At 60.6% G+C, this 55973-nt stretch carries 52 protein-coding genes and 8 pseudogenes (1 of these 60 running past the window's edge); 37 read left to right on the top strand and 23 right to left on the bottom strand.

Annotated features, from left to right (window positions below; genetic code table 11):
- The 6 genes from ACFQND_RS02150 to ACFQND_RS02125 form a co-directional block, all read left to right on the top strand.
- Nucleotides 1-916, top strand: the 3' portion of a protein-coding gene (locus ACFQND_RS02150) for an acyl-CoA dehydrogenase family protein (RefSeq protein ID WP_371438020.1). The gene continues 266 nt to the left of window position 1, outside the view; the window shows 916 of its 1182 coding nt (coding positions 267-1182); its start codon lies off the left edge, out of view; its stop codon occupies nucleotides 914-916.
- Nucleotides 913-1671, top strand: coding sequence for an SDR family NAD(P)-dependent oxidoreductase (locus ACFQND_RS02145; protein WP_371437998.1), 759 nt, complete (start codon nucleotides 913-915; stop codon nucleotides 1669-1671). The genes ACFQND_RS02150 and ACFQND_RS02145 overlap by 4 nt, the downstream gene beginning before the upstream one ends.
- Nucleotides 1672-1707: 36 nt before the next feature.
- A complete protein-coding gene (locus tag ACFQND_RS02140) occupies nucleotides 1708-2583 on the top strand; it encodes an enoyl-CoA hydratase-related protein (protein WP_377412153.1) in 876 nt (291 codons plus the stop codon).
- Between the two features lie 204 nt (nucleotides 2584-2787).
- Nucleotides 2788-4974 (top strand): fatty acid oxidation complex subunit alpha FadB, encoded by a 2187-nt coding sequence (gene fadB / locus ACFQND_RS02135; RefSeq protein ID WP_371437996.1) that lies wholly within the window; start codon nucleotides 2788-2790, stop codon nucleotides 4972-4974.
- A gap of 8 nt (nucleotides 4975-4982) precedes the next feature.
- Nucleotides 4983-5147, top strand: coding sequence for a hypothetical protein (locus tag ACFQND_RS02130; protein ID WP_371437995.1), 165 nt, complete (start codon nucleotides 4983-4985; stop codon nucleotides 5145-5147).
- Nucleotides 5148-5149: 2 nt separating this feature from the next.
- Nucleotides 5150-6331: an acetyl-CoA C-acetyltransferase gene (locus ACFQND_RS02125; RefSeq protein WP_371437994.1), complete on the top strand. Its 1182-nt coding sequence runs from the start codon at nucleotides 5150-5152 to the stop codon at nucleotides 6329-6331.
- Between the two features lie 103 nt (nucleotides 6332-6434).
- On the opposite strand, the gene ACFQND_RS02120 is transcribed toward ACFQND_RS02125, so the two are convergent.
- Nucleotides 6435-6731, bottom strand: coding sequence for a hypothetical protein (locus tag ACFQND_RS02120; RefSeq protein WP_371437993.1), 297 nt, complete (start codon nucleotides 6729-6731; stop codon nucleotides 6435-6437).
- A 70-nt stretch (nucleotides 6732-6801) separates the two neighbouring features.
- Here ACFQND_RS02120 and ACFQND_RS02115 point away from each other — a divergent pair, with 70 nt between their 5' ends.
- Nucleotides 6802-6948 carry a hypothetical protein gene (locus ACFQND_RS02115; protein WP_371437992.1) on the top strand — a complete coding sequence of 49 codons (147 nt, stop codon included), beginning with the start codon at nucleotides 6802-6804 and terminating at the stop codon, nucleotides 6946-6948.
- A gap of 112 nt (nucleotides 6949-7060) precedes the next feature.
- Here ACFQND_RS02115 and ACFQND_RS02110 read toward each other — a convergent pair whose 3' ends face one another.
- From ACFQND_RS02110 to ACFQND_RS02090, 5 genes and pseudogenes are all read right to left on the bottom strand, one after another.
- Nucleotides 7061-7987 carry a LysR family transcriptional regulator gene (locus ACFQND_RS02110; protein ID WP_371437991.1) on the bottom strand — a complete coding sequence of 309 codons (927 nt, stop codon included), beginning with the start codon at nucleotides 7985-7987 and terminating at the stop codon, nucleotides 7061-7063.
- 112 nt (nucleotides 7988-8099) lie between these two features.
- Nucleotides 8100-9077 carry a Bug family tripartite tricarboxylate transporter substrate binding protein gene (locus tag ACFQND_RS02105; RefSeq protein WP_371437990.1) on the bottom strand — a complete coding sequence of 326 codons (978 nt, stop codon included), beginning with the start codon at nucleotides 9075-9077 and terminating at the stop codon, nucleotides 8100-8102.
- Between the two features lie 69 nt (nucleotides 9078-9146).
- Complete coding sequence (locus ACFQND_RS02100) at nucleotides 9147-9818, bottom strand: isochorismatase family protein (RefSeq protein WP_371437989.1); 672 nt, start codon at nucleotides 9816-9818, stop codon at nucleotides 9147-9149.
- A 140-nt stretch (nucleotides 9819-9958) separates the two neighbouring features.
- Entirely contained in the window at nucleotides 9959-10069 is a 111-nt protein-coding gene (locus ACFQND_RS02095; protein WP_371437988.1) for a hypothetical protein, read from the bottom strand.
- A 29-nt stretch (nucleotides 10070-10098) separates the two neighbouring features.
- Nucleotides 10099-10392: pseudogene (locus ACFQND_RS02090) on the bottom strand (class I SAM-dependent methyltransferase); the annotation flags it as partial.
- On the opposite strand from ACFQND_RS02090, the pseudogene ACFQND_RS02085 reads away from it, so the two are divergent.
- Both ACFQND_RS02085 and ACFQND_RS02080 read left to right on the top strand, forming a co-directional pair.
- Nucleotides 10385-10600 (top strand): annotated as a pseudogene (locus ACFQND_RS02085) (hypothetical protein); the annotation flags it as partial. The pseudogenes ACFQND_RS02090 and ACFQND_RS02085 sit on opposite strands and share 8 nt — an antisense overlap.
- A 38-nt stretch (nucleotides 10601-10638) precedes the next feature.
- A pseudogene (locus ACFQND_RS02080) lies at nucleotides 10639-11283 on the top strand (transposase zinc-binding domain-containing protein); the annotation flags it as partial.
- Here ACFQND_RS02080 and ACFQND_RS02075 read toward each other — a convergent pair.
- Nucleotides 11264-14356 (bottom strand): Tn3 family transposase, encoded by a 3093-nt coding sequence (locus tag ACFQND_RS02075; RefSeq protein WP_371438019.1) that lies wholly within the window; start codon nucleotides 14354-14356, stop codon nucleotides 11264-11266. The pseudogene ACFQND_RS02080 and the gene ACFQND_RS02075 overlap by 20 nt on opposite strands.
- Nucleotides 14357-14607: 251 nt before the next feature.
- Between ACFQND_RS02075 and ACFQND_RS02070 the strand changes: the two genes are divergently transcribed.
- The 4 genes from ACFQND_RS02070 to ACFQND_RS02055 all read left to right on the top strand — a co-directional run bounded on the left by ACFQND_RS02070 (nucleotide 14608) and on the right by ACFQND_RS02055 (nucleotide 17795).
- Nucleotides 14608-14973 carry a type II toxin-antitoxin system RelE/ParE family toxin gene (locus ACFQND_RS02070; RefSeq protein ID WP_371437987.1) on the top strand — a complete coding sequence of 122 codons (366 nt, stop codon included), beginning with the start codon at nucleotides 14608-14610 and terminating at the stop codon, nucleotides 14971-14973.
- Nucleotides 14973-15308 (top strand): helix-turn-helix domain-containing protein, encoded by a 336-nt coding sequence (locus tag ACFQND_RS02065; protein ID WP_371438018.1) that lies wholly within the window; start codon nucleotides 14973-14975, stop codon nucleotides 15306-15308. The genes ACFQND_RS02070 and ACFQND_RS02065 overlap by 1 nt, the downstream gene beginning before the upstream one ends.
- A 230-nt stretch (nucleotides 15309-15538) precedes the next feature.
- On the top strand, nucleotides 15539-16909 hold the full coding sequence (locus tag ACFQND_RS02060) for an SEC-C metal-binding domain-containing protein (RefSeq protein ID WP_371437986.1): 1371 nt from the start codon (nucleotides 15539-15541) through the stop codon (nucleotides 16907-16909).
- Between the two features lie 13 nt (nucleotides 16910-16922).
- The gene (locus ACFQND_RS02055; RefSeq protein WP_371437985.1) at nucleotides 16923-17795 is read left to right on the top strand and encodes a hypothetical protein; all 873 of its coding nucleotides are present in this window, start codon (nucleotides 16923-16925) and stop codon (nucleotides 17793-17795) included.
- Nucleotides 17796-17815: 20 nt separating this feature from the next.
- On the opposite strand, the gene ACFQND_RS02050 is transcribed toward ACFQND_RS02055, so the two are convergent.
- The gene (locus ACFQND_RS02050) at nucleotides 17816-18151 is read right to left on the bottom strand and encodes a hypothetical protein (RefSeq protein ID WP_371437984.1); all 336 of its coding nucleotides are present in this window, start codon (nucleotides 18149-18151) and stop codon (nucleotides 17816-17818) included.
- 330 nt (nucleotides 18152-18481) lie between these two features.
- Between ACFQND_RS02050 and ACFQND_RS02045 the strand changes: the two genes are divergently transcribed.
- A complete protein-coding gene (locus ACFQND_RS02045) occupies nucleotides 18482-19456 on the top strand; it encodes a hypothetical protein (RefSeq protein WP_371437983.1) in 975 nt (324 codons plus the stop codon).
- An 11-nt stretch (nucleotides 19457-19467) separates the two neighbouring features.
- Here ACFQND_RS02045 and ACFQND_RS02040 read toward each other — a convergent pair whose 3' ends face one another.
- From ACFQND_RS02040 to ACFQND_RS02025, 4 genes and pseudogenes are all read right to left on the bottom strand, one after another.
- The gene (locus ACFQND_RS02040) at nucleotides 19468-20124 is read right to left on the bottom strand and encodes a site-specific integrase (RefSeq protein ID WP_377412144.1); all 657 of its coding nucleotides are present in this window, start codon (nucleotides 20122-20124) and stop codon (nucleotides 19468-19470) included.
- A gap of 499 nt (nucleotides 20125-20623) precedes the next feature.
- Nucleotides 20624-21826, bottom strand: coding sequence for an IS91 family transposase (locus tag ACFQND_RS02035; protein ID WP_377412141.1), 1203 nt, complete (start codon nucleotides 21824-21826; stop codon nucleotides 20624-20626).
- 132 nt (nucleotides 21827-21958) lie between these two features.
- Nucleotides 21959-22714 (bottom strand): tyrosine-type recombinase/integrase, encoded by a 756-nt coding sequence (locus tag ACFQND_RS02030; protein WP_377412139.1) that lies wholly within the window; start codon nucleotides 22712-22714, stop codon nucleotides 21959-21961.
- Nucleotides 22715-22881: 167 nt separating this feature from the next.
- Nucleotides 22882-23429 (bottom strand): annotated as a pseudogene (locus ACFQND_RS02025) (IS5 family transposase); the annotation flags it as partial.
- Nucleotides 23430-23509: 80 nt separating this feature from the next.
- Here ACFQND_RS02025 and tnpA point away from each other — a divergent pair.
- The 3 genes and pseudogenes from tnpA to tnpC all read left to right on the top strand — a co-directional run.
- Complete coding sequence (gene tnpA / locus ACFQND_RS02020; RefSeq protein WP_377412136.1) at nucleotides 23510-23875, top strand: IS66 family insertion sequence element accessory protein TnpA; 366 nt, start codon at nucleotides 23510-23512, stop codon at nucleotides 23873-23875.
- Nucleotides 23863-24216, top strand: coding sequence for an IS66 family insertion sequence element accessory protein TnpB (gene tnpB, locus ACFQND_RS02015; RefSeq protein ID WP_377412133.1), 354 nt, complete (start codon nucleotides 23863-23865; stop codon nucleotides 24214-24216). Before tnpA ends, tnpB begins: the two co-directional genes overlap by 13 nt.
- Nucleotides 24217-24253: 37 nt before the next feature.
- Nucleotides 24254-25246: pseudogene (gene tnpC, locus ACFQND_RS02010) on the top strand (IS66 family transposase); the annotation flags it as partial.
- A gap of 407 nt (nucleotides 25247-25653) precedes the next feature.
- Here tnpC and ACFQND_RS02005 read toward each other — a convergent pair.
- Entirely contained in the window at nucleotides 25654-26733 is a 1080-nt protein-coding gene (locus ACFQND_RS02005) for an IS110 family transposase (RefSeq protein ID WP_377412130.1), read from the bottom strand.
- A gap of 154 nt (nucleotides 26734-26887) precedes the next feature.
- On the opposite strand from ACFQND_RS02005, the pseudogene ACFQND_RS02000 reads away from it, so the two are divergent.
- The 15 genes and pseudogenes from ACFQND_RS02000 to ACFQND_RS01930 all read left to right on the top strand — a co-directional run.
- A pseudogene (locus tag ACFQND_RS02000) lies at nucleotides 26888-27025 on the top strand (carbonic anhydrase); the annotation flags it as partial.
- A gap of 378 nt (nucleotides 27026-27403) precedes the next feature.
- On the top strand, nucleotides 27404-27880 hold the full coding sequence (locus ACFQND_RS01995) for a bacteriohemerythrin (protein ID WP_377412127.1): 477 nt from the start codon (nucleotides 27404-27406) through the stop codon (nucleotides 27878-27880).
- Between the two features lie 8 nt (nucleotides 27881-27888).
- Complete coding sequence (locus ACFQND_RS01990; protein ID WP_377412124.1) at nucleotides 27889-29196, top strand: Rieske 2Fe-2S domain-containing protein; 1308 nt, start codon at nucleotides 27889-27891, stop codon at nucleotides 29194-29196.
- Between the two features lie 13 nt (nucleotides 29197-29209).
- Nucleotides 29210-30199: an ABC transporter substrate-binding protein gene (locus ACFQND_RS01985; protein ID WP_377412121.1), complete on the top strand. Its 990-nt coding sequence runs from the start codon at nucleotides 29210-29212 to the stop codon at nucleotides 30197-30199.
- Between the two features lie 11 nt (nucleotides 30200-30210).
- Nucleotides 30211-31188: a Bug family tripartite tricarboxylate transporter substrate binding protein gene (locus ACFQND_RS01980; protein WP_377412118.1), complete on the top strand. Its 978-nt coding sequence runs from the start codon at nucleotides 30211-30213 to the stop codon at nucleotides 31186-31188.
- On the top strand, nucleotides 31188-32048 hold the full coding sequence (gene nadC, locus ACFQND_RS01975) for a carboxylating nicotinate-nucleotide diphosphorylase (protein ID WP_377412115.1): 861 nt from the start codon (nucleotides 31188-31190) through the stop codon (nucleotides 32046-32048). The genes ACFQND_RS01980 and nadC overlap by 1 nt, the downstream gene beginning before the upstream one ends.
- Before the next feature lie 14 nt (nucleotides 32049-32062).
- Nucleotides 32063-33031 carry a PDR/VanB family oxidoreductase gene (locus ACFQND_RS01970; RefSeq protein ID WP_377412113.1) on the top strand — a complete coding sequence of 323 codons (969 nt, stop codon included), beginning with the start codon at nucleotides 32063-32065 and terminating at the stop codon, nucleotides 33029-33031.
- Nucleotides 33031-34227, top strand: a complete 1197-nt coding sequence (locus tag ACFQND_RS01965; RefSeq protein WP_377412110.1) for a Gfo/Idh/MocA family protein — start codon at nucleotides 33031-33033, stop codon at nucleotides 34225-34227. Before ACFQND_RS01970 ends, ACFQND_RS01965 begins: the two co-directional genes overlap by 1 nt.
- 29 nt (nucleotides 34228-34256) lie before the next feature.
- Nucleotides 34257-34823, top strand: a complete 567-nt coding sequence (locus ACFQND_RS01960; protein ID WP_377412108.1) for a MarR family winged helix-turn-helix transcriptional regulator — start codon at nucleotides 34257-34259, stop codon at nucleotides 34821-34823.
- 601 nt (nucleotides 34824-35424) lie between these two features.
- Complete coding sequence (locus ACFQND_RS01955; RefSeq protein ID WP_377412105.1) at nucleotides 35425-36642, top strand: ABC transporter substrate-binding protein; 1218 nt, start codon at nucleotides 35425-35427, stop codon at nucleotides 36640-36642.
- Nucleotides 36643-36725: 83 nt separating this feature from the next.
- Complete coding sequence (locus tag ACFQND_RS01950; protein WP_377412102.1) at nucleotides 36726-37589, top strand: branched-chain amino acid ABC transporter permease; 864 nt, start codon at nucleotides 36726-36728, stop codon at nucleotides 37587-37589.
- Between the two features lies 1 nt (nucleotide 37590).
- Nucleotides 37591-38532 carry a branched-chain amino acid ABC transporter permease gene (locus ACFQND_RS01945; RefSeq protein WP_377412099.1) on the top strand — a complete coding sequence of 314 codons (942 nt, stop codon included), beginning with the start codon at nucleotides 37591-37593 and terminating at the stop codon, nucleotides 38530-38532.
- Nucleotides 38529-39272: an ABC transporter ATP-binding protein gene (locus tag ACFQND_RS01940; protein WP_377412096.1), complete on the top strand. Its 744-nt coding sequence runs from the start codon at nucleotides 38529-38531 to the stop codon at nucleotides 39270-39272. The genes ACFQND_RS01945 and ACFQND_RS01940 overlap by 4 nt, the downstream gene beginning before the upstream one ends.
- A complete protein-coding gene (locus ACFQND_RS01935) occupies nucleotides 39272-39967 on the top strand; it encodes an ABC transporter ATP-binding protein (protein ID WP_377412092.1) in 696 nt (231 codons plus the stop codon). Before ACFQND_RS01940 ends, ACFQND_RS01935 begins: the two co-directional genes overlap by 1 nt.
- A 23-nt stretch (nucleotides 39968-39990) precedes the next feature.
- Nucleotides 39991-40740, top strand: coding sequence for an SDR family oxidoreductase (locus ACFQND_RS01930; protein WP_377412089.1), 750 nt, complete (start codon nucleotides 39991-39993; stop codon nucleotides 40738-40740).
- Between the two features lie 219 nt (nucleotides 40741-40959).
- Here ACFQND_RS01930 and gabD read toward each other — a convergent pair whose 3' ends face one another.
- From gabD to ACFQND_RS01890, 8 genes are all read right to left on the bottom strand, one after another.
- Entirely contained in the window at nucleotides 40960-42429 is a 1470-nt protein-coding gene (gene gabD / locus ACFQND_RS01925) for an NADP-dependent succinate-semialdehyde dehydrogenase (protein WP_377412086.1), read from the bottom strand.
- Nucleotides 42429-43328, bottom strand: coding sequence for a 4-hydroxy-tetrahydrodipicolinate synthase (gene dapA / locus ACFQND_RS01920; protein ID WP_377412083.1), 900 nt, complete (start codon nucleotides 43326-43328; stop codon nucleotides 42429-42431). The genes gabD and dapA overlap by 1 nt, the downstream gene beginning before the upstream one ends.
- A 45-nt stretch (nucleotides 43329-43373) precedes the next feature.
- On the bottom strand, nucleotides 43374-43919 hold the full coding sequence (locus tag ACFQND_RS01915) for a hypothetical protein (RefSeq protein WP_377412080.1): 546 nt from the start codon (nucleotides 43917-43919) through the stop codon (nucleotides 43374-43376).
- On the bottom strand, nucleotides 43916-45154 hold the full coding sequence (locus tag ACFQND_RS01910; protein ID WP_377412077.1) for an aromatic ring-hydroxylating dioxygenase subunit alpha: 1239 nt from the start codon (nucleotides 45152-45154) through the stop codon (nucleotides 43916-43918). The genes ACFQND_RS01915 and ACFQND_RS01910 overlap by 4 nt, the downstream gene beginning before the upstream one ends.
- A gap of 23 nt (nucleotides 45155-45177) precedes the next feature.
- Entirely contained in the window at nucleotides 45178-45699 is a 522-nt protein-coding gene (locus ACFQND_RS01905) for an aromatic-ring-hydroxylating dioxygenase subunit beta (RefSeq protein WP_377412073.1), read from the bottom strand.
- Nucleotides 45700-45703: 4 nt separating this feature from the next.
- Nucleotides 45704-46822: a cupin domain-containing protein gene (locus ACFQND_RS01900; protein ID WP_377412070.1), complete on the bottom strand. Its 1119-nt coding sequence runs from the start codon at nucleotides 46820-46822 to the stop codon at nucleotides 45704-45706.
- Between the two features lie 95 nt (nucleotides 46823-46917).
- Nucleotides 46918-47910 (bottom strand): ornithine cyclodeaminase family protein, encoded by a 993-nt coding sequence (locus ACFQND_RS01895; RefSeq protein WP_377412067.1) that lies wholly within the window; start codon nucleotides 47908-47910, stop codon nucleotides 46918-46920.
- Entirely contained in the window at nucleotides 47910-48785 is an 876-nt protein-coding gene (locus ACFQND_RS01890; RefSeq protein WP_377412064.1) for a fumarylacetoacetate hydrolase family protein, read from the bottom strand. Before ACFQND_RS01890 ends, ACFQND_RS01895 begins: the two co-directional genes overlap by 1 nt.
- 234 nt (nucleotides 48786-49019) lie before the next feature.
- On the opposite strand from ACFQND_RS01890, the gene ACFQND_RS01885 reads away from it, so the two are divergent.
- Both ACFQND_RS01885 and ACFQND_RS01880 read left to right on the top strand, forming a co-directional pair.
- Nucleotides 49020-50012 (top strand): NADPH:quinone reductase, encoded by a 993-nt coding sequence (locus tag ACFQND_RS01885; protein WP_377412061.1) that lies wholly within the window; start codon nucleotides 49020-49022, stop codon nucleotides 50010-50012.
- Nucleotides 50013-50056: 44 nt separating this feature from the next.
- The gene (locus ACFQND_RS01880; RefSeq protein WP_377412059.1) at nucleotides 50057-50995 is read left to right on the top strand and encodes a LysR family transcriptional regulator; all 939 of its coding nucleotides are present in this window, start codon (nucleotides 50057-50059) and stop codon (nucleotides 50993-50995) included.
- A gap of 37 nt (nucleotides 50996-51032) precedes the next feature.
- Here ACFQND_RS01880 and ACFQND_RS01875 read toward each other — a convergent pair whose 3' ends face one another.
- On the bottom strand, nucleotides 51033-52304 hold the full coding sequence (locus tag ACFQND_RS01875) for an NAD(P)/FAD-dependent oxidoreductase (RefSeq protein WP_377412056.1): 1272 nt from the start codon (nucleotides 52302-52304) through the stop codon (nucleotides 51033-51035).
- Nucleotides 52305-52506: 202 nt separating this feature from the next.
- On the opposite strand from ACFQND_RS01875, the gene ACFQND_RS01870 reads away from it, so the two are divergent.
- Nucleotides 52507-52821, top strand: a complete 315-nt coding sequence (locus tag ACFQND_RS01870) for a non-heme iron oxygenase ferredoxin subunit (protein WP_377412053.1) — start codon at nucleotides 52507-52509, stop codon at nucleotides 52819-52821.
- 912 nt (nucleotides 52822-53733) lie between these two features.
- On the opposite strand, the gene ACFQND_RS01865 is transcribed toward ACFQND_RS01870, so the two are convergent.
- Entirely contained in the window at nucleotides 53734-54084 is a 351-nt protein-coding gene (locus tag ACFQND_RS01865) for a DUF6788 family protein (RefSeq protein WP_377412050.1), read from the bottom strand.
- A gap of 136 nt (nucleotides 54085-54220) precedes the next feature.
- Between ACFQND_RS01865 and ACFQND_RS01860 the strand changes: the two are divergent.
- Together ACFQND_RS01860 and ACFQND_RS01855 are read left to right on the top strand one after the other, a co-directional pair.
- Nucleotides 54221-54400, top strand: a pseudogene (locus ACFQND_RS01860) (transposase); the annotation flags it as partial.
- A 200-nt stretch (nucleotides 54401-54600) separates the two neighbouring features.
- A pseudogene (locus tag ACFQND_RS01855) lies at nucleotides 54601-55973 on the top strand (DUF4158 domain-containing protein); the annotation flags it as partial.

The raw sequence follows: 55973 nt of genomic DNA, 5'->3' as shown, positions 1-55973 counted from the left end.
TGCACTACATTGTGCGGCGCCCGATGAAGGAAACATGCACCTTCTTGAAATTGTTGCGGACCAGCGACAAAAGGAAAGGTTTCTTCGTCCGTTGGCCCGAGCAGATATTCGATCCTGCTTTGCGATGACAGAGCCTCATCCCGGTGCGGGTTCAGATCCCAGCCAGTTGGCGACGCGCGCAGATCGTGACGGCGACCATTTCGTTATTAGTGGCAATAAGTGGTTGATTACCGGCGCCGACGGTGCCGGCTTCATGATCGTCATGGCCAGGGCATTTGACGACGCGGAGGAACTTGGCCCAACAATGTTTCTGGCATCGATGCCAAACGACGCAATCAAGATCAGCAGAATCATAGGATCCATGGACTCCAGCTTCACTGGCGCCCATGCGCAAGTCGAATTCGCCGGGCTGCGCGTCCATCGTGATGATGTGTTGGGCGAAATTGGGGAAGGCCTGCGTTATGCACAGGTAAGACTGGCCCCAGCCAGGCTCACACACTGCATGCGTTGGCTCGGTGCCGCGACGCGCGCGCACGACATTGCGACCGAATATGCCACCAAACGGCGGGCTTTCGGCTCGACGCTCATTCGCCACGAGGGTGTCGGTTTTATGCTGGCCGATAACGAAATCGAGCTGCATATGTGCCGTCTGGCGATTCTGGATGTTGCATGGCGGCTGGACAAAGGAGATCCTGGCCGCCATGAATCAAGCATGGCAAAGGTTTTTGTATCTGAAGCGCTGTTCCGTATTGCCGATCGTTGCATGCAGATACTGGGTGGACTAGGCGTCACACACGACACACAAGTGGAGCGAATTTTCCGGGAAGTTCGTACTTTCCGCATCTATGACGGCCCATCTGAAGTGCATCGGTGGGCGATTGCGAACAGATTGGCGCGTAAGCAGGAGGCATTGTGATTCCAGCTTATTTCGATCTGACAAACAAGGTTGCTGTGGTCACTGGCGGTGGTCGCGGCATCGGCCTTGCCATTGCGCAGGGACTTGCGGACTGCGGCGCGACATTGATCATTTGCGGCCGAAATGCCGAAGTGCTTGAACAGGCTCGTTCCGCTATTGGCGGTGATGCAGTTACAGCGATCGTCGATGTGGCTGATGAGTCTACAGTGGTATCTCTGCGAGACAATGTCCTGGAGCAGTTTGGCAGGCTGGATATCCTGGTGAACAACGCCGGCATCGACCCCCACTATGGGTCACTCGAACGAACCGAAACGGCGGAGTGGGAAAACATCCTGAAAACCAACCTGGACGGCGTGTTTTACTGTTGCAAGCATTTGGGTGAATTAATGATTCCTGCAAAGGGCGGCTCCATCATTAATATCAGTTCAGTTGCGGGGAAGGTTGGTTTGAAGCGTCAGGTTCCTTATTGCGCTAGCAAAGGCGGCGTCGAACAATTGACTCGTGCATTGGCGCTTGACTGGGCCGAACATGGCATTCGCGTGAATGCCATCGGATATGGATTCATTAAAACGGAGCTAACTTCTGCGATGACAGGGCATCCCCACATTGCCCCCAGACTGCTTGCGAGGACACCACTCGGCAGGTTTGGGGATATATCCGAAGTGGCGGGAGCAGCAGTATTCCTTGCTTCACCAAGCGCTTCCTATGTCACAGGGCATACGCTGATGGTCGATGGCGGATGGGCAGCAGCATGAAGCCAAAGCAATCAATTCTCTCGGCACCATGGTGGATTGACCGGCTCTGACGCATCCATCGTGTTGCCCCGAATGCTCGCGCAGGCTACCACTTACCAAGGAAGGAAGACTATGACGTTCGAATCAATCAAGCTGGAAGTATCGGAAGACCTGGCAATACTGACACTCAACCAGCCAAGCAGCCGCAATGGGTTGACCGTAGTGCTCCAAAAGGAGATGCTGGCGGCACTCGAACAGCTGGGCACGCAGGACGCTGTCCGAGCGCTGATACTGACCGGCGCAGGACGGTCATTTTGTTCAGGCGGCGATCTCGGCGAGCTCGACAACAGACGCGGCAGCGGGGTTTCGGTCGGGGAAAGCGTTGCGAAGATGATGGCGGAAATCTCCAACCCGCTGATTCTCGCGCTGCAGAATCTGCCTATGCCGATTGTTTCCGCGGTCAATGGAGCGGCTGCGGGCGCTGGCATCAGCCTTGCGTTGGCTGCAGACATCGTGGTGGCAGCACGTTCCGCCTTCTTTCTTACGCCGTTCCTGCCGCGCCTTGGCATCGTGCCGGACCTGGGGACGACCTGGTTCTTGCCGCAGCGTGTGGGCCGCGCGCGTGCCATGGGGCTGATGCTGCTTGGGGATCGCCTTCCCGCCGAGAAGGCGGCCGAATGGGGGTTGATCTGGTCTTGCGTTGACGATGGCGCGCTGATGGAGGAGGCAAGGAAGATTGCCGGCCAATTGGCAAAAGCGCCGGCGCACAGCGCTCTGGAAGCACGGCGCGCCCTTGATGCGGCCGGCAACCAGGGGCTGGCCGCGCAGCTTGACTATGAAAAGGAACGCCAGCGTTACCTGCTGGATTTGCCTTCTTTCAAGGAGGGGGCGCAGGCCTTCTTTGAAAAAAGAGAGCCGATTTTCAAGAAGTGAGGTTTTACTCAGGCTCGGGTACCGGACGGACCATCTCCTAGTGGATTACGCCGAGTCGGCGCGCGATAGCGACGGGTGCGTTTGCGTGCTGTGTAAAGAGGTCGCACACGAAGATGAAGCTGAAAGCAAGCGCCACGGCGTTGGCAAGGCCATGTCTTTACTCGCTCTTCGGCTTTCCATTTAATGCTTGAAGGAGAAAGAATCTTGTTTCAAGGTGAAACCATACAAATCTCGAAGCTCGACGAAGGGTTTGTTGAACTCTGCTTTGACCGGCGTGGCGCCACGGTAAACAAGCTTGACAAGCTGACTACCGTTGAGTGGCGCGAAGCGACCAAGATCATTGCAGGCACGCCAGGTGTGCGAGGCATATTGGTCACCAGCGCGAAGGACGCGTTCATTGCAGCCGCCGACATCAACGAGTTCGGCGCCACGATCAAGCTGCTCCCCGAGGAAATGATGGCCGCCAACCTCCGAACTAACGACGCGGTGAAGGCGTTTGAAGACTTGCCGATACCGACCGTGGCCGCCATTAATGGATTTGCCTTGGGCAACGGGCTGGAGGTTGCGTTATCGGCGGCCTTACGTGTGATGTCGACAGCCGCACAGGTTGGCCTGCCTGACGTGAGCCTGGGAGTGGTTCCCGGTGCCGGCGGCACGGTACGGCTGCCACGGGTCGCCGGAGCATTGGTGGCGATCGAATGGATCGCCTATGGAAAGCCAAGCGAAGCGGCGGCGGCGAAGGAGGCGGGGGTTGTTGACGAAGTGTGCGCGCCCGAAGCATTGCGCGAGACTGCGCTCGCTGTATTGCGAAAGGCGGCAGCCGGCGAGATCGACTGGCGTGCGCGCCAGGCGCAAAAGCGCCAGCCTCTGCCGCTTAGCGCCGATGAAGTGCGCGCCTTGTTCGAACCGGCCAAGGCCAAGGTGGCTGCAAGCAGTCCCAAGCATCAGCCGGCGGCCCTGGCCGCGGTGGAGTTGATGGAGCAAGCGGCCGGCAAGGATCGGGCGGGAGCGCAGCAGTTGGAGTGCAAGGCTTTTGTGCGTATGGCGAGGACGCAGGCAGCGGACTCGCTGGTGCAAGCTTTCCACAATGATGAACTGCTCAAGAAATTGTTCCGTCAGCACGCGCAAAGCGCGCGCCCGCTGAAGCAGGGGGCGGTGCTTGGCGCAGGCATCATGGGTGGCGGTATTGCCTACACCAGTGCATTGCGTGGGACGCCGGTGTTGATGAAAGATATCGCCGAGAAGCAATTGGAACTGGGCACATCTGAAGCAGCCAAGCAGCTTGCCAGGCAAGTCAAAGGCGGGCGTCTGACCCAGGAGAAGGCCGATCTGGTCTTGGCTTCCATCAAGCCCCAGCTCGACTACGAGAATTTCGACACGGCCGACGTCGTGATCGAAGCCGTGGTCGAGAACATGAAGGTAAAGCATGCCGTGCTGTCGGAGCTCGAAGGCGCCGTGCGGGAAGACACCATCATCGCGTCGAACACTTCCAGTCTGCGTATCGACGATATTGCGGTGCCGCTGAAGCGGCCGGAGAACTTCGTTGGCATGCACTTTTTCAACCCGGTGCCGGTGATGGCCCTGGTAGAAGTGATCAAAGGCGCCAAAACCAGCGACGTGGCGGTTTCCACGGCGGTCGGCTATGGGCTGGCAATGGGCAAAACCCCGATTGTGGTGAGAGACTGTCCTGGCTTTTTGGTGAACCGGATATTGACGCCTTACCTCCGATCCTTCCTGCAGCTGGTGGCAGATGGCGCCGACTTCGTGCAAGTTGACCGTGCCATGGAAGCATTCGGCTGGCCGATGGGTCCGGCGTATCTTGAAGATGTGGTCGGCATGGATACCGGCAGCCATGTCGTCGACGTCATCGCGGCAGGCTACGCAAACCGGATGCCGCCTCTGGCGCATGACGCGCTCAAACTGATGGTCGAGAATAAGCGCTATGGCCAGAAAAACGGGATTGGTTTTTACCGCTACGAAACCGATCCCGCCGGCAAGCCGAAAAAGTCATTGGCCTCCGATACGTACGACTTGCTGGCAACGCTACAACCTGGCGGACGCCGCGAGTTCAGCGACGAAGAAATCATTGAGCGCATGATGCTGCCGCTGCTCGTTGAATCTGCGCATGCATTGGAAGACGGCGTGGTATCGACGCCGGCCGAACTGGATATGGCGTTGCTATTGGGGATTGGTTTTCCGAAGTATCTTGGTGGCGCGCTCAAATATGCCGACTGGCTGGGTCTAGACCAGGTTGTCCGCCTGAGCGACAAGTATGCGCATCTGGGGGCGCAGTATTGCGCAACAGACACCATGCGTGAGATGGCGGCGAAAGGCAGCACCTACTACAGCGCTCAAGAACGGCCCAATCTTAACGGTCCAACCTATGTTTAGGAAATATCATGAAAATCGATAAATCGCTTTCAGCGATCATTGCCGGCGGGGCTTCCAGCCTTGGTGAAGCCACTGCGCGCCGCCTGGCCGTGCACGGCGTCAAGGTGGCGCGCTTCGTCAAGAATAGCGTGTCCAAGCTGGATTTGGCATCACTAACATTTGAGAAGGAATGAAAATGGCTGAGGCATATATTGTTGCTGCTGCAAGGACCGCCGGCGGACGCCGAGGCGGACGGTTGTCAGGCTGGCATCCGGCTGATCTTGCAGGAAAAATTCTTGACGCGCTGGTTGATCGCACCGGTATCGACCCCGCTCTTGTTGAGGACGTGATCATAGGGTGCGTCAGCCAGGCAGGTGAACAATCAACCAATATCGCCCGCAATGCGGTACTCGCGTCGAAGTTGCCGGAGTCGGTCCCGGGTACGTCGGTCGATCGACAGTGCGGATCGTCGCAGCAGGCGGTTCACTTTGCGGCCCAGGCAGTCATGTCTGGTGCGATGGATGTTGTGATTGCCGCCGGCGTAGAAAGCATGACGCGCGTACCGATGTTCATGCCAAGCACACTACCGCGGAAAAATGATCTCGGCTACTATGTGAGTCCGGCGATACAGCGACGTTATCCAGGCGTACAGGATTTCAGTCAGTTCACTGGCGCCGAGATGGTCGCCAAAAAATATGGACTTTCCAAGGATATGCTGGACGGCTATGCCTACGTCAGTCATCAACGCGCTATCACAGCAACCCATGAGGGACTATTCAAAGAGGAAATCGTACCGGTGGAAGTGCGCTTGGCGGACGGTTCAGACTCTGGTGAGCCGCATACCATGGATGAGGGTCTCCGTTTTGACGTGACGCTTGACGGCATCCGTGGTGTAAAGCTCATCCAGGAAGGCGGAATGATCACGGCGGCGACTTCGAGTCAGATTTGCGACGGCGCTTCAGGCGTAATGATCGTCAATGAGAAGGGATTGAAGGCACTGGGCATTCAGCCTCTTGCGCGTATACACCACATGACGGTGATGGGCCACGACCCGGTGATCATGCTGGAGGCACCGGTTCCGGCAACGATGCGGGCATTGCAGAAATCCGGCATGAAAATCGACGAGATCGACCTATTTGAGGTGAACGAGGCATTTGCCCCTGTTCCCTTGGCGTGGTTGCAGGCGACTGGCGCCGATCCTGAGCGCTTGAACGTCAATGGCGGCGCCATTGCCCTCGGCCACCCTCTGGGCGCATCGGGCACCAAGCTGATGACGACGCTTGTTCATGCCCTGAAGAAGTGCAACAAACGCTACGGTCTGCAGACAATGTGCGAGGGAGGCGGCATGGCCAATGTAACGATTGTCGAAAGACTGTAGGGCGGCGGCAGCCGGGTGAAGCGCTGGATAGGCAAACGCGAGGTTCGCGCTATGCCTGCTTGAGGATGGGCTCCTGGGGGGGCGGCGTCGAACGCATGCCACGCTACCCGAGGTGATGTCTCAAAGGCCAGGCCCATGCGTAGCGCGCCATGAACAGCCGCAGCACCGTGCCATCGGCGTCCGCCAGGCGCCGCCGGTACACGTGCAGGATGCCGTAGCGCAGCACGGTCACCGCAAGCGCCGCCGCGGCCCGCAGCGCCAGGCCCAGGGTTTCCACATGCCGGTACAGCATTGCCACCACGATCACGATCAGCGGGCCGGCCGCATGCAGCGTGGGCCGCGCATGCCGCATGAAGCTGTGGAGCAGCTGCGTTTCGACCCAGGCCTCACGCGGGCTCATGGGCCCTCCCGGTATTGCCGGGGTGGCGTGCGTCATCGCGCGTCATCCTTTTTCCGTGGCGAAGCTGTTCATGAACCCCATTTTCCCTCCGGCGCCGGGTGGGCGGAAGAAGAAGAGGGCTGTTCTTCAGCTTACGGAAATCCGCTGGGGCTTTGCCCAGCAAGGTCTTCTTAAAGACAATGGCTCAGTGTTTTTTCATTTCGGCGCGGCTGCGTAAGGGAAAAGGTCTAGAGCCTTTGCCCGCCGGCCTTGCATCAACCTGCGGCTTGTGACGATGGCCGGCTGTTGTTCGCGGAAGACGGCGCTTCCGGGCCATCGCGAAGCCAGCGCTACAAGCGCATGCCGTAAGGCCCGAGCTTTTCCGCCACCATGCTGACGGCCCGGTCCAGCAAGCGGTCCAGCCCGTGCGCTTCCCAACTCTTCTCATGGCCCGAATCGGCGCGCCGCACGATGTACAGCGTCGACTTGAGCGGGTGCCCCGTGATGCGTTTGGCCGCCAGCCGGCCGGCTTCGAGCTCGCGCGCGACCGAGCCGTAAGGCATGATGCTGCTGGCCTCGCCCTGCAGCACCAGGTCGCGGATCGCCGCGATCGACTGGACTTCATAGGTGACCTTGAGGTCCGCCAGCGGCACGCCCGCGGCGCGCGCCAGGATGCGCCGGCCTATGTCGCGCCGCGAGCCCAGGGCCAGCTTGCTGCCCAGCACCTCTTCCATGGCCACCTCGGCCGGCGCTTTTTTCCTGCCGGCCGCGGTCACGAACAAAATCTCTTCCTCCATCACCGCCGTCAGCAGCAGGCCGGGGCGCGGCTCTATTTCATAGGCCAGCGCCACGTCGAGTTCCTCGCGCTCTATCGCATCGGCCAGAAAAAAGCTGGGCCCTTCGACCAGGCTGAAGGCCAGGTCCTCAAAATCGCGCTCGGCCAGCAGCTGTATGCCGGTGCCCACCAGCAGCGTGAGGCTGGTCGTCAGCCCCAGCGACACCGGCTCGCGCGCGGCCTGGTGCAGCTGGGTCACGTCCTTGCGCGTCTGCTCAATCTGCTCAAAAATCTGGTTGGCCCGGGTATAGAGCAGCTGCCCCGCCACCGTGGGCTCCACACCGCGCGAATGCCGGTGCAGCAGGGTCACGCCCAGTTCGGCCTCCAGCTCGCGGATGTGCAGGCCCAGCGCCGGTTGCGCCACATGCAGTTTTTTGGCGGCGCGCGTGATGTTGCACAGATCCACCGCCGTCACAAAATAGCGAAGCTGTTTGAGGTTCAAGAATCCTGTCTCCTGCACTTCCCGCGTTCAAGCGAAGAAGCCGGAACCAGGGAAAAATAAAAAAAGGACGCCATGGAACCCCATGCGTCCTTTGCCCGACACAGCGTCGCGTTTATTCGATGCTGATCTTCGCGTCGTTGATCACTTTTTTCCAGCGCGCCGAGTCTTCCTTGTTGCGCTGCTTGATCTCGTCGCGCGTCAGGATCAGCGTCTCCACGCCCTGCACCGCCAGCAGGCTGCGGGCTTCTTCGGTGGAGAACACTTTTTTCGCTTGCGCAACCCATTTGTTGATCACTTCATTCGGCGTGCCGTTGGGCGCCACCAGGAACACCCACACACTGCCTTCATAACCGGGCAGGCCGGCTTCCGCAATCGTGGGCGTATCGGGAAGGGCGGACACGCGTTTTTTGGTCGTCACGCCCAGGGCCCTGAGTTTGCCAGATTTGATGTGCGGCAGCACCGCCGTGATCGGCGAGAACACCATGTCGATCTGGCCGGCCAGCAGGTCGCTGACCGCCAGCGAGGTACCCTTGTACGGCACGTGCACCATGTCCACCTTGGCCAGGGACTTGAACAGCTCCGCCGCCAGGTGGTGCGTGGTGCCGGCGCCGGCCGTGCCGAAGGTCAGCTTGCCCGGGTTGGCTTTGGCATACGCAATCAGTTCCGGCACCGTCTTCGCCATCACCTTGGCGCTGACCGTCAGCACCAGCGGTATGTCGGCCAGCGTCGCCACCGGCGTCAGCTCGCGCTCCACGTCGTAAGGCAGGCGCTTGTACAGCAGCGGCGCCACCGACCACAACTCATTCGGGATCACCATCAACGTGTAGCCGTCCGGCTTGGACTTGGCGACGTAACTCATGCCGATCTGGCCGCTCGCGCCCGGACGGTTTTCCACAATCACGCTCGCGCCGAAATCCGCGCCCATCTTGGAGGCCAGGTAGCGCGCCACATAATCCGTGCCGCCGCCCGCCGAATAGCCGTCGATGATGCGCACCGGGTGGTCGGGATAGGCGTCGGCCGCAATCGCCTGCGTGGCGAACACAAGGCCCGCGCCCAACAGCAGCAGCGTTTTCTGGATCATGGGGTGCATACACATACCTCTGAAAGAAAGAAAAGAAAAATGAAAGGAAGTTAAAGGAGAGGAGGGGAAAACGATGCCTTATGCGGCCAGCGCCAGCTGCGCCTCAAGGCCGCGCAAATACGCCAGCGTCGCCTCCAGCGACACCACGTCGGCATACTTGGCCTGCAGGTCAAACAGGCTTTGCTCATGCGCCGCCGCGGACCGGTCGCCCACGGCTTCCTTGACCACCATGGGCCGGAAGCCGTTCTGGCAGGCGTCCACCGCGCTGGCCCGCACACAACCGCTGGTCGAGGTGCCCACAATGATCAGCGTGTCGGCCCTGGCGGTGACCAGCCGTGAAATCAAGTCCGTCCCGAAAAAGCAGGACGCATATTTTTTATAGATCAGCGCATCCTGCGGCCCCATGGCCAGGCGCGGGTCCAGCTCATGCCCGTCACCGGCCGCCGCCAGGCTGGCCGTGCCTTTTTGCTTGAGCGCCCAGACACCCGCGTCGCGCAGCTGCGCATCGTCATAACGCACACTGGTAAAGATCACCGGAATGTCTTTCTGGTGCGCAAGCTCCAGCAAGGCATTGGTCGCCCTGATCTGGCCCGTCAGGTCCGCGCCCAGCGGGCGTTTGGCATCGGTAAAACCCCTGGTCAGGTCCACCACCAGCAGCGCCGGCCTGGCGCCAAAACCGATGGGAAACCCGAAGCCGCGCTCGCGAAAAAACTCGGCTTCGGAGACGGGGGAGGGTGGCGTGGTGGTCATGAAGGGAACGGGCTGTTGATGAAGTCATTTCATTACAGCACAGTGACTTCCACGCTGTCCAAGACAGATTGTGCTTGGGAGCCAGACAATTTTTGGCTACGCAAGCCCGGGGCCGGCGCCCCGGCAGCCATGGCCGGGCCTCAGGAGCGCGCGAAGTCCGGAATGCAAAAGCGCTTGCGATAAGCGCCTGGCGCCATGCCCGTGGTGCGTTTGAAGAGCCGGCGAAAAAAGGCCGGGTCTTCATAGCCCACGCGCCAGCTGATCTCGTCGACCGCCGCGTTACCTTGAGCGAACGCTCAGCCGACACGTCAGCAAACGCCAGGGGGTTGGGCACGCGTTGTGCAAACGCCAACTGGGGGACCAACTCCTGCATCTGGTCTTGCAGGAAGGCGACACCCAATTCGGGTGCATTCAGACACAGCAGCGCGTGCCCGCCAGGGGCCAGCAAGTCCGGCAGGCGGAGCATCAGGCGTGCGTAATCCTTGCTGGCAACGAAGCTGCCTTTCTCTTTCTGATAGCTGGGCGGGTCGAGAATGATGATCAGGTCATAGGGGCCGCCGCGAGTAACCGGCCCGGTCAATGTGATCGTCTGGAAAGCGCTGCGGGAACAGCAGCGCGACGAACTGCTCAAGTCACGCCTGCTCGCGGTCCATGGGGTCTGGCAGCGCGATGTGGAGAGCGGCGGCGAGGTGCGCCACCTGGTGGCCCGGCGCCTCAGGGACCTGACGCCCCTGCTGGGCCGGCTCGGCCAGCAAAGCGGCCAGAGCCGGGACTTTCACTGAAGCACTCCACTGCCAAGCACCCGCAGGCGCATTCGCACATGCACTCGGGTAAATACGCGCCACCCGCTGCCAAGGTCTACAACCCCCGCCACCCCGAGCAGACTTTGCTGTACCGCACGGTGGCCGAGCACTTTGAGACCTGGCTTGAGTTGGCCAGCGCGGGCCAGTTTGACGGCCAGGGCGACCACCACACGCCGCCAGCCTATGTGGAGCAAGCCTTTCGCAAATACCTCGAATGCGGCATCTTCGCCCACGGCTTTGCACGCGCCCGCTGCGACGACTGCGGGCATGACTTTTTGGTGGCCTTCTCCTGCAAAGGCCGTGGTGTGTGCCCCTCGTGCAACACCCGACGCATGGCCGAGACGGCGGCGCACCTGGCAGACCACGTCTTCCCCCGCCTGAGCGTGCGCCAGTGGGTGCTGTCGGTACCAAAGCGGTTGCGGTACTTTATGCAGCGTGACGGGGCGGCGCTGAACACGGCCCTGCGCATTTTCCTGCGGGTGGTACAGCACAGCCTGCATGAACACTGCCCCAGTGCGGCGCAGGCTGACAAAGCAAGCGTGCGTATCGGCGCAGTGGCCTTCATTCACCGCTTTGGCTCCAGCCTGAACACCCATGTGGCTATTCCTGCCCAACCCCTCGAAAAGGTAAAACGAGCAGGCGCTACGGGGCCTGCCCCTCGTCGGCAGCGTCGTCCTGCATGGCGCTGCGCCAGTAGTTGGGGTCGGCGAACTGTGCGGCCAACGCGTCGAGGTCGATGCCAGATTCCGTGTCGCTGAACTCGAAGCTGCCGAACAGGTTGACGTGCTGCCAGGCCACCGGTGAGACCTTCTTGACCAGTTCCGCCGCTTCGAGATCGCCGGCGGCCAGCTTTTGCTCATACACGCGCGACAGCAGCGCGGTGTTGTAGAAGATCACGGCGTTGGCAATCAATCGGGAGCATTCGTTCCAAATCTGCTGCTCCCCCTCGGTTTTCACGCGGAACTTTCCCGCGTTGACGTAGGCGATCGCTCGCCGAAACCGGTGATAGGCCTCGCCCCGGTTGAGCGCCTTTTGCACGCGCTGCCTCAACTGCACGTCGTCGATAAAGTTCACGATGTGCAGCGTGCGACAGATGTTGTCCAACTCCCACAGCGCCTTCTTGGTCTGGTTTTGCCGGGCATAGCTGGCCAACTTGCGCACAATCGTCGCCTGTGTCACATCCTTCTGTGCCAGCGACGCCATGATGCGCTGGATGTTGGGCCACTCCTTAACGATCAGCTCCTCGTAGACCTTGCGCGCCGGCTTGATGAGATGATCGCCGTAGTGCTTGGGGTTCTCGAACCCGACCAAGGTTCCGATCTTCTTGTGCAGGTCGCGGTAGCGTGGCGCGAAGCGGTAGCCGAAGGCGTGCAGCAGCCAGAAGTTCACCTGGTTCGTACCATGCGTGTCCGTAGAGTGCCGTGCCGGCCTGATCTGCGTGGTGTTGTTGTGCAGCAGGTCGAACACGTAGTGGCTCTCGTGTTCGTGGGTGCCGATGATCTTGGCGTTGATCGGCACGTGGTTGGCCACCAGCGTGTACGCGCTCACGCCCTTCTTTAGTCCGAAATACTTGCTGGAATACCTGGCGTTGATCGTATTGATCTGCGTCTCCATGCGCTGCCCGTCGCTGCTGGAATGCACTTCGCCGTGGATGTCGTAGAAATGGAACGCCGGCAGCGCCGCCGTTGCGTTGCAGATCGCGTCGTTGGCCGCATGCAGGGTCTGCCCCCGCAGAAAGTTGCGGGCGGTCGTCTCCAGCGAAGCGTGGCTGATACCACAGACCTCGGCCATCTTCCACAGCCCCATGTTGGTGCCCATGGCGACGATGCAGGCCAGCAAGGCCCGCGGGTCGGGGGCTTGCTTGACATAGCGGTCGAGCACGTGCGTGCAAGACTTGAGGAAGCCCGTTTTCCCCGCGACAAACCATAAGAGATCGGCGATGCCGATGCCCGACAGTTGACCGTAGAACGGGCTGTTGGTCGGCTCATCCTCGCTGGGATAGATCAATGTCCAGCGGCGATTGTCGGCACGGCCGGTGAGCTTGATGTGTTTGTTCTCGCCGCTGTCGATGCGCTGGTTGACCGAGGCGAACTTCGCTTCCAGCGTCTCGCGCAGGCTCGCCAGGGATTCCTCGATCGGCGCCATCAGCAACGGCGCGCCGATCTCTCGCAGCACCGCGTTCTTGTTTTTCCAGCGAGCATCGCTGATCAGGTCATCCTCGAAACGGCGGAACTCGTTGCTGTTCTTGACATAGACGTCGCCGGCCTCCAGCGCGTTGCGCACGAGGCGGTACACGAGGAATTCATAGCGATCGACCAGCAGCCTTTTCGGTGTTCCCTTCCCAGCCGGTGGCGTGAAGAGGTAGCGCCGCAGTCCTTTCGGAATGACGGCGTCGGGAAACCTGTCTCGGTTGATCTGGCTCGGCGGGACGCCGCGGCGCAGCAGATCCTGCAGGAAGACGAGCGCTTCCAGCAGCGGCGCATCCTCAACCCGGCCGGCGAATTCCAGGTCGGCGAACAAGTGCCGCAGGTTGCGCTTGAAGGCCATCGACTGGGCCGTGTAGTAGTCCCACTCGAAACCAATCTTGTCGAACTCGATGTTGCACATATAGTTCGACACCACCGGGAACTGCGCCGGCTCCAGCAGTGAAAAGGCCTGGGCCTTGACCTGGGCGAACGAGGCTTGCGCAGGGATGGCGGGATCGACGAACAGGTTGAGCACCTGTCCGGCTGCTTTGAGGTGTTCGCCGACATCGAGCAAGGTCTTTTGCGCCGCCTCTTCGGCCGCGCGCTTGGCCGCCTCCTCGTACTGGTCGACCAAGTGAATGAAGGCCTCGACCAGGTTGTCGTTGATCTGCCGAAGGCGGTGATAGGCGAAGCACAGCAGGTACAGCCGCACGGTCGGCAGCGCCATCCGGCGCAGTTTGTAGACGGTGTAGAACTGGACCAGCGAGGCAAAGTATTTGACGCTCTCGTTGGACAACCCGGTGGTCGCGAGAAAAGTCTGGGCAAACTCGTGCAACGGCCCGAAGCGCTTGCGCCGGGCGACCTCTTGGCGCAGTTGCTTGTTGCTGAAGTCTTTGGGCTCGTGTTTGAGGGTGCTGATCCGGTAGGTACCATCGTCGGCCTGCAGCAACTCATCCAGCGCCAACTGGACCTCGGCCGGCAGGGCTTGATCGAGTAGCTGCGTGATCCGCTTGCGCTCGCCGGTGACAGCGCGGCTGACAAGGTCCTGCAAGTAGGTGTAGCCGGGCGCGACCGTGCGTCGGTTCGCCAGATGCTGCAGCACTTCGCGCAGGATGTAGATGGGTTGCGTCGATAGCATGGCGAAGCGTTGCGCTTTACGTTCCAGCTCATCCTTCGCAGCGCCGTCGCATGGGTGATGCACGAACAACTGGAGGATGAGCCGTTGCTGTACGAGTCGGGTGGGCTTCGAAAACGGCCCGATGGCACCCAGCTCGCGTCCAGGAAAGTGACGCCGCAGAATGTGGTCGAGGTCGGCGCGTATGACCTCCAGCTCGTAGACGAAGAACTGCTGCTTCGCCTTGAAGTAGCCAAGCTGAAGCGCGAGATGGGCGGCCGCCGAGACGGTGCGCACGGCGCCGACCGCTTCGCTCTCAATCGGGCTCAGCTCGAAGTAGCGGCATCGCTCGTCCTCGGTGAAACACGGTAAGCCGTAGAGTTCCTCTATTTCTTCGGCGGTGAGGATCGAAAGGCGCCGCGACTGTGCCGTCATGCGCGGCACACAGGCGCGCCGATGGGCACGTTGTGCGGTCGCGCAGAGGCGGTCTGCTCAGTGCCGCTCATGTTCCCGGCGGAGCATGTGAGTAGAGGGTTGGACATTCAGGAGGTCGCTTCCTCGGAAAAATTAAACGTCACGCCAGCCAAATCGCTTTCGATGCTGCAGGCATTTTGTCATGCAGATGCGGCAATATTTCCGGCAGGCTGGCAGGGCCGTTCTTAGCTCCTTTGTGGTATAGTTTACCCATGAAGGAGAAGGCCAGAAAACCGCTTTATTTCGTGGCGGGCAGCTACAAGGATTTGATGGCTTTGCCTGCAGCGGTCCACAAGTTTTTCGGGTTTGCCCTGGATGCCGCGCAGTGCGGCGGCAGGCATGAGGCGGCAAAGGTGCTGCAAGGCTTTGGCAGCGCCGGTGTGCTGGAATTGGTGGAAGACAATGAAGGCGGCACTTACCGGGCGGTGTACACGGTACGCTTTGCCCAGGCGGTGTTCGTGCTGCATTGCTTCCAGAAGAAAAGCAAGCGGGGCATCGCCACACCGAAGGAAGATATCGACATTATTCGCGCCCGGCTGAAGGTGGCCGAGGCGATGGCAAGGAGAAAGGCGACATGATGAAACGACACGTCATTGATGGGGTAGAGGTATGGGAAGGCTCGGGCAACGTGTTTGCCGATCTTGGCCTGCCCGACGCCGAAGAACTCCAGATCAAGTCTGCCCTGGTCGGGGAAATCGCCAAGGCGATGCGTCGGCGTGGTTTGACGCAGCAGGCCGCGGCCGAGATTGTCGGCATTCCCCAGCCCAGGCTGTCGGCCGCGCTGCGGGGCGATTTCTCGAAGCTGTCGGAACGCAAACTGATGGACTCTCTGAACCGGCTGGGCTACGACATCGAGATCAAGGTGAAGCGTACACGCAAGGCGCTCGGGTGCCGGCAGTTGGCACTGGTCTGACACGGCCGAAAATGCTTGCAGGTAGCGCCTGAGCTGCTTGGTCAACGGCGCATGCTGCTCGTCAAGTTTCTTTCGATAGCGCGGCATTTTGCCAAAGCCTCCGGCCGCCACCTACTTTTCGCGCGTGGATGCAAGTCGCAAAGCAGGTTACCGCTGACGGGTGCTCGTAAAGGAACCCCACCTTTGCGCGACAATCTCTGCTTTTGAACGGCATCCGGAATCCAGCGACCATGAAACCCAGTCGAAACGATCCCTGCCCCTGCGGCAGCGGCAAGAAGTACAAGCAATGCTGCCTGCGCGAAAACGATGCGCCCGCTGTGGAGGAGTCCAGGGAGCACGATGGCGCTGTTTCGCGGGCGATCGATTGGCTGGTCACGCGCCACCGCAAGGCAATGCGTACGGCGTTTGACGGATTGCTCGATAGCCTGCTCATGAAAGAGTTTGCCGGCAAACTCGGACGGCTTGATGATGAGACCCTGAATGCCGTCCAGATCAACCTGACCGAGTGGTTGCTGGCCGAAGGGGAGATTCTCGTCAAAGGTGTTCACCGGCGCGTGCCCGACTACTTGCTCGGCCCCGAAGGGCCGCTGCTGGCCGTGGGCCAGCGCGATTGGCTGCAGCAACTGGCGCAGCGCCCGCTGCGCCTGTATGACGTGACCGATGTTGTAGCGGGCATGCAGATGACGCTGTGCGATGTGCTGGACCGTGAAGCCGCACCGGTTGTGGTGCGAGAACGCTCAGGCACCTGCGCGCTGGCGCCCGGCGCGCACATCGGATGTCGCCTCATGCGGGTGCGAGAGCACTTTGAACTGTCTGGCGCCGTTTACTCGTTCTCCATGCTGGCCGGGCAGGCTGTTGTCGACAGGTTGCGCGCCACTGCCGAAGAGTTCGGGCATCTACCAGACTTGGCGAATACGCTGGGCATGACCATCATGTCCGCATGGTTGCAACAGTTCGTGGTCCCGCCACCCATGCCTACCCTCATGGACGCCCATTCCGGTGAGTTCATGCTGCTGGTCACCGATCACTATCGAGTGATCGACTGGCAGGGGTTGGCAAACGCACTGGCCCATTGCCCCGACGTGCAGGGCGACCTGCAACACGGCTGGAACCGCCTCATCGAGTGCGAAGACGGACAGACGCGCTCCATCGCCACCATCAACCTTGGTAAGAGACAAGACAAAATTGAGGTTTTTTACAAAACGCAGACCGACGCCGACAAAGGCCGAGCTTGGTTCGATGCTTTGGCCAGCGCCGCGGTGACGTTTGTGGCGCGGGAAATGTCCGACCCCAAAGGCCTGATGGCCCATGCCGGCAAATCACCTGTGGCTGGCGCAGGTATGCCCGACCTCGATCCGCAGATGCTGGCCCAGGCCTTCGAGGGGGCGATCCGGCGCGCCTATGCCAACTGGGCCGATGAGCCCATTCCGGCACTGAACAACAAGACGCCCCGGCAGGCCATGCTAACGCCAGCGGGGTTGGAGCGTGTCAAAGGCTTGCTGCGCAGCTACGAAGCGGGTGAGGCAGCGCAAGCGTCACAACAAGGCCGTCCCCAGGTCTCCTACAACTTTTTGTGGGCCACTATTGGCGTGACGCGCTGATCGCAGGCGGCAGATGCAACTCGACATCTTTGAGCACAGTCGCGACGTCATGCTGCGAAACGACGTCGCTCATGCGCTTGAACGGCGCGATGGGGCCGCGGCGCGCGTGGCCTGGGACACTCTTGCCCGCGAATGTCCAGTCGATGAATGCCTGGCGTCATTGCTCGTGCTCGTCAAGGCGGTTGAAGGGTGGGGCCAGCCAGTGTTTCGCGATCACGATGCGCTGCGCCATGCGCGGCTAGCGCAGCAAAACGACATCGAGCCAGCAGCACAGCGCACCTTCGGAGACAAAGCCGCCACCGCCTGGCTTGATCCACTATGGCGGGAGCTGGCACAACGTGCCGCCCCACTGGCATTTCGCGCCGACCACGGCGAGGAGCATGCCGCGCCGCTGTGGCTGCGTGCTGGGGACTGGATGGCCGCGGCCGAGGCGGTAAAGCGCATCGAGTCGTGGCGCCGTATTCCGGCCCCGCTGGCCTGGATGGTGCAAGCCCGCCTGAAAGGGTATGGCCTGCAGGCGACATGGGGGATGCTGGCCGAATTGGCGTGGCTGTCGCCCCGGCGCCTGGACGAGCTTGTGGGGCACGCGTGCGATCCGCCTTTGCAGCAGTTGGTAGACAAGTTTGAATCGAGCTTCGACGGCGCGGGCGATGCCAGCGACCTGGCATGGTTTCCGGCCTGGGTGCTGACGGAGCGTCCCGGTCTGGCTGCCCCTATGGCCTTGGCGCAACCGTCACAACACAGCGCCCCTGAAAAAGCGCTGCGCGTGATGATCGAGTTGCTCGGCCTAGAGCGCCAAGGGCGGCATTATGACGTTGTAGCCCGGCGCAAGACCCTGCGAGACCTGCATGCGTCGCTGTACGCGGCTTATATGAGGGCACGCTGACCAGGCTACTTCCGAGTAGGTCAGTAAAGATCAAAATCGAACTCGGCTTCATCCAGCAGTTGCTTGTGGCGCCTGAGAGTTTTGAGCCAGTTTTTGGTCGCCTTGCGGTTGGCCAGCATGCGTATATCAAGGTGCAGTTGAGCCAGATCGGCCCGCAGCAGCCTGGCGTGCGGGTCAATCAGTTCGCACAGCTTTCGAGGTTCAATCCGGCGTGCCGATTGCAAGGCGAAATTGATGCGAAACCCGATCTCGACGTCGGCGATCTCGCTCTTCAATTGCGCCAATTGCTCATGCAACACTTTGTTGTAATGCTTCAATCGTTGGGCGTTGGCGTTGGCAATATGGTCGACATCCACTTGCTCGATTTGTAACTGCAACTGCAGCAATGTGAGCAGATCGTTGCTGGAATAGGCTTGGTTGCTGCGGCATGCCTCGATTTCGACGACGTCGATCTACTTGCACGGCGACGAGGTCAAGCGGGCTCGGCAGATGGATGCGGCATTCTCGGCGCCTTCCCGGTGACGCCACGCGCGAGGCCGAGTATGGCGCCCTGCCAACCGAACAGGTTAAAGTGCTGCGAAGCTACCGGCGAGACCTTCTTTGCGTAGCTGCGCCGCTTCGAGGACGCGAGCGGCCAAGATCTTCGGAACGACCGATCAAATCAGAGCATCTACCTGGGAAACGATATGGGATCGCGAGGCGAAAGTAAATCTGGATCAGCAAGGGATGCCGATATCTCACCTGAGGTCATTCGGCGCTATTCATCACCTCTCGCGCGAACGGCTGCACGAATTTGCGAGGAAGCGCTCCTCGAAGTCAGCCTAATCGTGCGCGGTGAAGACAGCCCCTCGCGCGGCATTGTGGCCACGCCCGACATGAGCGATGAAGCCAGGATGAAGCGTTGCCAGGCGTTGAGCGAGCCTGCAGCGGCGCTGGCCGTAGCGCTGCATAGAGGCGAACTGGACGACCCCTTTGCCGGATGGGAGATTTTGACGCGCTACGCCCGCGAGCTCGGCCCGCGCTACGTCAATATGGTCGCGGCGCATCCGGATCCCAGTGGCGGGACGACGGCGAGCAATGTACATACGTTCCTTCCACGCCTGACTCTCAATGGGGCATTCGTGGGCGAGCTGATCGCCGCCGAACCACCGGCATTTGCGCTCGGGCTGGCCGAGGAGCGCAAGCAGGCCGGCGGCTTGTTCGCGCTGCACCTCGATAAACCTCTACCCGAGAAGGTCGCAGGGCCTGGCTTCCAGTTCGGTCACTCGCTGCTCGGCACCGAACAGTACTTGATCGTGCACTTCAGCTTCGAGTTCTATGGGTTCGCGAAGTACGACGTATTGGTCAACCCAAGTTCGCCAGTCGTGCGGGCTGTTTTGCAAAAGATGGTCGAGACCGGAGAGTATCAATTCTTCGCGTTCGACCGGAGTGGACACGCCACGGTGTTCAAGTCCGACCCGGCACAAGGGGACCTTGCTGGCCTCCAAACTAACTGGCCCAGAATTGTCCAGGCCGATACGACCGAAGCCCAGTATGCTTCGGCTGCCGCCTCATTCGGCCGTCGGTTTCCGGAAGGTGTACTCCTGGCCTGGGTCTGTCGTGATGAACTGGCTTATCTGGACCTGGCGCACGATCGACTTGAGCTGACGCCATCTAGATGATTTCGCTCGTTTTACCTTTTCGAGGGGTTGGGCAGGAATAGCCCTTCTGCGCAACGACCCGTCGCGGTCATGTGGGCATAGAAGGATCGCAGGGCAGTGGCAGCCGTCGCGATGGACGCCCGGCACCAACCCTGCACGCCTCTCATCGACAAGAAGGCATCCACTTGGTGCAAGGTGGCGTCTTCGGCACCACAGTGTTGCTCGGCGAGCCAGGTCAGGAATGCTCGAACATGCCAGCAGCGGTTGTTGATGGTGATCGGGGACAAGCCACGCTCTCGCTGCATGTGCCTGGCAAACTCGTCAATGAGATCAGTGCCGGCCCCGGGCTTCGCAGGCGGCAAATGCAGGCGCCCCATGAATCGCAGCCAGTCGGTGGCTACTTGCACGAATCTCTGACGCCGACCGGGTGAGATGCTGCGGCCGCGTCGTCGGTGATGCCGGACCCAACGATCGGCAACCGAGGCGACCTCCTCGGGCGTGACGGCCCTCGTACCGCTGACGTCCAGGCGCTGCGCGACGACCAGGAGCTCACTCGCCAGGTTTGAAACCGAATCTCTCGTGGCCCCCGACGCTGCGAAGTGCGCGGCAAAGCGGTCTCGCTCCTCGGCCGCCGGTCCATCGAGATGCCGGGCCAGGACGCGCGAATACCGATACAGATTCTCGAACATGATCGGATCCCCTTATGAAGTGAAGGGACCCGACTCTACGCCGCCGGTGAAATTTATGTGGTGCTCAGCGACGGGCCTCCCGAGGGCGACGCCGCCGGCCGCCACATATGGACCAACGCCACATTATGCAGAGAGTCTTTAGCCTGGCGGCCGCGGCGCGCAGGCGCTGATCAACGCCGGAGGACTTCTTCCGCGGCCGGTAGGCTAAAGATCCCGTTGAACTGAACCGCCACTGAAGCGGTGGTGCGCTATGGGTATTGAATCAGCGCGGACTTGTCGGAACGCGAGACGCAGACACGAGAAGCTGGAGCGAACTGCAGCCAGAGCTGTGCTTTCTTGAGCTTGCACCGAGGAACCGGGGGCTGCGGCGCGTGTAATGGCCATGCCAGGTGGGCGTGGCCAGAAATTCTCACCAGCGATATGCGTGGGCAAGCAAAAGGCCCCCCCTCGCTACGAGAAACGAGTCGAGCAACGTTGGAAATGACGGCGGGATTGGTGTTCATGAAGTATTCGCCGGTGGGCCGCGCGGCAAGGTTCCCGGCAGGAAGGATTCGATGCGCACCATCTGGCCACGCCCGCAATGCGGGCAGTCGCGCAGCGACACGCCAGTCAGGCGCTGGTAGCGGTCCCGGTAGTCCAGCGCTGCATCGGGCAACGCCACGACCGGCGCGGGCGCTGCCAGCAATTGGCGACAATGATCCAGCTTGACCTCGCGGTAGCGGTTGGCCAGCAGCCCGTAGTGGCGGATGCGCTGGAACCCTGAGGGCAGGACATGCAGCAGGAAGCGGCGCGTGAACTCCTGGGCATCCAGGCGCATGGTCTTGTGGCGCGACTCGTGGCGGTAGTCCTTCCAGGCAAAGGTGACTGCACCATCGCTGAACTCAAGCAGGCGATTGTTGGAGATCGCCACCCGATGGGTGTAGCGCCCGAGGTAGTCCAGCACCTGGTGGGGGCCGCCGAAAGGCGGCTTGGCGTAGACCACCCACTCGGCGTGCGCTGCGGGAGCCAGGTAGCTGGCGAAAGCAACGCGATTGTGTAGTGCTTCGAGGCGGTTGAAGAAGTTCAGCTCACCGCGATCAAAGGCCTGCTGCAACTGCGCGAGGAACAGGCGGCGAAACAGCCTGGAGAGCACCCGCACCGGCAGGAAGAAACCGGGACGGCAAGAGACCCAGCGCACGCCGTCCGGGGAGATCCCACCGCCGGGCACCACGCAGTGCAGATGCGGGTGATGCAGCAGGTTCTGTCCCCAGGTGTGCAGGATGGCGATGAAGCCAATCTCCACGCCCAGGTGCTTGGGGTCGGCGGCGATGGTGCGCAAGGTCTCGGAGGTAGCGTGAAACAGGATGTCGTACACGACGGCCTTGTTCTGGTAGGCGATCGCGGCGACCTCCTGCGGCACGGTGAAGACGACGTGGAAATATTCGACCGGCAGGAGTTCGGCCTGGCGATCCTGCAGCCACTGCGCGCGTACCAGCGACTGACACTTCGGACAATGGCGATCCCTACAACTGTTGAAAGAGATGCGCTGGTACCCACATTCATTGCACTGCTCGACGTGGCCACCCAGGGCCGCGGTGCGGCAGCGCTCGATGGCACGCATGACGCGGCGCTGTCCACCGCTGAGGGCATCAGCGTGATCCTGACGGTAGGCAGGCCCGACCTGGCGGAAGATGTCCGCCACCTCGAGCCGGGTGGCTCGCATCGCCGCCGGCTCAGAACACCGGGGGCGGACTCGGCTCGGACGGCGGCGGCGCGACCTCAGGCAACAGATCCAACGGGCTGGTCGTCGCGCACACCGTGCTGGTCGCGACCTTCAGGTAGCGCGAGGTGGTCGTCAAGCTGCGATGTCCCAGCAGCAGTTGGATGCGGCCACGTCGGTGCCGGCTTCCAGCAGATGCGTGGCGAACGCGTGGCGCAGGGAGTGCGGGGTGATCGGCTTGCCGATGCCGGCGGCGCGGTGTGCCTTCTGACAGGCACTTTCTACGGCAAAGCGCGTGATCGGCTGACCGGGGATGTCGCCCGGAAACAGCCAGGTCTTGGGGCGCACGACCTTCCAGTATTCGCGCAGCGCCTCCAGCAACCGCGGCGAGAGCATCACGTAGCGGTCGTGGCGGCCCTTGCCCTGGTCGATTCGGATAACCATGCGCTGGCTGTCAATGTCGGTAACTTTGAGGTGCGTGGCCTCGGACACGCGCAGGCCGGCGGCATAGGCGGTCGTGAGAATCGTGCGGTGCTTGAGGCTGTCGACGCAGGCCAGGAAATGCGCGACTTCCCCGGGGCTGAGCACGACCGGAAGCTTGAACGGCTTCTTGGGCATCGGGATGTCGTCCGGCGCCCAGTTCTGCTTGAGCGTCACGCTGTACAGGAAACGCAGTGCCGCCGTCGCGATGCTGACTGTGCCCGGAGCGAGCTTGCGGGTCTTCGTCAGATGCACCTGATAGGCCCGAACCTGCTCCGGTCCGAGCTCCTCTGGCGAGCGGTGAAAGTGTCTCGCATAGAGCGAGACCTGTTGCAGGTAGGACAGTTGCGTGTTGTCGGCGAGGTTGCGAATGCTCATGTCCTCGAGCATCCGTTGGCGTAGCGGTGTCATGGCAATACTCCTGTACGGATTGAAGGGATGAATTGCTGCGAGCAGCAACTCCATCGTTCCGAAACGGGAGCGAAATGCAAATATTCGCCGCCAACGCCCAACTGGCGGTCGCGTGCCAGCTAGCGCGTAAGCGGTTTAGTTCTAGGCATGAGATGTGGTCGACCACATCTCATGCCAAAGTACCACTGCTGGCCTTTGCGGGTCTGGTGCATCTCGGGGTCGCGTGCCCTGTCCGCGTTCTTGGTCGAGCTGGGCGCGCCGATGATGGTGGCATCCACGATGGTGCCGGTGTTGACCTTGAAACCTTTGCCTTGCAGCACAAGGCCTACCTGAGCAAACAGGGCTTCACCGAGCTTGTTGTCATTGAGTAGGCGGCGAAACTTGAGCATCGTGGTGGCATCGGGCACGGGTTCGCGGCCCAGATCGATACCGGCAAAGCGGCGCAGGCTGGCACTGTCGTAGAGGGCATCTTCGCAGGCCAGATCGGCCAGGTTGAACCAGTGCTGGATGAAGTGGTGCGCAGCATGCGCTCAAGACCAATGGGTGGGCGGCCGTTGCCGGCCTTGGGGTAGTGCGGCTCGATGACTTCGCACAGCGCTGCCCACGGCACGATGGTCTCCATGGTCTTGAGGAACTCGTCCCGTCGCGTGGGCTTGCGGTATTGCTCGTATCCCGATCCCTGATCGGCTGCCATGGCAAGGGTTTGTTGTTTCATCGTAAGCGCTCTTTTAACCCCGTCCTTCCCTTGAAGCCGTAAGCGCGATAAACCCATACGTTTCAACAAAGGAGCATGCAATGGGTATCAGCAAGGGCAAGTGGCAAGAACAATTAAAGGTGGCCGAGGCGTCAGGCATGAGCTTGGCGGGGTACGCGTCGCAGCACGGCATCAAGGTGCGCAGTCTGTACGACGCGCGACGCTCGCGGTCGAAGGTGAAGGCGGTGCCGGGCGAGCGAGCATCGGCATTCGTGCGGGTCAAGCTCAAGCCCAAGTCGGCGGTCAGAGTCACGCCAGACGTTCATCAAATCGGCGCTGTCGCCCCGTTTGCGATGAAGGCACGGCTTGGCAACGGCGTGGTGCTCAGTTGGACGCACGCAGCGCCCGGTGGCCAGGCGCTGACAAGCCTGCTGCGCACCCTTGCGGAGCTGCCATGTTTCGTCTGAACTCGAATCTGGCGGTGTATCTGCACCGCGAAGCGATCGACTTTCGCAAGAGCATCAACGGCCTGGCCGCACTCGTCGAGCACGAACTCGGGCTCGATCCATTTGCGCAGGCGGCCTATGTCTTTGGCAACCGCAGGAAGGATCGCATCAAGATTTTGGGCTGGAGCCGCAACGGATTCTGGCTGCTGCACAAGCGCCTGGAGAGCGAACGATTCGTGTGGCCGCGCGAGAACGCGCGTGTGATTGAGCTCACCGTGGAGCAGCTGCACTGGCTGCTCGAAGGCATCGATCTGGCGGCCATGCGCGGCCACGAAATAGTGCGCTACCAACGCGCGGCTTGAGGGAACTTCCAGCCATTGCCCGCAATCGAATTGGGCAATGACAAAGCCGCCCTCCATCGAAGAATTCAACGCCTTGCAAGAGGCGCTCGATGCGGCAACCCAACGCGGTGAAACCCTTGCAGGTCAGAACCGTGCATTGGCTGGCGAGAATCGCATCCTGCGCGTGGAGCGCGACCTGTTCAAAGAGCGCCTGAACAAAATCCTGCGCAAAGTCTTTGCCGCCAAGAGCGAGGCGCGCGGCACCGAACAGAAAGACATGTTCTTCAACGAAGCGGAGGCACTGGCTGCGGCCACGCAGGCCACGCCGGCGCAGCAAGAATGCGACGCGGCTGATGACGCCAGTGATGTGGCCGGCCACAAGCGCGCCAAACGCGGGCGCAAACCCCTGGACCCGGCTCTGCCGCGCCACGTCGTGCGCCACGAGTTGAGCCAGGCCGAGCGCATCTGCCCGCACGACGGCGCCGTGCTCAAGGAGATCGGCGTTGAGGCCAGCGAGCAGCTCGACATCATCCCTCAGCAGGTGCGCGTGATTCGCCACGAGAGGGTGAAATACGCCTGCCCGTGCTGCGACGGCGCGCTGCGCCTGGCACCCAAGCCCGCGCAGATCATCCCCAAGGGTCTGTTCACTGAAAGTGCCCTGGCCTGGGTGACTACCTCGAAGTTCGACGACGGCTTGCCGCTGTATCGCCAGGCAGCACTGATCGGGCGCTTGGGCGGAACCGACCTGTCGCGCAACACCATGGCCGCCAGCATGGTTCGCGTGGGCCAGGCGGTGCAGCCGATCATCAACGTGCTGCGCGACTTGCTGCTGGACAGCCCCTTGGTCTTCGGCGACGAAACCAAGGTGCAGGTGCTCAAAGAGCCGGGGCGCGCCGCACAGACCCAGAGCTTCATGTGGGCGCAAATGACACAGGATTCGGGCCCCTCGGGCACGGGCCCGCCGATACGGCTGTTTGGCTACTCGCCCACGCGCAGCACGGCTGCGGCGCAGGAGCTGTATGCGGGTATGCGCCCAGGAGGTGCTCTGGTGAGGGGGGATCGTACTTTTTGTGCAAATCGGTGCGGATGCAAAGAAAAAGCCGTTGCAAAACAAGCACTTGACGAAAGCACGGTGGCACGCCAAGGTGTTCCTGCATAAGCCTTTTACAGGGACTCCTCACGCGGTCAAGTACTGACTGAAATGGTTTTTCCTTGATTACGGTATTCGGCGTTAACGTGAGGTGAAGCGGCGGGTAAACGAGGAATAGACTGCACATTTACAGACGGCCTTGTTGCACTTGTTGTGCGGACCCAGATACGAACCGCTCGATGGGGCTCCATTTGATTTCCGTGGACGTGTGCCACGACGACTTACTCGAGCTTTCCCACCGCCGGTCTAACCTGTTACTGCATCTTCATTTTCACGTCTTGCAGAAATTGCCTTATTGCTCTGTTTGGCTATGCCATCGCCAATGATGAGGCCGCGACATCTGTAGGCTTGATGCTCACATGCCGGGGATCAAAGCTGCACCCCTTGGTCATCATTGCCCAAAGGATGCGTGCATTCTTGTTGGCCATTGCAACAGCCGCCTTTTGCCAACCCGACTTTTCACACAATTGATACAGCCACTTTGAGATGGGGTCATCTCGCTTGTGCGCTGTCATCACGGCCGATTTGGCACCCTGTATCAGCAAGCTGCGCAGATACATGTCACCACGCTTGGTGATGCCACCCAGATTATTCTTTCCGCCGCTTGAGTTTTGCCGTGGCGTTAACCCCAACCAGGCACCAAACTGAGCACCATTTTTGAACTGGTTAAAGTCCCCCACCGTAGCGACAACAGCAGATGCAGTTATGGGGCCAATGCCCATAAGATTTTTGGCTGCCTTGGCCTGTGCATCATCTTTGACATGCGCATTGATGCGCTGGTCGCACCATTTGATGCGCTCATCGACCTCTTTCCAATGGGCATAGGCCTCCTCAATGACCAGCCGCGCCACCCCTGAGAGATCATTGCTGGCGTCCTCCAGCATGTCAGTTAACTTCTCGCGCAATTTCTCGGGACTCTTGGACACTACCAAGCCGAACTCTGCCAGCATGCCCCGAATGCGATTGATGCATGCTGTGCGCTCTTGTTTCAACCCCTCGCGCAGCCGATGCACACACAACAAACCTTGCTGAATGGTGGTCTTTACCGGCACAAAGCGCATGTTCGGTCTGGACGCCGCTTCACAAACCGCTGCGGCATCATTGGCGTCATTCTTTCCCCCTTTGCCCTGCAGCCGATAGGGAGCAACCAGGTGTGCCGCAATGACCTTTGCATTCAACCCCATGGCAATGAGTTTGCGAGCCCAATGGTGTGCACCTGCGCAGGCCTCCATCGCCACCACACAGCCCACCGGTAGCTGCGCACACCATGACAGAAACTTGTCTCGGCTCAGTTGCCGGTTGGTGACCAGTTCGCCAGCCGAATCCACTGCGTGGACTTGAATGACTTGCTTTGCCAGATCAACGCCAACTCGTGTAATCTCACTCATGGCACTTCCCCTTTCAAAGGTTTTAGATTGACTCCGAAAAACCAATCTTGGCACTTGATGCCGTTACCGGAAAGTGGGGAGTCCCTTCGTATTTGATTTGATTGACGTTTTCGACCTCAAGCGCACTAATTTGCACAAAAAGTACGATTCCCCCTGGATTGGATGCTCCGACAGTCGTGTCGCCGCCAATCAGATTCTTGATCTTGCCCCTGGCGAGGTATTCACCCACAGAAACGTTGCCAATGTGGTAGCAAGCGGTGATCTAAATTGCCTTTCAGTGATTTCGGGTGCCAAGATCAATTGAGCGGAGAGGCAGGCGAGCACTTCGCCATTTGCAATCCATTGATCACGCAGTGGCTAGAAATCGATTGAGAAACGCGGTGTCCGGGCGCTTGCCTAGTCCGCATTGCCGGATGCCATCCCTGACTTGAAAATCAAGACCTTCATTGGGCGGTTTCTTGAAGCGCATATTTGCAGGGTGTTTTAGGTCTGTACAGCCAACCTAGGGAAAACCCCTAAAAGCCCACGTTGCGGCATTTGGCAGGATTGATTATAATTAGTCGACTAAGTAAAATTGAAGGGCAAAGTCGCTAGTGTTTCAACAATGCCGTCGAGCCAAGTGGCTGGCGTTGAGGGTTGCAGGGCATCCGTGTTTAAGGCTGGTTTCATCATGAGTTCAATCGCTATGAATGGTTTTTGTTGGAAAGACGAATTGCTACTTGGCAACACGCGAATGGACGAGGAGCACCGGACATTCGCACTGTTGATAAGAGGCCTACTCGACGCGCCCGACGATGCGCTAGCGGTTGCTCTCGATGAGCTCGTTGTCCATGCGACCCAGCATTTTGAAGAGGAGGATGCTTGGATGCGCAAATTGAGTTTTCCCGCGCAAGCGTGTCATATGCAAGAGCATGCCGCCGTATTGATGTCCGCGGCCGGCGTGCGCAGGCGGCTGCGCAATGGCGAATTTCGTGTGGTACGGCAGTTTGCTGCTGAGCTCGCGGCCTGGTTCCCTCCTCATTTGCAACACCTGGATTCCGCCCTGGCGCACTGGATTTTCAAGCACGCTTGGGGAGGCAAGCCCCTTGTATTTCGAAGAAATACCCCATCCACCGAGGCGTTCGTCAACGCCCATGTTCTTTTGTAGGAGTTCCCATGATGACCAAGGAAGAAAACGAATTGCTGTGTCTGGTGGAGGGCGAAGCCCCCATGGGGCAGCTCATGCGACGGCATTGGACGCCTGTATGCCTGATAGAGGAGGTCGCCGAGCCTGACGGCGCGCCGGTCAAGGCGCGTGCCTTTGGCGAAGACCTCGTGGTCTTTCGCGACAGCGATGGGCGTGTCGGTGTGATGGACGAGTACTGTCCTCACCGCCGTGCATCGTTGGTGTTAGGTCGCAATGAGGAGGGCGGCCTGCGCTGCCTGTATCACGGCTGGAAGATGGACGTCGAGGGCAACGTGCTCGAGATGGCGTCCGAGCCGGCCGCCAGCGGCATGACCGACAAGGTCAAGCACCACGCCTATCCGGCCGAGGAGTGGGGCGGCATGGTGTGGGCCTACATGGGGCCGCGCGACACCATGCCCGAGTTTCAGCCTCCGGCCTGGGCACCGACCGCCGATACCCGTGTGACCATCGCAAAGGCCATCATCCCGTGCAACTGGGCGCAGATCCTCGAGGGCGCGATTGACTCTGCTCACAGCTCAAGCCTGCACTCGTCGGACATGGTTCCCGCACGGGTGGAAGGTGCAGAGGCCACGGCCAACACATGGTTGCGCCCGTCGACCGACAAGGCGCCACGCATGCAGGTACAGCGCACGGGGTATGGCTTTCGGTATGCCGCATTGCGCCGGCCGCTCAAGGATGCGGCGACCCACGACTATGTGCGCTCGACCGTCTTCGTGGCGCCAGCGACGGCGCTGATTCCACCCAACAACCTCTACAACGTGGCGAACATCAACGTGCCGATGGACGACACGACCACGGCCTTCTACTTCATCGCCTGGGGCCACGCGTCGCAGACGCCCGAGACTGAGACCTGGCGCAAGTTCCTCGGCCAGCGCATCGGCGTCGACCTCGACGAGAAGTACGTGCCGCTACGCAACCGCGACAACCTGTTTTGGCAGGACCGACAGGCGATGAGGGCCGGCAATTTCACCGGCATCACGGGTTTCCCGAACCAGGACATCGCGATGTGGGTGACCATGGGCCCGATTGCGGATCGAAGCCACGACCGGCTGGGCGCGAGCGACCTGGCGATTGTCGAGTTCCGACGCCAGATGCTCGACGCGGTGCGCGCCGTGCAGGGCGGCAAGCCCGCGATCGGAACGGGCGATAGTGCGATTCCGGCGGGCGTTTGTGCCTACCAGGCCATCGTGCCGAAGTCCACCGACTGGCGCTCCTACGAGGCCAGATATGTCTGGGACAACCAGGCGCCCGCGCTCGAGCCTTCATACAACGTTTGAATAGGAGATCTCCTTGACTAAGCTACAACTTTCGGTCGCGATGGGCGACTACGACCGCACCCGTGCCTTGTTCGATGGCCGTGTGCAGATTGACGGCGTCGATCCCATATACATGCTACTGAACCCAGAGGAGATGTTCTTTCGCGCGATGCGCAGCATGGACTTTGACATTGCCGAGCTGTCGTTCTCCAGCTACCTGGTCAAGCACTCCAAAGGTGATTGTCCCTATATCGCAATACCGGTATTTCTCTCGAGGGCCTTTCGCCACACGTCGATCTATGTACGCAAGGACCGAATCAAAAAGCCCGAGGATCTCAAGGGCAAACGGGTCGGTCTGCCCGAGTACCAGCTGACCGCCAACGTGTGGGCCCGCGCGATCCTGCAGGATGACTTCGGCGTGTGGCCGGAAGACGTGACCTGGGTGCGGGGAGGAATCGACACGCCCGGTCGACCCGAGAAGATCAAGCTGCAGCTGCCGGCCAACGTGAAGGTGGAGGTCGCCCCTGAGGGAAAGACAATTTCCGAACTGCTGGACCAGGGCGACATCGACGGTTTCATCGGCCCGCGCCCGCCTAGCCGTTCGGCGCTGGCGAACCCGAATATTGGCTGGCTGTTCGACGACCCCACCGCAGTGGCGAAGGACTACTACCGTCGCACGGGCGTATTCCCCATCATGCATGTCGTCGGTATTCGCAAGGAGCTGGCGGCGCAGCATCCATGGCTTCCAGGCGCCGTGTTCAAGGCTTTCACGCAGTCCAAGGCAGCGGCCTTGGCGCTGCTGTCCGACACGTCAGCGACCAAGGTCACGCTACCGTTTGTGGAAGAACAGCTCAAGGCCGCGCGCGAGACCATGGGAGACGACTACTGGTCCTACGGCGTGGCGCCAGCGCTAAAGACGCTGGAGACGTTTGTTCGCCATCATCATTCGCAGGGCCTGTCGGCGCGCCTCATGTCGGTGGATGAACTGTTTCATCCGGCGACCTACGAAACCTACAGCATTTAAGGAGTCTACTGATGCGTCGAAACCTATTCCTGGCACTGGCCAGCGCGGCCGTGGTCGCAAGCGTCTATTTTCCCGCCAAGGCTCATGCACAAGCCTTTCCTTCGAAGCCCATCAGGCTCATAGTGCCGTATTCGCCCGGCGGCCTGCCGGACACCGTGGCGCGTGTGCTGTCGCTACGACTGGCGGATGCGTTCGGCCAGCCGGTCGTCGTGGAGAACAAGTCGGGTGCCAGCGGCGCGGTGGCCGCCGCGGCGATTACTCAGTCGCCAGCAGACGGCTACACCTTGCTGGTCACCGACGGTCCCATGCTGGCGATAACGCCGCTGATGAGCCGGAAAATGGCATATGACCCTGCGAAGGATTTCGTGCCGGTGTCGCTGGTTGGCACAGCGCCGCTTTTCCTCGCGGTCCATCCCAGCGTGAAGGCGCGCACCATTGATGAGCTTGTGGCCTTGGCGAAGGCGAAGCCCGGTTCTTTGAACTACGGTTCGTCCGGAGTCGGCAGTATCCACCACCTCACAGCCGAGGCGATGAAGGACGGGCTAGGTATTTTCATCACGCACATCCCTTTCCGCGGCAGCGCCAATTCGGTGCCGGCGATGATTGGTGGCCAAGTCGAATTGGTGTTCGCTTCACCGCCCTCGCTAATGGGTTTCGTCAAGGCCGGCCAAGCCAGGTTGCTGGCTATCAATTCGACGAAGCGCTCCCCGCTGGCGCCAGACGTTCCTGCGCTGGGGGAGAAACTGCCAGGCTTCGACTTCGCCTTCAACGTGGCGGTTTTGGCCAAGACGGGAACTCCGAACGACGTCATTGCGAGGCTCAGCAGCGAGATCGCCAAGATCGTCAAGCGTCCCGACGTGATCGAGCAGCTGCAAAAAGCCGGCGTCGATCCCATCGGCAGCACGCCCGAGCAGCTGGCCACCGCCTTGCGCAACGAATCAGTCCGCGTCGCGGCGGCTGCAAAACGTGCCAATCTCCAGGCCGAGTGATGTTCAAGGCCAACGAAACTCTGGAAGCCGCGCTTCTGCGCAATGTGCGTGATGCGTTGATGGAAGACATCGGCCGCGGGGATTGGACTGCGCAACTGGTGCCTGCAGACAGTCGTGTCACGGGCCGCGTCACGGCAAAGGAGATGGCAGTCATCTGCGGCCGCCCCTGGTTCGACGCTTGCGTCAAGGCGCTCGATCCGAAGGCCACGCTGACCTGGGCGGTGGACGAGGGCGCAGCAGTGGCGCGCGGCACCGAGGTATGCCGGATCGAGGCTGATGCACGCGCCTTGCTTAGCGCCGAGCGACCGGCACTCAATTTCCTGCAAATGTTGTCGGCCGTGGCGACGGTGACTCGTCAGTACATGGATGCGATCGCTGGTCTTTCCCCGAACCCCAAGGGCTGCGCCGTTCTCGATACGCGCAAGACGCTGCCCGGCTTGCGCCAGGCGCAGAAGTATGCCGTCCGCGTGGGCGGCGGCACTAACCACCGAATGGCGCTCTGGGACGGCATCCTCATCAAGGAGAACCACATCGCAGCGTCCGGTAGCGTTGACGCCGCGTTGCGGGCGACGAGGTCGATGAACGCTGGGGTAGCGGTGCAGATCGAGGTCGAGAGCGTGGCCGAAATGGAAGAGGCTCTCGTCGCAGGCGCAACGAATATCCTGCTCGACGATTTCTCGCTCCCTGACATGCGCCGGGCCGTCACCATCAATCGCGGGCGAGCGGTGCTCGAAGTTTCAGGTGGCGTTGACCTTGAAAGCATCCGCGAAATCGCAAAAACCGGCGTCGACCGCATTTCCAGTGGCAAGCTCACGAAGGACGTGCGCGCGGTCGATCTCTCACTGCGCATCGACGCATGACTCAAGGGAACAACATGAACAGCCAGACCCACGCCGATACCCAGATGCCCCTGCGTATCACCCGTGTTTACGACGCAGCGGAAGGAATCCGTTCCTTCGAGCTGACGCAGCCGGACGGCAGTGAGCTGCCGCAGTTCACGGCCGGCTCACACGTCAAGGTGCAGGCGCCGACCGGCGCGTTGCGAAAGTACTCTCTGTGCAACGACCCGGCGGAGCGCCACCGGTATGTCATTACCGTCAAGCGCGATGACCGGGGTCAAGGTGGATCGATCAGCATGCACGACGACGCGCGTGAAGGTGACATCCTGCCCACCTCGCTGCCAGACAATGCGTTCCCGCTTGTCAAGAGCGCGAAAAGCTATCTCTTCATCGCCGGAGGCATTGGCATCACGCCGATCCTGTCCATGATCCGCTCGTTCGGCGAGTTGGCGCCCGCGCCCTGGAAGCTGTACTACCTGAGCCGATCGCCGGAGACGACGGCCTTTATGGAGGAATTGAGCAGTCCCGAGTTGCGCAAGAATGTCTGCATTCACCACGACCATGGCGATCTCGCAAAGGCGCTCGACCTGTGGCCGGTGCTCGAAAAGCCAAACACGGCGCACATCTACTGCTGCGGTCCCCGTCCGCTGATGGAGTCGGTGCGCGACATGTGCGGGCACTGGTCGCCCGGCAATGTGCACTTCGAAAGCTTCAACGAAGGCGGCGGCACGAAGCCGGACGATCGGCCGTTCAAGGTGAGGCTCGCCAAGTCAGGTCGTGAGTTCGAGGTGCCCGTCGGGAAATCAATCCTGGCCACGTTGCGCGAGCATGGCTGCAACAGCGCCTCCTCGTGCGAAAGCGGCACCTGCGGGACTTGCCGCACGGGCCTGCTGTCGGGTGAAGCGGACCACCGTGACATGGTGCTGATGCCTGAAGAAATGTCAAGCCAGATCATGATCTGCGTGTCCCGCGCCAAATCACCTGAGCTTGTGCTCGACCTGTGATGGAACAACGTCCAATTCGCCTTGGCGTCGTCGGATTAGGCCGCGCGTTCACGCTGATGCTGCCGACCTTTCTGGGTGATGAGCGCATCGAACTGGTCGCCGCCTGCGATCCCCGCGACGAAGCGCGCGCACAATTCGCCTGCGAGTTCAAGGTGCCGGTCTATCCGAGCGTAGTGGAGCTCGTCCAAGATGCAGCGGTCGAAGCGGTATACATTGCCAGTCCCCACCAATTCCATGCCGAACAGACGCGCGTGGCCGCAGCGCACGGCAAGCATGTGTTGGTCGAAAAGCCGATGGCGCTGACACTTGCGGAATGCGACGCCATGATTGCAGATTGCCAAGCCGCCGGCGTGCACCTGATTGTTGGGCACTGCCACAGTTTCGACACGCCCTACCTGCAGGCACGCCGCATCATAGACACCGGTGACGTGGGGCGAGTGAGAATGATTCACGCGCTCAATTTCACAGACTTCCTGTATCGCCCGCGACGTCCTGAAGAGCTGAAAACGGAAGAGGGCGGCGGCGTTGTCTTTAGTCAGGCCGCCCACCAGGTCGACGTGGTTCGGCTGATGGCCGGTAGTCGCGCGACCCACGTGCGCGCCGTGCTGGGTTCATGGGACCCGGCGCGGCCCACCGAAGGCGCCTATTCGGCGTTGCTGTGGTTTGACGATGGCGTCTACGCGTCGCTCACCTATAGCGGCTACGCGCACTTCGACTCCGACGAGTGGTGCAACTGGACGGGTGAGATGGGAAACGCCAAAGGCGACGACTACGGATTGGCACGACGTCGTTTGAGCAAGGTGCAATCGGCCGCGGAGGAGGCTCGACTGAAATCAGCTGGCACTTATGGCGGACCGTCCTACCAGCCGCCGAAGCACGAACGGCTCGCGAGCGACCGCCAACATCAGCACTTCGGCCCGGTTATCGTGTCGTGTGAACGAGGAGACATTCGACCGATGCCGGATGCGGTGTGGGTTTACGGTGATGAGAGCCGACAGCGTCATCCTTTGAAGCCGCCAGGAGTGCCTCGGTTCGAGGTGATCGATGAGTTGCATGCAGCCTTGCTATCGGGCCAGCGCCCGATACACAACGGCGAATGGGCGAGATCGACTCTGGAGGTCTGCCTTGCATTGCTACAGTCAGCGCGCGAGCAGCGCGATGTGTCGCTTGAGCATCAGGTGAGTCTGAGACAATAGGTTGCCGCTATTGTGCCCACGACCAAACCATGCCCAAACCAATCCCACAGAACGAACAAGAGATCGCAGACCGCGTACTAAAGCACTGGCATTCAGCTGTGCCCAACGATCGTATGGCGCACTTGGTCAAGGATGCGACCCGTGTTTTTCTTCGCTCGCTTCAGGTGCGTTTGGCGAGGCACGATGTGCAACTGGGACATTGGACTTTCCTGCGCATCCTTTGGGAGCACGACGGTGTGACACAGCGTGAGCTCAGCTACGAGGCGGGCTTTATGGAACCGACAACGCTGATTGCTTTACGCTCGATGGAGTCGCTCGGCTATGTCACACGCGAACGTCGGCCTGACAATCGCAAGAACCTGTACGTATTTCTGACGCCAAAAGGAAAGCGTCTGAAGAAGGTGCTCGTGCCCCTGGCGGAAGAGGTGAATGCCGTGGCATTGAATGGCGTCTCTGACAGTGATATCACTGCCGCGCGTCGCGCGTTGTTGGCGATGATCGACAATCTCACGCGCGATCCGGTGGTAGCCGACGAGCCGCGCAGTACCTCAGAGGCAGTCGTACCAGCGCAAGAGAAAAGATCCGCAGCGCGCTAGTCTCGGCTGTAAGCCCAGTAGCGCTTAGTCGCCCACTCTCGGTGGTTTTGTCGCGATGGCGGACGGCATAGCTCCACTCGATGTCTTAAAAATGAAAGTTCTGCGCAGAACAACGAAGACCGAAAGCAAAAATCTGCAAGGAAAACCGAATCAATTTGCAGGAAAAATACGATTACCCCACGCCCGTGCTCGCTTTCCTGCCGTCACATATTGCAACGAAAACAAATGGACCCCTTTCAAGGCGTCAGCATGTTCGGGCATTGGCAACTGACAATGCGAGAGCTTAACGCGATCTGCTGCGGGACCGGGTGCCGCAAGGCCCTGGCTGCAGATCGTTTGAACCAAATAGGTGCGGCAGCTTTCGCTAACGCTGCAAAGGCCGTGCTCGAGATACGTCGACGTCACCATGCCTGATCCTGCTGTGGTGCATGACGGGCGTTTCATGCTGGTAAACCCGAAATCACGGTCTGCCGGGAATAACAGTTGTTCCACCATACGAGTTGCGACTCAACCCCCCCCTTCCTAGAATGACCCAGCATCCAGCGCCGCAGCGTACGGCCCGAGGTGATCACATTTCCCTGGCCCCATAAATGGAGACAACATGTCAGACTACCTTCTACTGAACGGCGGCGGTTCGCGCCGCGCATTCATCACTGGCGCAGGCGCCCTTGGTGCCACCATCCTGGGGGGCGTTGCCCCTGCCGTCCTCGCCAAAACCAATGCGCCGCTGAAGATAGGGGTACTCAACTCCTTCTCGAAGGTGTTTGCGGCACTGGCCAATGGCAACCTGAACGGCATGAAGCTGTACTTCGACCAGATCGGCAACACAGTCGCCGGCCGCAAGATCGAGATCCTGCGCGAAGATGACGAGATCAACCCGCAGGTCGGCCTGCAAAAACTGCGCAAGCTCCATGAGAGCGACAAGTGCGACATCATCACCGGCCTGCAGGCCAGTAATGTGGCCATGGCGGCTGTTGAGTACTTGCGGCAAAGCAAAGCTTTCACGCTGTGCTCGGGTGCCGGAGCGGCCGCGCTTTCCTACACCCAGTTGCCCTACTTTTTCCGCTGCTCGGTTTCCACCTTCACGGTGCACCAAGCCATGGGCGAATGGTTTTACGACAATGTCTCCAAGGAAGTCCTGCTGTCGGCCTCCGATTTCGCCGGCGGGCGCGGCTCGCTTGCCGAATTCAAGGCCGGCTTCCTGCCCAAGGGCGGAAAAGTCATTCAGGAAATTTACCCGCCGCTAGGGAACAACGACTTCAGTTCGTACCTGGCGCTGATGCGCAATTCGAATGCGCCCGCAACCTTCTCTTTCTACGCCGGCACCGATGCGGTCCGTTTCGTCAAGCAGTACGACGAGTACGGACTGAAGCAGCGTTCGCGGCTGACCGGGTCGGGCTTCATGCTGGACAGCGATACCCTGCCCGCGCAGGGGCGTAGCGCGCTCGGTGCGATCAATTGCCTGCACTATGCCGACACCTTGGACAATGCCGCCAACAAGAAATTCGTAGCTGACTACCGCAAGAAGTACAACGAATATCCAAGCGTCTACAGCGAATATGGCTATGTTGCAGGCCAGGTGATCCAGGCCGCGTTGCAGGCTGTCGACGGGAACACGGAGGATAAGGACAAACTGCGTGCTGCCATGATCGCCGTGCGCCTTAATGCGCCGCGTGGACCTTTCCGGTTCAATCCGGCAACGCAAAGCCCGACGCAGAACGTCTATCTGCGAGAGGTTGCTGAAATCGATGGGCGCATCACCAACAAGGTGATCCACACGATCCAGAACGTTGTCGAGCCGGCCAACAAGCCGTACTGAACCGCATCTCCAGCTCTCCCTCTGCGGCCAGCGCGCCACGCAGGGGAGGATGCTGGCCGTCTACGGAGAAAAACGAAGGCTTTATGGACTTCATCATTACCCAACTCATCAACAGCCTGGTCTTCGGCAGCCTTCTTTTCATGATGGCTGCCGGACTGTCGCTAATTTTCGGCCTGATGAACGTCATCAACGTTGCGCATGGCTCATTCTTCATGTTGGGCGCTTTCACGGCCTACAGCATCATGCAATGGTCAGGGAATTTCTGGCTCGCACTTGGCGTTGGCTGGGTGCCGGCCGTCATCGTCGCCGTGCTGATCGAGCGTTTTTTCATCAAGCCTCTCTATAATCGCGGCCACCTGGATCAGGTGTTGCTGACGTTCGGCTTCATCTATGTCCTGGCCGACATCACGCACTATTTGTGGGGACCGGACATACGAAATATATCGCCGCCGGAAAGTCTTTCCGGTGTGATCGAGGTAGCCGGTGCTTACATCCCCAAATACCGACTGTTCCTGGTTGCCTTTGGCGGCGTTGTCGCGGCTTTGCTGTGGTGGTTCCTCGAGCGCAGCCGGATCGGCGCCATGGTGCGTGCCGGCGTTGATGACGCTGCCACCGCTGCCGGCATCGGCATCAATGTTCCCCTGCTGTTCGGCTGCATTTTTGCGCTTGGTGCGGGCCTCGCCGGCCTGGGCGGCGTGGTTGCCAGTCCCATCCTCGGGGTCTATCTGGGCATGGACATCGAAATCCTGATCCCCGCGTTCATTGTGGTGGTCGTCGGCGGCATGGGCAGTCTGCGGGGAGCGTTGGTCGCGAGCATCCTCGTCGCGGTGGTGGACACGTTTGGCAAAGCCTACTTTCCCGCTTACGCGCTGTTCATGATTTACCTGCTCATGGTGCTCGTCCTCCTGACGCGTCCACAAGGGTTGTTCGGAATTGCGAGGGCATGACATGAAATTTCAACGACCGGCTGTGTTCCTGGCGCTATTCGCGCTGTTGGCACTTGCGCCATTCGCAGGCGACTATGCGCTGGGCATCATTGCCGAAATCCTGATCTACGGCATCTTTGCGATGAGCCTGGGCCTGCTCATCGGCTTTACCGGACTGATGTCTTTCGGCCACGCCGCTTTCTTCGGAATTTCCACCTACACGGTGATCGCGCTGGGTGTTCACTTTGGTATCTCGGGCTGGTGGGGCATGGCCGCCGGCATAGGCCTTTCTGCAGTGGCGGCTGCATTCGTGGGGCTCTTCTGCATTCGCGTGAGCGGCATACCTTTCCTGATGCTGACCATGGCTTTTTCGCAATTGCTGTTTTCGCTGGCGCTGAAGTGGCGCAGCGTCACCGGTGGCACGGACGGCCTGACCGGTTTCGTACGGCCGACGCTTTTCGGGATGAGCCTGGACAACGCGGTGGCACGATATGCCGTGGTCGCAGTGGGATTCTTGCTGGTACTCGGTTTGCTCTACTTGTTGGTGCGCTCGCCGCTCGGTTCTATTTTCATCGGCATACGGGACAACGAGCAGCGCATGCGCGCCATTGGCTACCCGGTGCAGCGCTTCAAGTTCCTGGCCTTCACCATCGCCGGTACGTTGGCCGGCGTGGGTGGCGCGCTCTATGCATTTTTCAATGCCTTTGTGTCGACCGACATCCTGCACTGGGCGCTGTCGGGCGACGCCATCATCATGGTGGTGCTGGGCGGCAGCGCCACGGTTTTCGGGCCGGCGGTGGGCGCTGCCATCTTCTTGCTGCTCAAGAACGTCGTCAGTTCGCAGAATGAATACTGGATGCTCTGGATCGGCGCCACCTTCATCCTGTCGGTGATGTTCCTGCGCCAAGGCGTATGGGGCTTCCTGGTGATCTGCGCGCAGTCTGCGCTGGGAAAACGCAAATGACATTGCTGAAAACTGAAAATCTCTGCAAGGCCTTCGGCAGCTTGGTGGTGACGCGAGATGTGAACATCAGCGTCGCGCAGGGCGAACGCCACGTGATCATCGGTCCCAACGGGGCGGGCAAGACCAGCTTGGTTCACCAGCTCACGGGTCAGCTTCAACCGACCTCGGGACGTATCCTGTTCAAGGGAACGGACATCACCGGCGCTCAGCCGGACCAGATCTGCCAGATGGGCATCGGTCGCACCTTCCAGAAAAACAACCTTTTTCGCAGCCTGAGCGTGCGGGAGAACGTACGGCTTGCGGTGCAGGCCAAGTTGGGCGGCTGGTACGAATGCCTGCGCGGCGTGCATATCCGCACGGCCCAGCGCGAACGCGCTGACCAGATCCTGGAGCAGATCCAGCTGACGCACGACCTGCACCGGCCGGTGTCCAGCCTGTCCTACGGCGAGCAGCGCCAGCTGGAGGTGGCCATCGCATTGGCCGCAGATCCGGAACTGCTGCTGCTCGATGAGCCGACATCAGGCATGTCGCCGGCAGAAACCGACCGGATGATCGACCTGGTTCGCTCGCTGCCTTCATCGCTGGCATTGCTGATGATCGAACACGACATGAAGGTGGTTTTCTCGCTCGCGGACACCATAACCGTCATGTATTACGGCGAAGTTCTCGCCACCGGAAACCCGCAAGACATCCAGGGCAATGAGCGCGTCCGTGAAGTCTATCTGGGAGGTAAACACTGATGCTCCAGGTTGACAACATCCATACCTATTACGGCGACAGCCACATTTTGCATGGCGTGTCACTGAAGGTTAAAGCCGGTCAGGTGACTTCGTTGCTGGGCCGCAATGGCGCAGGCAAAACCACCACGCTGCTGACCATGATGGGTTACCTCGCGCCGCGCCAGGGCAGCGTGACGTACAAGGGCCAGAACATCAGCGGCAAGCCGGCCCACCGTATCTCGCGAATGGGACTGGGTTTCGTTCCGCAAGAGCGGGGCGTGTTTCCCAGCCTGACCGTCGAGGAGAACCTCACGGTGGCGGCACGTCCAGGCAAGGACGGGCGCTGGACATTGGCGCGCATCTATGAACTGTTTCCGCGCTTGAAAGAACGACGCACCAATCTGGGCTTTCAACTCTCCGGCGGTGAGCAGCAGATGGTGTCCATTGGCAGGGCGCTTATGCTCAATCCCGAGGTCATCCTTCTGGATGAGCCGTCGGAAGGCCTGGCACCGCTGATCGTCCAGGAGATCGTCGAAATCGTCAAACGCCTCCGCAATGAAGGACTTGGCGTGTTGTTGATCGAGCAGAACCTGGGCGCTGCACTGGAGCTGGGCGACGTGCATTATGTGCTCTCGAAGGGCCAGGTCTGTTTTGTCGGAGACAGTGAAACCCTGCGCAATGACGAGGCTGTGCTGAGCGCCCATTTGAGCGTCTGACGCTCGTCTCGGAGGAAACATACATGACAGATACCCGACGCGGCATATTCCTGGTCACCGGCGGCAGCCGCGGCATCGGGGCGGCATGCGCCCTGCGGGCCGCGCGCGACTGGCCGGTAGCGATTTTCTACCGGGAGCGCACCGAAGAGGCGCGGCAGGTGGTCAGCGCCATCGAAGGTGCAGGCGGCACGGCCATGGCAGTCCAGGCGGATGTTGGCGACGAAGCCTCCCTGATGCGCGCATTTGAAACGGTGGACAAGGCAGGCCCGCTTGCGGTGCTGGTCAACAATGCCGGCGTGACGGGCGGTGTGTCGCGTGTTGATGCGGTGACTGCAGATATGCTCCAGGAGGTGTACAGGATTAACGTGATCGGCGCATTTCTCGCTGCACGCGAGGCCGTGCGGCGCATGTCCACGCGGCAGGGCGGACAGGGCGGGGCGATCGTCAACATGTCGTCCGGCGCGTCTGTGCTTGGCTCGCCGAACAACTGGGTCCACTATGCGGCTTCCAAGGGTGCTATCGACACCATGACCATCGGCCTTTCCAAAGAGGTTGCTGCGGATGGCATTCGCGTCAATGCGGTTCGTCCTGGACTCGTCGATACCGAGATACAGCGCCGCCGCAGCGCCGAACAGTTGCAAAAGATGGTCGGTGCTGTCCCGATGGGACGCATGGGAACCGCCGAAGAAATTGCCGAGGCTGTAGTGTGGCTGGCATCCCCCGCGGCCGGGTATGTCACGGGCTGCCTGCTGGATGCACGCGGAGGCTTGTAGCCGTTTCCCGGTACTCGCTCAAGGGGAAAAGGCGCTTGATCAGGCTGTGTAAAAAGTAAGGCCGACTAACTTCGGAGAGTTGGTCGGCCTTTTTTAATGACACCTGGAAGCCACGCTCGCAAAATGAGAAAGGGATGAGGTACCCCCTAAAAACTCATTTCCTCGACTTTTTGCACAGCCTGTTGATGCGCCTTTTTGCGGGACCTGAGCCTTCGGCTTTCAGACACTCATGCAGATGTACTTGAGTTCCAGGTAGTCATCGATTCCATAGTGGGAGCCCTCTCGTCCCAAACCCGACTCCTTCACGCCGCCGAAAGGTGCGACTTCCGTCGAAATGAGGCCGGTGTTCACGCCGACTATGCCGTACTCCAGGCCCTCGGCGACGCGCCATACGCGGCTGATGTCCCGGCCGTAAAAATAGGACGCCAGGCCAAACTCGGTGTCGTTGGCCATCGCGATCGCCTCGGTGTCATCCCGAAAGCGGAACAGCGCAGCCACGGGCCCGAATGTTTCTTCACGCGCGATTTTCATGTCGGGCGTCGCGTCCAGCAGAATCGTCGGCTCGTAAAAGCACGGGCCACGGGCGTGGGGCTTTCCGCCGAGAATCACGCGAGCGCCTTTGGCCACGGCGTCGTCGACATGTTCCTGTGCCTTTGCAACGGCCTTGCGATCGATCAGTGGGCCAAGCGTGACGCCCACCTCGCGGCCATCGCCCACCTTCAGTTGCGACACCCTGGCCGCCAGTTTTCTGGCGAACTCGTCATAGACGGACTCCTGAACCAGCAAACGGTTGGCGCAGACGCAGGTCTGGCCCGCATTGCGGTACTTGGAAGCGATGGCGCCTTCAACCGCCGCATCGAGGTCGGCGTCGTCAAAGACGATGAAGGGCGCGTTGCCGCCCAGCTCCATGGAGGTTTTCTTCACGGTCTCGGCACATTGCCGCAAGAGCACCTTGCCGATCTCTGTCGAGCCCGTGAAGGTGACCTTGCGCACGATAGGGTTCGAAGTCATCTCTCCGCCAATGCCCGATGCGCTGCCGGTGACGACGTTGAAAACGCCGCGCGGCACACCTGCGCGCTCGGCCAGTTCAGCCAGAGCCAGCGCCGAAAACGGCGTGGCGGTGGCAGGCTTGAGGACCATCGTGCAGCCGGCGGCCAGCGCGGGACCTGCCTTGCGCGTGATCATGGCTGACGGAAAATTCCAGGGCGTGATTGCTGCGCAGACGCCTATCGGTTCCTTGATGACGACGATGCGCTTGTCGGCCTGGTGGCCCGGAATCGTATCGCCGTAAATCCGTTTGGCTTCTTCGGCGAACCACTGCAGGAAGGACGCCGCATAGGCGATCTCCCCGCGTGATTCGGCCAGCGGTTTGCCCTGCTCTCTGGTCATCAGCACGGCCAGATCCTCCTGATGCTCAAGCATCAGCTCATACCAGCGGTGCACGATGGCCGAGCGCTCCTTGGCTGGCAATGCGCGCCAGGACGGCAAGGCCGCATCTGCTGCAGCGATGGCCCGGCGGGTTTCTGCGGCGGCCATCTCCGGCACTGTTCCGATCACTTTGCCGGTGGACGGGTCCGTGACATCCAGTGCCCGGGCGTTGTCCGCTGCATGCCAGGCGCCATCGACGTAACACTGCTGGCGAAACAGCGCCGGGTCGTTCAACCGGATGATGTCCTCATGTTCGCCCATCAGATCAGCCCCGCGCGCTTGAGGACTTCGTCGAGCCGCTTTTCAAGCTCTGGCGTAGCCGGCAGCATGGGCAGGCGGTGTTCGTTGCGCTCGACGATGCCGAGGCGCTTCATCATGTACTTCAGCGGGATCGGGTTGGTGTCGTAGAAGATGGAGTGATTCAGACCGTACAGGTCGAAATGCAGCCTGCGCGATTCCTTCATGTCGCCTGCCAGTGTGGCATTGCACAGGGCTGCGATGCGGTCGGGAACCAGGTTGGCGACGGCATTCATCGTGCCGTGCGCGCCCAGCGCCATCATAGGGTAAGTGAACTCTTCCAGGCCTACAAAGATCCGGAATTCAGGACCGAGGGTCTGGATCATGCTGGTGACAAAACCATGGTCGTTCACCGCATGCTTGATGCCGACGAAGTGCTCGACCTTATCGGCAATTTGCCGCAGCGTATCGATCTCGACCGAAACGGCCGTACGCCCGGGAATGTGGTAAAGCAGCAAAGGCAGATCCGTGCGCTTGCCGATGTCTTCGTAGTAGGCCACCAGCCCGCGCTGCGAGGGGCGAATGTAGTAGGGCGTGACCACCAGCAGTGCGTCGGCTCCGGCTTTGGTGGCGAACTCCGTGAGCTCCACTGTTTCCGCATGCGATTGCGATCCGGTTTGCGCCACCACGGGAATACGTTTGCCGACGACCTCGACAGCGCACTTGACCAGCTGGTTGCGCTCGTCTATGGTGAGCGTCGACGGCTCGGATGTGGTTCCATTCACGACGATGCCGTGCGTCCCGTTTTTTACCTGGAACTCCAGCAGTTTTGCGTAGGTGTCGAGATCCACCTTGCCATCGCGGAAGGGCGTGGTGATGGGCGGGTAGGACCCGACGAGGAAGTCGGACTTCAGCTTGATCATTGAAAGACTTTCAGGATGGAATCGAAAATTCGAAAATTGGGAACTTCAAAAAACGGACGGCACTGGCAATGACAGTTCCAGTGCGTTGCACAGCGTGGCAATGCCCATGAAGCGAGTGATTTGCAGCAAGGCTGTGGCGGTTTTCTGGGCTCCCAGAATGGCTGCAGCTGCTGCTACAGCTGTCTGGCAATCCTTGCCATGCGCCCCGGAGACGGCCAGCGCTAGTTCGCGTAGCGCAGCCTCTTCGACGCTCAGGCAGGCCATGTCTGCCCCGGCACGGCCCTCGGCAGCCGCGATCCAGTCTGTAGACAATCCCAGCCGGACACTTAGGCGCTCATGCTGGATTCGTTCATAACTGTCACCCAGTGCGGCACAAACCGTTAGTGCCAGCACTTCGTTTTCGCTGTCCGCGAGTGGCGCCTTGACGGCTTTCGTGTAGCCCATGAACGCGGAGACCGCGCCAGGTACTGCGCTGAACACCTGAAAGAATTCGCCGAAGTAGCCTAGCCGGGCGACGGTGGGTTCCAGCTCGGCGCGCAATTCAGGCGCTATCTCGTCCAGCGAGAGGCGCTTCAGTCCGTCGGCGTTCATAGTCCCATGGCCTCGCGGTAGTACTTGTAGAAGGCGCGAATCAGCACTTCGGTGACCATGTGGTCCTGCGGCTGGACATCGCGTCCGCCCATTTCGAGCACTGCGCTGTAGGCATCTGCATGGTGTGCGCCGCCCTGCGACTCAGCCAGCACCTCGCCGTCTTCCATGGCGACGTAGCCAGCAGGTCCGTACAGGTTGGCGTGACGCACGCGCAGGCGGGTCATCTCGTCGCTATCGTCTTCGTAGCCAAAAAACGTCCACGCCAGTTCGAAGGAATCGATTCCCTTGGGGATGATGTGCCGCATGCCGAAGGTGTTGGCCTGCTGGTGAATCACGACACTCGGAAAGTGCGTGATGGCAACCACCTGGCCGTCGGAAAATTCGCTGAGCGGGGTCACCGTATCTGCGTCATGCAGCTCCAGCGCATCCTTGAACCGGGCAATATCGGCGTTGACATCGGTTTTTTTCTTGCCCACATTGCGCGACACCATGAGACTGTGGCCGGACACCGCGGGCAGCGATTCCGACTGCGTATCCGCGCGCCAGAGACCAAACGTGATCAGGAACGAGTGCAGCAGCGTGGCGTGGTATGGGTCCTTCAGGTTTTCGAAGTACAGCTTCCAGTTGCTCGGAATCAGCTGGCGGTTGTAGCCCAGCAGCTTGAGCTTGCGGCCGGGAAAGTGGCGGTGAATGTGGGCCATGACCTCGGGGCCGCTGTATTCCGCAAACGACGGTGGCGCCGGGTGAAAACTCGCCCAGATGGTGCCGTTCTCGATGTGGACCTGCAATCGCGTCAGGCCATGGTTGGCGTTGTCGAAATCGGACGGCATGCCGCCTTTTTTCAACACGCCGCGCTTGAGCGGCACGCCCTGCAGCTTGCCATCCAGCGCGAAGTTCCACTGGTGGTACGGGCAGGTGAACGACTCTTCCTTGCCCTTGTTTTTCCAGCACAGGCGGGCGCCGCGGTGGGCGCACCGGTTTTCCCAGATGTGGACTTCGTCGTTCTCGCCGCGCACCACGACGACCTGCCGCTCGCCGATCCAGCTGCGCTTGAACGAGCCTTTCTCGGGAATCTCGCATTCAAGCGCCACGTAGTTCCAGCTGCGCCCGTAGAAAAAAAGGTCAAGCTCGCGCTGGTAAAGGTCAGGATCGGTATACACCCAGAACGGTACGCGCGACCAGCCCTCCTTGGGCCAGGCCTTGCTATCTACTTCTGCATTCAGGCTTTTTCCCATGCTTGTCTCCTCATGTCTTCTGTTCAAACCGGCACGATCAGTGAGCGCCGGACGTGGTGGTTGTCGTAGACAGCCAGGTGTTGCCTGAATTTCAGCTGGCCATCTACGCGCACGAGGATGCCCAGATACTGGCCGACCAGGAACAGGGTTGGGTCCTGGTCGGACATGGCTTCCGTGATCAGGAAGTTGGCGCTGACATGCAGTTGCCCATCAACCACCGCCATCACACGGACCCCGCTGATGAAATGGCGCCACGCCCGCGGTACGTAAACCTGCGTCTGCCGTAGCGCGATCACCCGGTCACGCACCATGGCAATGCCGTCGCAATAAATGGTGGCCTGCGGCAGGCCTTCGGTGAAGTTCTCGCGCGAGACCACCTGGTAGGAGCAGTCATCGATGAAGAAGTCCGGGAAGCGCTCAACCTGGTCGTCGTCCAGGTGCCACGCCACGTCTTCGTACAGTGATCGGACGTCCTCCGTGAGGACGCGCAGGTCAGCGGCAGCCGGCAAATTGCCTGACGTCAGGGTTTCCAGTCTTTCGATCATGGCCTCAGGCGGCTTTCAGCTGGCTGGTCAGGTTGGTCTGGATGCCGCCGTCGTTGGAGCCGAGCTTGTGGATGGGCTCTTTCAGGGTCTCCTGCCAGAGCAGCGATTCCATGGCGATGTGCAACGGATGGTCCTGAATGGTCAGGGCGACGAAACCCTCCTCGCGTGACGCATGGTTGTGGACCGACCAGCCGGGGGCTGAAAAGTGCAGGTCGCCTGCTTCCCATTCGATTTTCTGACCGTTGACCACGCTTTTGCCGTGGCCCCACATGATGTAGTTGATGGCTACCGAGCTGTGGCGATGCGGTTTGTCGACCTTGCCTGGCGGCAGCTTGGCGATGGTGGCAAAGAAGCTGTGCGAGGTGCCGATGCGGCGCTCCGTCGCAGGGTTGTACAGCACGTACAGGTGGCGGCCGGTGTAGGCCTTGTCCATTCCGTAGACGTTCTCCAGGTGCGGCGAGATCTCTTTCCAGGGCCAGTGCAGCGCTTTGGACTCCACTGTGTCGATGTCGACCAACCATTCGTAGCCCAGCATCTGCGCGCCGACGCTGCCGATGGGGATGGGCTTTGCCATGTCGCGCGCGCGGGGTCCGGCTGCGGCGGTAGCGTCGGCTGGTCCGGCTACCGCGGCTTCCTTGATGGATGCGCCGGGATTGAGATCGGCATAGTGGACTTCCAGCTTTTCAAGCAGCGGCGCGTTGCTGTAGGACAGGCGCACGAAGAGGTCCGTAGATTCATTGCGATAGCTGAACGGTTCCATCGACGGGGTGTTCCAGACGTCGAATTTTTCCGCCTTGAACTGGGTTTGGCCGATGGTGACCACGCCATTGCCACGGATGCACATGTCGACGCGGCTGGAATTGCGCATCACAGGGTCGGTCTTTTCGCCGGGCTTGAGCACTTCGATGTGCACGTCGATGCCCGGCGCAAACGCCGGGACCGGGCCTTGGTTCATCGGATGGTTGATGGAGGCGGCGCGTCGCCCGTTGGCGGGACGGGGCAGGCTGGCTAGCCGCTCGATTTCGGCCTCGATGGCGGCGCGCGGAAGAACCACGGTAGGCCAGAAAGCCTGTTCACGCACCGGGGCGCCACTCACGTCGACAAGTTTGATTTGCTGTTCCATGTGAAGTCTCCTTGTGGTTGTCTCGTCAGGGTTGTTGTGTCTGCCGGTTTAGGTCGGCTTTTTTTGAACTCACGTTTAGCTTCTGGCCCGTTCCCTCAGAAACGCAGGGGCGATGCGTCCATGAGCGGCATGCTCTTGCCGATGTCGGCCTTGCGTGCCCGCTCATACGCCAGCATGGCGACTGACAGGTCGGAAATGCCCATGCCCATGGACTTGAACATGGTGAGGTCGGTGCCAGCAGGCGGACGGTCGCCGTCCGCGATCATTTTGCCCAGCGAATGGACACGATTCCATTGGCCTTTTCCCTCACCTTTCTCGAAAAAGTCGATCAGTTCGCGTGACGCCTTCTGCACGCCCGCTACGTCATCGACGGCGATAAACCCGGCACGCGCCACCACGTCCTGGTGAAGTTCGGCATTGGCTGGCAGGATCGCGCCCACCGCGTTCAGGTGCACTCCGGTTGGCAGCATACTGCTTTTTAGGAAGGCATCCTGCGCGCGGGTGACGACCGTCACGATGGTTGCGCCTTCGGTTGCAGCTTCGATGCTCTGGGCCTCCACCACCTCCGCGCTGAACTTGTCGCGCAGTTGCGCGGCAAATGCCTGGCGCTTTTCGGGCGTCGGGCTCCAGACCCGAATCCGCGCGAGCTTCCGCACGGCGTTGACTGCGGCTACCTGTGCCATGGCCTGACGTCCTGAGCCAATGATCGCCATATCGTTGGCACCTTCACGCGCAACCCATTTGGTGCCCAGGCCTGTCATGGCCGAGGTGCGCAGCTGACCGAGCGAGTTGGCCTCCATCATTGCAAGCAGTCGGCCTTCGACTGCGTCAAATAACACGAACACTGCCTTAGCGCCACGCTTGGTGTGGACCCAGTTCTTGTAGCCGCCGTAGCCCAGGGTAGGAAGGGCTGAGCCCAACGAGTGCATGGACGAGCCATCGCCATAGGCCGCCAGGGCTTTTGGGATATTTAGTCCTTCGCCTTTACCCTGCGACCGCAGGCCCGCCTCAAGCGCCGTTATGGCGTCGTCGAGCGAAATCAGCGACGTGACATCCTGCTCGCTCAACCAGATTGCTGTTTTTGTCATCAATGCTCCTGTGAAATGTTGTCGTCTGCCACAGGGTTGCGTAGCACGCCCAACCCTGTGATCTCTACTTCGAATACGTCGCCGGGGCGCAGCCAGCGTTGTGGCTTTCGCGACAGGCCGACCCCTGCCGGTGTACCGGTGGCGATCACGTCCCCCGGCACCAGTTTGGTGAAGGTGGACAGGTAAGCGATAAGGCGCGGGATGCTGAAGATCAGCTGATCGAGCGTGTCCCGCTGCACCACCTCCTGGTTGAGGCGACCGATGATCTCCAGCCGACTGACGTCGCCCACTTCTTCCGGCGTGACGAGCCATGGGCCGATTGCACCGCTGTGAAAGAAATTTTTGCCCGGTGTAGCCTGTGCCGAATGGCGCTGCCAGTCGCGCACGGAGTTCTCGGCCATGCAGCTATAGCCAGCTACATGTTGCATGGCCTGTTCTTCGGGAATGCGCCGCCCGCCGCGGCCGATGACGACCGCCATCTCGGCTTCATAGTCAAACTGCTCCGACTCCGGCGGACGCAGGACAGCGGCGCCCTGGCCCACGAATGAATTGGGATAACGCACGAACACCGACGGGTTCGATGGCACTGCCATGTTGACTTCCTGCGCATGCAGGTAGTAGTTCAAACCGATGCAAAGGATTTTTTCCGGTTGTGGAATCGGTGGGAGCAGTTGCACACCGGCCAACGGGATTCCGGCATCTTGGGAGCGGGCCTCCAGCCTTTGCCGCAACCCCTCTACCCCTTCGGCGGCAAGCGCCATGCGCAGCGTGGGCGCTTCGTGCGTTGCAAGATCAACCAGGCGGTCTCCGTCAAGTGCTCCATAAGAGGCCTTCTTTCCGTGGGTGCCTGGTTCGATGTAACTGAGCAGCTTCATGTTGTCTCCTCTGTATGCCCAGACCGATATGCGGCCAGGGCAGGAGCATGAGTTTCCGGTGGTTGGGGCTACGGCGCAATGCCGTGTGCGGAAAAGGATTTGTTCCGGAGACCACCGGTGCACCGTCATAGCTGCGGGACATTCAATGAGCGTCCTGGTCACCTGATCTGTTTGAAACTATCATCCGGCCGCGGATCGCCCGGCAAAGGCAAATAACACTCCAAGGAGACACCCATGCGCGCAGCCATTTACGAAAAAACCGGGGCAGCCCGGGACGTCATCTCCATCGTCGAGCTGGAAACGCCACAGGCCGGCGAGGGCGAAGTCCGTATCCAGTTGCATTGCAGCGGGGTCAATCCGTCAGACGTGAAATCGCGGTCCGGAATGCGAGTCATGGCCTTCCCCCGGGTTATCCCGCACAGCGATGGCGCGGGTGTGATCGACCAGGTAGGCGAGGGCGTGGACCGGGCCCGTCTTGGTGAACGGGTATGGACATGGAATGCGGCGTGGAATCGCCCCTGCGGCACGGCGGCCGAATATATCGTGCTGCCGGCGACGCAGGCTGTGCGCTTGCCGGACGGCGTCGACATGTCGACCGGCGCATGCTTGGGTATTCCCGCCATGACCGCATTGCACGCCATCCAGGTCTGCGGCGGCGTTTCGGGACAGCGCGTCCTGGTCCCGGGCGGTGCGGGCGCGGTGGGGCACTATGCCGTCCAGATGGCCCGGCTGCTCGGCGCACGCCAGGTACTCACGACCGTCAGCAGTACGGAGAAAGCGCTGCTTGCACAACAGGCTGGTGCTGACGCCGTCATCAATTACCGCACGGACGATGTGGTCGCGCGGGTGATGGATGCGACAGAAGGGGATGGGGTGGACCGGATCGTGGAAGTCGACTTTGCAGCCAACATCGAAACTAGCCTGAAGGTGCTGAAACCAGATAGCCTGGTTGTCACCTACGGCAGCGGTGCGGCTGACATCAAGGCGCCCTTCTACCAGCTGGTACTGAAGAATATTGGCCTGAAGTTCTTCATCCTGTATAACCTTGATGTTGCATCACGGCAATCTGCCATCCGCCAGCTGACGGACATGCTGGAAAAAGGCTGCTTGAAGCACAATATTACAGCCAGCTTTCCGCTCCATGAAACTGCTGCCGCCCACGAATTGGTTGAACAGGGCAGGGTGGCTGGCAATGTCGTGATAAAAACGAGCGAACCCAAGGCGTGAAGTCCGAGGCTGCTGTGACCACGCTTCCTGCAATCCGTGCCCACATGTCGAATCAACCCAACCAAATTCCAAACGCCAAGCTGGAAAACCCCTTCGAGGATTTGACGTCCTTGCGGATTTTTTCGCAGGCCGTGGAATTGGGAAGCTTCTCGGAAGTCTCTCGGCGCATGGACGTCACGCCGGCCATGGTCAGCAAGCGCGTGGCCAACCTCGAGACCCGGCTCGGGCAAAAGCTACTCATCCGCAACACCCGCCGCCTGATGGTTACGGAAGCCGGGCAACTGCTTTACGACCACTGCACACGCGCCCTCACTGCGCTGGACCAGGCTGCTGCGGACATCTCCAATCTGCATGACCAGCCCACCGGCCACCTGCGCATCACCGCGCCACTGATGCTCGGAGCGGCGCGCATCGCACCGCGCCTGCCGGAGTTTCTCAAACAGCATCCGCAGCTGACCATGGATCTGAACCTGTCCATCGACAAGATCGATCTCTACCAGCAGCGTATCGACGTGGCCGTGCGCATCGCCGATGCAGTGGACCCTGGCATGGTGGCCATCAAGCTGGCGCCTTACCGCCGCGTGTTCTGCGCATCGCCCGAGTACCTCGCCCGGTTCGGAACGCCCAGGTCACCCGAAGATCTGGTCAACCACAACTGCTTGATTTCCCGCGGCGTCACGCTCAACAGCCGCTGGCCCGTCAAGCGCGGCGATGTCATTGATGAAGTGGCGGTCCAGGGAAGCCTTATCTGCGACAGCGGCGGCGTAATCAGGCTGGCTACGCTGGCCGGGCTGGGCGTGGCTATGACGTCCAAGCTCCTGGTGGAAGATGACCTCCGGGAAGGCACATTGGTGCAGGTCATGTCGGAGTTCATTCCACAGCATCGCGCCATTTACGCCGTGCTGCTACAACGTACCGATTCATCACGCAAACTGGCTGCCGCAGTCGAGTTCCTTAAGGAGTGTTTCGCAGGCATCGAGTGAACGCGTGGACCGGGCCATGGCGCGTCGTGTCCTCTGTTTAGCTCATCTTGTTTAGCGGGATCGACGCGTCCGCCAGCGCAGCCGCATCTGGTGATGCGCCGGTCGCGATGAGCTTTTTGCTCGCCCGCACGTCCTTCGCGGCGTTGAGTCCCACTACCCCTCGAATCCGCCCCTCACGCAGGTAGAAGTGGATAAGCCGCAGGTCGTCGCCGGGTGTGCCGACGGCTCCGCGTGTCACCACCTGGTCCGCATCGCAGATCACGCCCTGTATCTGCAGATTGACTCCGAACTGGTCGGACCAGAACCATGGAATGGGGTCGTGCACCACCGCGCGGCCCATGGCCGAAAGAGCCGCCGCGATGCCTTGCTCTTGTGCGTTCTGCCAGGACTCCAGGCGGCCGCTGCAGCCCATCCAGCTGTTGGGGCTGACGGCTACGTCGCCCGCCGCGAAGATGTCGGGGTCGCTGGTGCGGCAGGACGCGTCGACGACGATTCCGCCCGCACATTCGAGACCCGCCGCGCTGGCCAGTTCATCATTGGCGATCATGCCGATCCCCGCAACTACAAGGTCCACGGCCAGCGTGCTTCCGGCGTCCAGCGCAGGTGACAGCCGGACGTCGACACTGCCATCCGGCTGTTTTGAGGCCGATGAAACAGCCGTGTTCAGCATCACGCGCACCCCTTGCCGGCGATGCAGTTCCAGTAGCCAGGTCGATACGTTCTCAGGAAGTGACCGTGCACACAGCCTGTCGCCGGCCTCCACCAGCGTGACTTCAAGTCCGAGTTCGCGCGCCGTCGCGGCCACCTCCAGCCCGATCCATCCACCACCGATGACGAGCAGCCGACGCGCTGATTGCAAGCGTTCACGCAGGCGCAAGGCATCGTTAATGGTCCGCAGCGCCTCGCAGTTTTCACCCATCCCTTTAGGGATGAGGGTGCGCGAACGGCCGCCGGTACAAAGGATCAACCGGTCCCAAGGCAGACTGGTGCCATCGTCCAGTACCAGCGTACGTGCCTGCCGGTCCAGGGTGCGCGCGCAACGGCAGGCCATCCAGCCGATGTCGAGCGCGGCCCAGTCGGCATCGGGGAACAGATGCGTGGACGCTGGCTCCGCTGTGCCGAGCAGCACGCTTTTCGAAAGGGGCGGCCGTTCGTGGGGAGGCCACGATTCGTCACCAACCAGCGTGATGGTTCCGGCAAAGCCCTCCTTGCGCAGGGTTCGCGCGGCCCAGCCCCCGGCCTGTCCGGCGCCGACGATGACGACGCGGGCGTCGGATGCCAGGGGCCCCGGGTTGTTTGTCTCTTGCATGTGTAGTGATCCAGCTTGATGAGCGCCAAATCTTAGGCGTTCAACCGGCCACGGCTGAGTAGCGGACTGGAACAACTTCTTTTCCGCCCAGTGCATTGCCGAAAGATGGATTCGCAAGCAACATGCTCCCGACAAATGCGGGTCAGATTCAGGCGACAAGTCGAAGCAGCCACGCCTGCGTAATCAAAAAAACGGAGACTGTATGAGCGAAAACTGGATCGACATCTGCGCGACCGATGAACTACCCGACGACGACGTGAAGGGTGTGCAGGCTCAAGGGCGCGACATCGCGCTCTACCACGTGGAGGGCGAAATCTTTGCCACGGACGGCGTCTGCAGCCATGGCCATGCCAGGCTCTGCGATGGCTACCTGGAAGGCCACGAAATTGAATGCCCCCTTCACCAGGGTCGCTTTGACGTTCGGAACGGAAAGGCCATGTGCGCACCCCTGACGACGGATATACGGATCTACCCCGTCAAAAAGGACAACGGTCGGGTGCTCGTGCAAATGGGATGAGGACTGGTGGTCTAGGTGCAAAAGAGGCAATTACTGCCGGCAAACCCAGCTGTGGCATGTAGCGGCTGGCGAGATTCGGAAGCGTGAACAAAGTCCATTAGAGTACTTCTCCGCGGGTTGTGGTGGAATAGGTCGGGATCCCGCGCGCTCACTAACCGATTCGGGGCACGGCGCCCCATAGAAGCTTCCTGAGCGCCCACGCGACGACGACTTCGAGGTGCGACCTACCGTCGAGCACGTTCGGGCTTGGGAGGCTCGACCGACCTTGAAGCTAACTGGCACAAACGGCTTGATCGGGCTGGCTGTAAGAATATGGTGCTGAAGAGACATGGCCGAACTTGTTGTACGTCTTGCAGCTGTTGCGCCGAAGAAGCTGTAAGCCTTGCCACTCTAAAGACCCCAAAGTGGCTTGGCGACTGAATTCTTCGCCACCGTACCACACGAAGCTGCAACGCCGGAAATTCCTTCAAAATCAAGAAGTTCGAACATTTCGGATATCGGTGTTTCAGCTGGTTGACGCTGGTCAACGCCTTTCGTGCGCACTCGACCACGCGTTTCTTCGCGACTGCGGCGCAGTAGAGTGGCGCCGTAAAGAGCCGTGCGAAGCGGGAGAATGCGGAGATTTACTGGGGCGACGAGACCGGCTGCCTTGCGTTGCTACAGTCAGCGCGCGAGCAGCGCGATGTGTCACTTGAGCACTAGGTGAGTCTGAGACAATAGGTTGTCACTACTGTGCCCACGACCAAACAATGCCCAAATCAATCCCACAGAACGAACAAGAGATCGCAGACCGCGTACTAATCTTACTGTGTTAATAAATCCAGACGTTATGTGCGCTTGCTAGAGGCAAAGGATTCTCGCGCAGGTCGCTGATGGAATCTGGAGCGGATTTGGGATCGAACGCGTGGGGGGCTATGGCTTGCGCGGCGCTTCGGCATCAAAGAGCCGTTCTGTCGCTTCCTCCCAAGCCTGCATGAGCTTCTTCGCTTTGCGATGGTTGGCGATGGCGAGCTGCAGGATGGCGGCTTGTTCGGGCGAGACCGTGCGGTGAACAAGCTTGCCGCCCTTCATGTGCCCCCACTCAAAGTACGGGCCGTGGCGAGCGCTCGGGTCCTTGGCGCAGCGGCAGCCCGGCTTGCCGCAGACCTTCGTGCGTTCTAGCAGTGTCCCGGAGCACAGATAGTCGATCGCACTGAGGGCGTCTCGAATTCGCGCGATGCGCTCGCGCGCCTGCTTGATGATGGTCTTGGGTCGATGCGACATGGAGCTTTACTTTCGACAGTCTTTCGCTATTATTAGCGACAGAACGACCGACGTACAAGTTTCTTACGCTCGTATAGGCTGCTGAAATTGACGCCATATGGGCCTTCTCCACCTGCGCAACGAAGGGAGAACCTTGATGGAAGATTTGCTTGAGTTCGAGCGGTATATGGCCCATCTGAACGAAGGCCTGGGCCACGCAGACCGGCACGCGGGGTTGCGTGGGTACTGCACGGGGCTGATGTCGCCGCAGTCACGCAAGAGCGTGGAGCCGATGGCCGCGCACGTGGAGCCGCTGAAGGTGCGCTCGCGCCACCAATAGCTGCACCACTTCGTGGCCGATGCGAATTGGTCGGATGAGCAGATGCTGCTGCGGGGTCCCCTCGTTTTCAGTGCAATAACTGGCGGTACGCAAACCCAGCACTGGCGCGGGGGTGGTATTGGTAGATCGTTGATTCTGTTGGCTTTCCTGTTCGCTTTCCAAACGGGTATCGTGGCCTCCCACTAATGGGGTACACGATGCAGGGCTGGCAGACGACGTTTTTGGGGATGCGCGAGCTTCCACGCGATATCAGCGACTTCGAGATAAAGGCGTTTTTCACCTTCGATGGTGCTGAGCGCGAGGCAATCAATGCACGCCGGGGCGATGCCCACAAGCTGGGTCTGGCGCTTCATATCGGTTTTCTGCGCATGAGTGGCCGTTTGCTCTATGCATTTCGGGTGGTTCCCGTAGCCTTGTGGCGCCACCTGAGCGACGAACTTGGCATTGTCGCCCCGGAAGTTGCTTCGCTGCGAACGCTGTATGGTCGCGAGAAGACACTGTTCGATCACCAGCAAGTGGCCTGCACGGTCCTTGGTTTTCGGTGGATGAGCGAGCACCAACGCCGCTCCCTGGTGCGTGAACTGCGGGATGAAGTGGCCCGCTGCGCCGATCGCGATCAACTGCTCGCGCGGGCCCGCCAATGGCTATACAAGAATAAGCTGGTGATCGTGCATGAGCGGGCGATTCGGTCTTTGATTGCTAGCGCACTTACTCAGCTCGAAGCAGAAACAGGCGCAACAATTGCCGCCGGCGTCGATCCGGCAATCCTTGATCGTTGGCGGGCATCGGTCGCGGAACTCCGCCCTGATGGCCAAACCCAGCAGAGTTGGCTATGGTCGGCACCGGCCAAGCACTCAACCCGCCAAATCAGCGAGGTACTTGAACGCGTCGATCTGCTGTACGCGCTGGACGTTCACAAACACTTGGCAGACATCCCCGATCTCATCTTGCGCCGGTACGCGCGTCGACTGGTTTCCAGGCCACCGTCTGCCGGGGCCAAGATCAAGGAACCAGCGCGCACGGTGGAGATCGCCTGCTTCCTGCGCTATTGCCTGTTCACCACCACGGACCAGTTGATCTTGATGGGTGCAACGCCGGATTGCCGATCTGTGGCGCCAGGCCGCTGCCGAGGTCCCAGCCACCGTCAACTGGGCGGCGATGTACAAAACGCTACTGGCCGAACTCGTGGCCTTGAGCGCCCAGGGCGCGGTGCCCGACGCAGCACTGCGTACCCGTCTTGAGGCCTTGGTTNTGATTGATGCCATTCGCCCCGTACGCTCACTGCTTGTGGCAATTGCAAAGCTTCCATGGCAAGCCACCGGAGAGCATCCCACCATCGACGCCCTGACGAAATTGAGCGCCTATTACGCCAGTAACACCAGAAAGTTGCCGGATGGCGTTGTCGCGCCAGGCCTGGGGAAGGTCTGGCAAGCCGCCATATCCAGCCCAGACCGGGAACGGGCGTTTCGGGCATTGGAGGTTGCCAGCTTGTTTGCCCTGCGTCGTGCTGTGCGCAATGGATCGGTCTGGATCGAGCACAGCCTGAGTTTTAGGGGCCGTGCACGCCTGT

Source organism: Polaromonas aquatica, assembly GCF_042659145.1.
Lineage (GTDB): Bacteria > Pseudomonadota > Gammaproteobacteria > Burkholderiales > Burkholderiaceae_C > Polaromonas > Polaromonas aquatica.
The sequence above is the reverse complement of the archived record's forward strand: the minus strand, read 5'-3'. Positions and strand labels throughout refer to the sequence as shown.

Bases quoted from the DNA above. Each gene is read 5' to 3' on its own strand.
- ACFQND_RS02130 (WP_371437995.1), top strand. From the start codon at position 4,983: ATGAAAATCGATAAATCGCTTTCAGCGATCATTGCCGGCGGGGCTTCC.
- ACFQND_RS02125 (WP_371437994.1), top strand. From the start codon at position 5,150: ATGGCTGAGGCATATATTGTTGCTGCTGCAAGGACCGCCGGCGGACGC.
- ACFQND_RS02120 (WP_371437993.1), bottom strand. From the start codon at position 6,731: ATGAGCCCGCGTGAGGCCTGGGTCGAAACGCAGCTGCTCCACAGCTTC.
- ACFQND_RS02115 (WP_371437992.1), top strand. From the start codon at position 6,802: ATGAACCCCATTTTCCCTCCGGCGCCGGGTGGGCGGAAGAAGAAGAGG.
- ACFQND_RS02105 (WP_371437990.1), bottom strand. From the start codon at position 9,077: ATGCACCCCATGATCCAGAAAACGCTGCTGCTGTTGGGCGCGGGCCTT.
- ACFQND_RS02100 (WP_371437989.1), bottom strand. From the start codon at position 9,818: ATGACCACCACGCCACCCTCCCCCGTCTCCGAAGCCGAGTTTTTTCGC.
- ACFQND_RS02075 (WP_371438019.1), bottom strand. From the start codon at position 14,356: ATGACGGCACAGTCGCGGCGCCTTTCGATCCTCACCGCCGAAGAAATA.
- ACFQND_RS02070 (WP_371437987.1), top strand. From the start codon at position 14,608: ATGAAGGAGAAGGCCAGAAAACCGCTTTATTTCGTGGCGGGCAGCTAC.
- ACFQND_RS02065 (WP_371438018.1), top strand. From the start codon at position 14,973: ATGAAACGACACGTCATTGATGGGGTAGAGGTATGGGAAGGCTCGGGC.
- ACFQND_RS02060 (WP_371437986.1), top strand. From the start codon at position 15,539: ATGAAACCCAGTCGAAACGATCCCTGCCCCTGCGGCAGCGGCAAGAAG.
- ACFQND_RS02055 (WP_371437985.1), top strand. From the start codon at position 16,923: ATGCAACTCGACATCTTTGAGCACAGTCGCGACGTCATGCTGCGAAAC.
- ACFQND_RS02045 (WP_371437983.1), top strand. From the start codon at position 18,482: ATGGGATCGCGAGGCGAAAGTAAATCTGGATCAGCAAGGGATGCCGAT.
- ACFQND_RS02040 (WP_377412144.1), bottom strand. From the start codon at position 20,124: ATGTTCGAGAATCTGTATCGGTATTCGCGCGTCCTGGCCCGGCATCTC.
- ACFQND_RS02035 (WP_377412141.1), bottom strand. From the start codon at position 21,826: ATGCGAGCCACCCGGCTCGAGGTGGCGGACATCTTCCGCCAGGTCGGG.
- ACFQND_RS02030 (WP_377412139.1), bottom strand. From the start codon at position 22,714: ATGACACCGCTACGCCAACGGATGCTCGAGGACATGAGCATTCGCAAC.
- tnpA (WP_377412136.1), top strand. From the start codon at position 23,510: ATGGGTATCAGCAAGGGCAAGTGGCAAGAACAATTAAAGGTGGCCGAG.
- tnpB (WP_377412133.1), top strand. From the start codon at position 23,863: ATGTTTCGTCTGAACTCGAATCTGGCGGTGTATCTGCACCGCGAAGCG.
- ACFQND_RS02005 (WP_377412130.1), bottom strand. From the start codon at position 26,733: ATGAGTGAGATTACACGAGTTGGCGTTGATCTGGCAAAGCAAGTCATT.
- ACFQND_RS01995 (WP_377412127.1), top strand. From the start codon at position 27,404: ATGAGTTCAATCGCTATGAATGGTTTTTGTTGGAAAGACGAATTGCTA.
- ACFQND_RS01990 (WP_377412124.1), top strand. From the start codon at position 27,889: ATGATGACCAAGGAAGAAAACGAATTGCTGTGTCTGGTGGAGGGCGAA.
- ACFQND_RS01980 (WP_377412118.1), top strand. From the start codon at position 30,211: ATGCGTCGAAACCTATTCCTGGCACTGGCCAGCGCGGCCGTGGTCGCA.
- nadC (WP_377412115.1), top strand. From the start codon at position 31,188: ATGTTCAAGGCCAACGAAACTCTGGAAGCCGCGCTTCTGCGCAATGTG.
- ACFQND_RS01970 (WP_377412113.1), top strand. From the start codon at position 32,063: ATGAACAGCCAGACCCACGCCGATACCCAGATGCCCCTGCGTATCACC.
- ACFQND_RS01965 (WP_377412110.1), top strand. From the start codon at position 33,031: ATGGAACAACGTCCAATTCGCCTTGGCGTCGTCGGATTAGGCCGCGCG.
- ACFQND_RS01960 (WP_377412108.1), top strand. From the start codon at position 34,257: ATGCCCAAACCAATCCCACAGAACGAACAAGAGATCGCAGACCGCGTA.
- ACFQND_RS01955 (WP_377412105.1), top strand. From the start codon at position 35,425: ATGTCAGACTACCTTCTACTGAACGGCGGCGGTTCGCGCCGCGCATTC.
- ACFQND_RS01950 (WP_377412102.1), top strand. From the start codon at position 36,726: ATGGACTTCATCATTACCCAACTCATCAACAGCCTGGTCTTCGGCAGC.
- ACFQND_RS01945 (WP_377412099.1), top strand. From the start codon at position 37,591: ATGAAATTTCAACGACCGGCTGTGTTCCTGGCGCTATTCGCGCTGTTG.
- ACFQND_RS01940 (WP_377412096.1), top strand. From the start codon at position 38,529: ATGACATTGCTGAAAACTGAAAATCTCTGCAAGGCCTTCGGCAGCTTG.
- ACFQND_RS01935 (WP_377412092.1), top strand. From the start codon at position 39,272: ATGCTCCAGGTTGACAACATCCATACCTATTACGGCGACAGCCACATT.
- ACFQND_RS01930 (WP_377412089.1), top strand. From the start codon at position 39,991: ATGACAGATACCCGACGCGGCATATTCCTGGTCACCGGCGGCAGCCGC.
- gabD (WP_377412086.1), bottom strand. From the start codon at position 42,429: ATGGGCGAACATGAGGACATCATCCGGTTGAACGACCCGGCGCTGTTT.
- dapA (WP_377412083.1), bottom strand. From the start codon at position 43,328: ATGATCAAGCTGAAGTCCGACTTCCTCGTCGGGTCCTACCCGCCCATC.
- ACFQND_RS01915 (WP_377412080.1), bottom strand. From the start codon at position 43,919: ATGAACGCCGACGGACTGAAGCGCCTCTCGCTGGACGAGATAGCGCCT.
- ACFQND_RS01910 (WP_377412077.1), bottom strand. From the start codon at position 45,154: ATGGGAAAAAGCCTGAATGCAGAAGTAGATAGCAAGGCCTGGCCCAAG.
- ACFQND_RS01905 (WP_377412073.1), bottom strand. From the start codon at position 45,699: ATGATCGAAAGACTGGAAACCCTGACGTCAGGCAATTTGCCGGCTGCC.
- ACFQND_RS01900 (WP_377412070.1), bottom strand. From the start codon at position 46,822: ATGGAACAGCAAATCAAACTTGTCGACGTGAGTGGCGCCCCGGTGCGT.
- ACFQND_RS01895 (WP_377412067.1), bottom strand. From the start codon at position 47,910: ATGACAAAAACAGCAATCTGGTTGAGCGAGCAGGATGTCACGTCGCTG.
- ACFQND_RS01890 (WP_377412064.1), bottom strand. From the start codon at position 48,785: ATGAAGCTGCTCAGTTACATCGAACCAGGCACCCACGGAAAGAAGGCC.
- ACFQND_RS01885 (WP_377412061.1), top strand. From the start codon at position 49,020: ATGCGCGCAGCCATTTACGAAAAAACCGGGGCAGCCCGGGACGTCATC.
- ACFQND_RS01880 (WP_377412059.1), top strand. From the start codon at position 50,057: ATGTCGAATCAACCCAACCAAATTCCAAACGCCAAGCTGGAAAACCCC.
- ACFQND_RS01875 (WP_377412056.1), bottom strand. From the start codon at position 52,304: ATGCAAGAGACAAACAACCCGGGGCCCCTGGCATCCGACGCCCGCGTC.
- ACFQND_RS01870 (WP_377412053.1), top strand. From the start codon at position 52,507: ATGAGCGAAAACTGGATCGACATCTGCGCGACCGATGAACTACCCGAC.
- ACFQND_RS01865 (WP_377412050.1), bottom strand. From the start codon at position 54,084: ATGTCGCATCGACCCAAGACCATCATCAAGCAGGCGCGCGAGCGCATC.